Source organism: Flavobacterium sp. M31R6 (assembly GCF_013284035.1).
Classification (GTDB): Bacteria; Bacteroidota; Bacteroidia; order Flavobacteriales; family Flavobacteriaceae; genus Flavobacterium.
Map to the genome: position 1 here is coordinate 57,672 of NZ_CP054141.1, position 57,671 is coordinate 115,342.

45 protein-coding genes, 3 tRNA genes and 3 rRNA genes (2 of these 51 cut by a window edge) are annotated in these 57,671 nt (G+C 35.5%); 17 read left to right on the forward strand and 34 right to left on the reverse strand.

Annotated features, from left to right (window positions below):
* The 4 genes from HQN62_RS00245 to HQN62_RS00260 form a co-directional block, all read right to left on the reverse strand.
* Positions 1-544 carry the 5' portion of a geranylgeranylglycerol-phosphate geranylgeranyltransferase gene (locus tag HQN62_RS00245; protein WP_116796953.1) on the reverse strand. The gene continues 413 nt to the left of window position 1, outside the view, so only the first 544 of its 957 coding nucleotides appear in the window; the start codon lies at positions 542-544; the stop codon falls past the left edge of the window.
* Between the two features lie 61 nt (positions 545-605).
* Entirely contained in the window at positions 606-1,544 is a 939-nt protein-coding gene (locus HQN62_RS00250; RefSeq protein ID WP_173502889.1) for a mevalonate kinase family protein, read from the reverse strand.
* A gap of 47 nt (positions 1,545-1,591) precedes the next feature.
* Positions 1,592-1,786, reverse strand: coding sequence for a hypothetical protein (locus tag HQN62_RS00255; protein WP_116796951.1), 195 nt, complete (start codon positions 1,784-1,786; stop codon positions 1,592-1,594).
* A gap of 39 nt (positions 1,787-1,825) precedes the next feature.
* Complete coding sequence (locus HQN62_RS00260) at positions 1,826-2,908, reverse strand: diphosphomevalonate decarboxylase (protein WP_173502890.1); 1,083 nt, start codon at positions 2,906-2,908, stop codon at positions 1,826-1,828.
* Between the two features lie 108 nt (positions 2,909-3,016).
* Here HQN62_RS00260 and HQN62_RS00265 point away from each other — a divergent pair, with 108 nt between their 5' ends.
* A complete protein-coding gene (locus tag HQN62_RS00265) occupies positions 3,017-3,493 on the forward strand; it encodes a TspO/MBR family protein (protein ID WP_116796949.1) in 477 nt (158 codons plus the stop codon).
* Positions 3,494-3,500: 7 nt separating this feature from the next.
* Here HQN62_RS00265 and HQN62_RS00270 read toward each other — a convergent pair whose 3' ends face one another.
* The 10 genes from HQN62_RS00270 to HQN62_RS00315 all read right to left on the reverse strand — a co-directional run bounded on the left by HQN62_RS00270 (position 3,501) and on the right by HQN62_RS00315 (position 18,754).
* Entirely contained in the window at positions 3,501-4,280 is a 780-nt protein-coding gene (locus tag HQN62_RS00270) for a hypothetical protein (protein WP_173502891.1), read from the reverse strand.
* Between the two features lie 85 nt (positions 4,281-4,365).
* Positions 4,366-5,577 (reverse strand): BaiN/RdsA family NAD(P)/FAD-dependent oxidoreductase, encoded by a 1,212-nt coding sequence (locus tag HQN62_RS00275; protein WP_173502892.1) that lies wholly within the window; start codon positions 5,575-5,577, stop codon positions 4,366-4,368.
* 129 nt (positions 5,578-5,706) lie between these two features.
* The gene (locus tag HQN62_RS00280) at positions 5,707-6,393 is read right to left on the reverse strand and encodes a glycerophosphodiester phosphodiesterase (RefSeq protein ID WP_173502893.1); all 687 of its coding nucleotides are present in this window, start codon (positions 6,391-6,393) and stop codon (positions 5,707-5,709) included.
* Between the two features lie 79 nt (positions 6,394-6,472).
* Positions 6,473-8,152, reverse strand: a complete 1,680-nt coding sequence (locus tag HQN62_RS00285) for an alpha-amylase family glycosyl hydrolase (protein WP_371811625.1) — start codon at positions 8,150-8,152, stop codon at positions 6,473-6,475.
* Positions 8,149-10,536, reverse strand: a complete 2,388-nt coding sequence (locus tag HQN62_RS00290) for a glycoside hydrolase family 31 protein (RefSeq protein ID WP_173502894.1) — start codon at positions 10,534-10,536, stop codon at positions 8,149-8,151. The genes HQN62_RS00285 and HQN62_RS00290 overlap by 4 nt, the downstream gene beginning before the upstream one ends.
* A gap of 159 nt (positions 10,537-10,695) precedes the next feature.
* Positions 10,696-12,534, reverse strand: a complete 1,839-nt coding sequence (locus HQN62_RS00295) for a glycoside hydrolase family 13 protein (RefSeq protein ID WP_173502895.1) — start codon at positions 12,532-12,534, stop codon at positions 10,696-10,698.
* Between the two features lie 63 nt (positions 12,535-12,597).
* The gene (locus HQN62_RS00300; RefSeq protein WP_173502896.1) at positions 12,598-14,892 is read right to left on the reverse strand and encodes a glycoside hydrolase family 65 protein; all 2,295 of its coding nucleotides are present in this window, start codon (positions 14,890-14,892) and stop codon (positions 12,598-12,600) included.
* Positions 14,893-14,977: 85 nt separating this feature from the next.
* A complete protein-coding gene (gene pgmB / locus HQN62_RS00305; protein WP_116796943.1) occupies positions 14,978-15,637 on the reverse strand; it encodes a beta-phosphoglucomutase in 660 nt (219 codons plus the stop codon).
* Between the two features lie 23 nt (positions 15,638-15,660).
* Positions 15,661-16,989 (reverse strand): MFS transporter, encoded by a 1,329-nt coding sequence (locus HQN62_RS00310; RefSeq protein ID WP_173502897.1) that lies wholly within the window; start codon positions 16,987-16,989, stop codon positions 15,661-15,663.
* Positions 16,990-17,731: 742 nt separating this feature from the next.
* On the reverse strand, positions 17,732-18,754 hold the full coding sequence (locus tag HQN62_RS00315; RefSeq protein ID WP_116796941.1) for a LacI family DNA-binding transcriptional regulator: 1,023 nt from the start codon (positions 18,752-18,754) through the stop codon (positions 17,732-17,734).
* Between the two features lie 242 nt (positions 18,755-18,996).
* On the opposite strand from HQN62_RS00315, the gene HQN62_RS00320 reads away from it, so the two are divergent.
* The 4 genes from HQN62_RS00320 to HQN62_RS00335 all read left to right on the forward strand — a co-directional run bounded on the left by HQN62_RS00320 (position 18,997) and on the right by HQN62_RS00335 (position 27,754).
* On the forward strand, positions 18,997-21,960 hold the full coding sequence (locus HQN62_RS00320; RefSeq protein ID WP_116796940.1) for a SusC/RagA family TonB-linked outer membrane protein: 2,964 nt from the start codon (positions 18,997-18,999) through the stop codon (positions 21,958-21,960).
* Positions 21,961-21,976: 16 nt separating this feature from the next.
* Entirely contained in the window at positions 21,977-23,563 is a 1,587-nt protein-coding gene (locus tag HQN62_RS00325; protein ID WP_173502898.1) for a RagB/SusD family nutrient uptake outer membrane protein, read from the forward strand.
* Between the two features lie 24 nt (positions 23,564-23,587).
* Positions 23,588-24,658 carry a SusE domain-containing protein gene (locus HQN62_RS00330; protein ID WP_116796938.1) on the forward strand — a complete coding sequence of 357 codons (1,071 nt, stop codon included), beginning with the start codon at positions 23,588-23,590 and terminating at the stop codon, positions 24,656-24,658.
* 204 nt (positions 24,659-24,862) lie between these two features.
* Positions 24,863-27,754, forward strand: coding sequence for an alpha-amylase family glycosyl hydrolase (locus HQN62_RS00335; protein ID WP_173502899.1), 2,892 nt, complete (start codon positions 24,863-24,865; stop codon positions 27,752-27,754).
* A 396-nt stretch (positions 27,755-28,150) separates the two neighbouring features.
* Here HQN62_RS00335 and HQN62_RS00340 read toward each other — a convergent pair whose 3' ends face one another.
* The 7 genes from HQN62_RS00340 to HQN62_RS00370 all read right to left on the reverse strand — a co-directional run bounded on the left by HQN62_RS00340 (position 28,151) and on the right by HQN62_RS00370 (position 35,250).
* Complete coding sequence (locus tag HQN62_RS00340; RefSeq protein WP_173502900.1) at positions 28,151-28,555, reverse strand: T9SS type A sorting domain-containing protein; 405 nt, start codon at positions 28,553-28,555, stop codon at positions 28,151-28,153.
* Between the two features lie 258 nt (positions 28,556-28,813).
* Positions 28,814-28,923: ribosomal RNA gene (gene rrf / locus HQN62_RS00345) — 5S ribosomal RNA — on the reverse strand.
* Between the two features lie 177 nt (positions 28,924-29,100).
* Positions 29,101-31,986: ribosomal RNA gene (locus tag HQN62_RS00350) — 23S ribosomal RNA — on the reverse strand.
* Positions 31,987-32,112: 126 nt separating this feature from the next.
* A tRNA-Ala gene (locus HQN62_RS00355) sits at positions 32,113-32,186 on the reverse strand.
* Positions 32,187-32,280: 94 nt separating this feature from the next.
* Positions 32,281-32,354 (reverse strand) — tRNA-Ile (locus tag HQN62_RS00360).
* 147 nt (positions 32,355-32,501) lie between these two features.
* A 16S ribosomal RNA gene (locus HQN62_RS00365) occupies positions 32,502-34,015 on the reverse strand.
* The 16S, 23S and 5S rRNA genes sit together here with 2 tRNA genes alongside, the layout of an rRNA operon.
* A gap of 1,150 nt (positions 34,016-35,165) precedes the next feature.
* Positions 35,166-35,250, reverse strand: a tRNA-Leu gene (locus HQN62_RS00370).
* Positions 35,251-35,358: 108 nt separating this feature from the next.
* Between HQN62_RS00370 and HQN62_RS00375 the strand changes: the two genes are divergently transcribed.
* The 5 genes from HQN62_RS00375 (at position 35,359) to HQN62_RS00395 (ending at position 40,202) form a co-directional block, all read left to right on the forward strand.
* Positions 35,359-36,747 (forward strand): dipeptidase, encoded by a 1,389-nt coding sequence (locus HQN62_RS00375; RefSeq protein ID WP_173502901.1) that lies wholly within the window; start codon positions 35,359-35,361, stop codon positions 36,745-36,747.
* Positions 36,748-37,055: 308 nt separating this feature from the next.
* Positions 37,056-37,478 carry a toxin-antitoxin system YwqK family antitoxin gene (locus HQN62_RS00380; RefSeq protein WP_173502902.1) on the forward strand — a complete coding sequence of 141 codons (423 nt, stop codon included), beginning with the start codon at positions 37,056-37,058 and terminating at the stop codon, positions 37,476-37,478.
* A gap of 36 nt (positions 37,479-37,514) precedes the next feature.
* Positions 37,515-38,489: a DUF6624 domain-containing protein gene (locus HQN62_RS00385; protein ID WP_173502903.1), complete on the forward strand. Its 975-nt coding sequence runs from the start codon at positions 37,515-37,517 to the stop codon at positions 38,487-38,489.
* Positions 38,490-38,493: 4 nt separating this feature from the next.
* A complete protein-coding gene (locus HQN62_RS00390) occupies positions 38,494-38,865 on the forward strand; it encodes a BlaI/MecI/CopY family transcriptional regulator (protein ID WP_173502904.1) in 372 nt (123 codons plus the stop codon).
* Positions 38,862-40,202, forward strand: coding sequence for a M56 family metallopeptidase (locus HQN62_RS00395; protein ID WP_173502905.1), 1,341 nt, complete (start codon positions 38,862-38,864; stop codon positions 40,200-40,202). The genes HQN62_RS00390 and HQN62_RS00395 overlap by 4 nt, the downstream gene beginning before the upstream one ends.
* Positions 40,203-40,288: 86 nt before the next feature.
* On the opposite strand, the gene HQN62_RS00400 is transcribed toward HQN62_RS00395, so the two are convergent.
* Positions 40,289-41,659, reverse strand: coding sequence for a saccharopine dehydrogenase family protein (locus HQN62_RS00400; protein WP_116796934.1), 1,371 nt, complete (start codon positions 41,657-41,659; stop codon positions 40,289-40,291).
* A 322-nt stretch (positions 41,660-41,981) separates the two neighbouring features.
* Here HQN62_RS00400 and HQN62_RS00405 point away from each other — a divergent pair, with 322 nt between their 5' ends.
* The 3 genes from HQN62_RS00405 to HQN62_RS00415 all read left to right on the forward strand — a co-directional run bounded on the left by HQN62_RS00405 (position 41,982) and on the right by HQN62_RS00415 (position 45,346).
* A complete protein-coding gene (locus HQN62_RS00405) occupies positions 41,982-42,377 on the forward strand; it encodes a DUF423 domain-containing protein (RefSeq protein WP_173502906.1) in 396 nt (131 codons plus the stop codon).
* Between the two features lie 72 nt (positions 42,378-42,449).
* Positions 42,450-44,051 (forward strand): phosphoenolpyruvate carboxykinase (ATP), encoded by a 1,602-nt coding sequence (pckA, locus tag HQN62_RS00410; RefSeq protein WP_173502907.1) that lies wholly within the window; start codon positions 42,450-42,452, stop codon positions 44,049-44,051.
* A gap of 194 nt (positions 44,052-44,245) precedes the next feature.
* Positions 44,246-45,346 (forward strand): DUF4407 domain-containing protein, encoded by a 1,101-nt coding sequence (locus HQN62_RS00415; protein WP_116796931.1) that lies wholly within the window; start codon positions 44,246-44,248, stop codon positions 45,344-45,346.
* A 58-nt stretch (positions 45,347-45,404) separates the two neighbouring features.
* On the opposite strand, the gene HQN62_RS00420 is transcribed toward HQN62_RS00415, so the two are convergent.
* The 9 genes from HQN62_RS00420 to HQN62_RS00460 all read right to left on the reverse strand — a co-directional run bounded on the left by HQN62_RS00420 (position 45,405) and on the right by HQN62_RS00460 (position 52,079).
* Complete coding sequence (locus HQN62_RS00420; RefSeq protein WP_173502908.1) at positions 45,405-46,100, reverse strand: PH domain-containing protein; 696 nt, start codon at positions 46,098-46,100, stop codon at positions 45,405-45,407.
* A 108-nt stretch (positions 46,101-46,208) separates the two neighbouring features.
* Complete coding sequence (locus HQN62_RS00425) at positions 46,209-46,577, reverse strand: MmcQ/YjbR family DNA-binding protein (RefSeq protein ID WP_173502909.1); 369 nt, start codon at positions 46,575-46,577, stop codon at positions 46,209-46,211.
* 6 nt (positions 46,578-46,583) lie between these two features.
* Positions 46,584-46,934, reverse strand: a complete 351-nt coding sequence (locus HQN62_RS00430; RefSeq protein ID WP_173505487.1) for a DUF4260 domain-containing protein — start codon at positions 46,932-46,934, stop codon at positions 46,584-46,586.
* The gene (locus tag HQN62_RS00435) at positions 46,934-47,332 is read right to left on the reverse strand and encodes a GNAT family N-acetyltransferase (RefSeq protein WP_173502910.1); all 399 of its coding nucleotides are present in this window, start codon (positions 47,330-47,332) and stop codon (positions 46,934-46,936) included. Before HQN62_RS00435 ends, HQN62_RS00430 begins: the two co-directional genes overlap by 1 nt.
* Positions 47,333-47,353: 21 nt before the next feature.
* Complete coding sequence (locus tag HQN62_RS00440) at positions 47,354-48,133, reverse strand: cyclase family protein (RefSeq protein WP_173502911.1); 780 nt, start codon at positions 48,131-48,133, stop codon at positions 47,354-47,356.
* Positions 48,134-48,213: 80 nt separating this feature from the next.
* Complete coding sequence (hemW, locus tag HQN62_RS00445) at positions 48,214-49,350, reverse strand: radical SAM family heme chaperone HemW (protein WP_173502912.1); 1,137 nt, start codon at positions 49,348-49,350, stop codon at positions 48,214-48,216.
* A 33-nt stretch (positions 49,351-49,383) separates the two neighbouring features.
* Positions 49,384-49,938 carry a crossover junction endodeoxyribonuclease RuvC gene (gene ruvC, locus HQN62_RS00450; protein WP_173502913.1) on the reverse strand — a complete coding sequence of 185 codons (555 nt, stop codon included), beginning with the start codon at positions 49,936-49,938 and terminating at the stop codon, positions 49,384-49,386.
* Between the two features lie 34 nt (positions 49,939-49,972).
* Positions 49,973-50,395: a DUF1003 domain-containing protein gene (locus tag HQN62_RS00455; protein WP_116796923.1), complete on the reverse strand. Its 423-nt coding sequence runs from the start codon at positions 50,393-50,395 to the stop codon at positions 49,973-49,975.
* Between the two features lie 16 nt (positions 50,396-50,411).
* Entirely contained in the window at positions 50,412-52,079 is a 1,668-nt protein-coding gene (locus HQN62_RS00460; RefSeq protein WP_173502914.1) for a WG repeat-containing protein, read from the reverse strand.
* A gap of 192 nt (positions 52,080-52,271) precedes the next feature.
* On the opposite strand from HQN62_RS00460, the gene HQN62_RS00465 reads away from it, so the two are divergent.
* Positions 52,272-53,216 carry a lysylphosphatidylglycerol synthase transmembrane domain-containing protein gene (locus tag HQN62_RS00465; RefSeq protein WP_173505488.1) on the forward strand — a complete coding sequence of 315 codons (945 nt, stop codon included), beginning with the start codon at positions 52,272-52,274 and terminating at the stop codon, positions 53,214-53,216.
* Complete coding sequence (locus HQN62_RS00470; protein WP_173502915.1) at positions 53,213-54,310, forward strand: glycosyltransferase family 2 protein; 1,098 nt, start codon at positions 53,213-53,215, stop codon at positions 54,308-54,310. The genes HQN62_RS00465 and HQN62_RS00470 overlap by 4 nt, the downstream gene beginning before the upstream one ends.
* A 52-nt stretch (positions 54,311-54,362) precedes the next feature.
* Here the strand turns inward: HQN62_RS00470 and HQN62_RS00475 are convergent, their stop codons facing one another.
* The 3 genes from HQN62_RS00475 to HQN62_RS00485 form a co-directional block, all read right to left on the reverse strand.
* Positions 54,363-54,656, reverse strand: coding sequence for a type II toxin-antitoxin system RelE/ParE family toxin (locus HQN62_RS00475; protein ID WP_173502916.1), 294 nt, complete (start codon positions 54,654-54,656; stop codon positions 54,363-54,365).
* On the reverse strand, positions 54,656-54,925 hold the full coding sequence (locus tag HQN62_RS00480) for a hypothetical protein (protein WP_217362503.1): 270 nt from the start codon (positions 54,923-54,925) through the stop codon (positions 54,656-54,658). Before HQN62_RS00480 ends, HQN62_RS00475 begins: the two co-directional genes overlap by 1 nt.
* A gap of 196 nt (positions 54,926-55,121) precedes the next feature.
* Positions 55,122-55,598 carry a hypothetical protein gene (locus HQN62_RS00485; RefSeq protein ID WP_116796920.1) on the reverse strand — a complete coding sequence of 159 codons (477 nt, stop codon included), beginning with the start codon at positions 55,596-55,598 and terminating at the stop codon, positions 55,122-55,124.
* Between the two features lie 112 nt (positions 55,599-55,710).
* Here HQN62_RS00485 and HQN62_RS00490 point away from each other — a divergent pair, with 112 nt between their 5' ends.
* Positions 55,711-56,211 (forward strand): DUF456 domain-containing protein, encoded by a 501-nt coding sequence (locus HQN62_RS00490; RefSeq protein WP_173502918.1) that lies wholly within the window; start codon positions 55,711-55,713, stop codon positions 56,209-56,211.
* A gap of 151 nt (positions 56,212-56,362) precedes the next feature.
* A protein-coding gene (locus HQN62_RS00495; RefSeq protein ID WP_173502919.1) for a TonB-dependent receptor crosses the window boundary here: on the forward strand, positions 56,363-57,671 show its 5' portion. 1,106 nt of this gene lie beyond the right edge of the window; the window shows 1,309 of its 2,415 coding nt (coding positions 1-1,309); it begins with the start codon at positions 56,363-56,365; its stop codon lies off the right edge, out of view.

Here is a 57,671-nt window from a genome sequence, read left to right on the forward strand (position 1 = left end):
GTTTACCACTATTACTTTCGATTTCATACAATGGCATTTTTAGATAAAAATAAAGCAAAATACCAAAAAAAGGTAGAACTGCCAATAAAGCTGCCATTAAATTCCCGATTAAAGGGTACTTTTTAATTTTATGGGAATAAAACCAAATCAAGAAAATATAAGTAGAAAAAAACAAAACGGCTCTAAATGAAACAAAAAAAGCAATTAAAGCCACGAAAAAATTAAGGCTAAAATAGACTTGAAGTTTGGTTTTTTGACTCACTAAACGATCCAGTTGTGATTTATTTGGCTTGTTAATCAAGTCCTTTTTACTGTCGTAAAAACTATTGATAATGTATCCGGAAGCAATTGTTAAACTGGATCCCAATACAATTATAAAAAGTTGAAAATCCAGCAGTATTGACAAAGCTCTCCTCTCGGGAGCCAATATAAAAATAGCCGATAAATATTGGGCCAAAGCTATAATGGGAATATTATAACCTCTAACTACAGAGAACAAACTCACAATCTTTAATACAAATAGTTTATGCTGCCTGCTTAACATGGAGTTTGTTTAGAGTTTATAAGTAGCGCTTATTAAATTGGTTTGTTTACAAATAAAAAAATTAAAACTGATAAACGACTTCCAATTTAAAATCCTTCAATGACTCTTTTGCCTTTTCTAAATCTTGTGTAAATCCTAAGATATAGCCACCTCCGCCTGAACCACACAGTTTCAGATAATAATCATTTGAATCTATTCCTTCTTGCCAGATACCGTGAAACTGTTCAGGAATCATTGGTTTAAAATTATTCAGGACCACTTTTGATAATTGCTTAGTGTTTTCAAATAAAGACTTCATGTCTCCACCCAAAAAATTCTCAACACAAGCATCCGTATATTTTACAAATTGATTTTTTAACATCGTACGAAACCCTTTGTCTTTTAGGTTTTCCATAAAAATATTAACCATCGGAGCTGTTTCACCAACAATGCCCGAATCTAACAAAAACACTGCGCCTTTTCCCTCAAAACTTTGGGTAGGAATTCCGGTAGCTTCAATATTGTCTTTTGAATTTATCAAAATTGGAATACTCAAATAACTGTTCAATGGGTCAAGTCCCGAACTTTTTCCGTGGAAAAAACTTTCCATTTGCGAAAAAATAGTTTTTAGAGTCAATAATTTTTCACGTGTTAAATTCTCCAAAACCGTGATTTTATGTTGCGCATATTTATCATAAATAGCCGCTACCAATGCGCCGCTACTCCCCACTCCATATCCTTGTGGAATACTGGAATCAAAATACATTCCTGTTTGAACATCACTATTTAAAGTCTCTAAATCAAAAGTCACCAAATCAGGTTGGTCCTTTTGCAATTGTTCCAAATAAGCTACAAATCGTTTCAAATGACCATTTGATTGTATTGCTTCGTCCGAAGGATTAGCATCTTTCTTTAAAGCTCCATTGTAAAAATTATAAGGGATTGACAATCCTTTGGAGTCACGAATAATTCCGTATTCTCCAAAGAGTAATATTTTTGAGTAAAATAAAGGTCCTTTCATATATATTTTAAATTATCAATTTGGGGTTGGTAATTAGATTGTTTATTTCAAAAATCGACAACATCTCCACGATTTTCATTTTGTATTGCTATGTTTATTTCTTCTTGTTGTTCGGGTGTTAATTCCTCCCAAACCTCTTTCCTTTTGTCTTCAAAAACTGCCCTGATTTTCTTTAGAAGATCAACGTCTTTGGTTTTTACTATCTTCTTAATTAATTCTAATTTCTCCACATTCAAATCCATGATCGTCGCATTAAGAATTAAAGATACTAAAAAAAGGGATCAATTTAACAAAGCACCATTCCCAATTTCGTCGCAAAGGTACTGACCATTTTGGCAATAGCCAACTAATTCTGCTTTAATAAATTGCAACACTTTTTCTTTGACCTCATTTGGATACAAAACATGTACATTTGCTCCAGCATCCAAAGTAAAACAAACTGGTGTTTTGGTTTCACTTCTAAATTTCCAAATCGCATTAATAATCTGCAAGGTATTGGGTTTCATCAAAATAAAATAGGGCAACGAAGTCATCATCATCGCATGCAAAGTTAAGGCCTCGCTTTCTACAATCTTGATGAATTCTTCAATATTTCCATTTTCAAAAACTGGAATCAGTTTATCTAAATTTTCATGTGCTTGAGCAAATCGCCTTTCGGCAAATGGGTGGTCGTGCATCAAATCATGGCCAACTGTACTCGAAACTTGTTTTTCGCCTTTGTCAACAAGCAGAATAGTGTCTTGAAAATTTTTGAATGCATCATGAATCGCATACGGATATTCAACTCCATACAAATCGGTGCTTCCTTTTATATTTTTTTGATTTCCCCAAACTACCATTTGACCTTTTACGCTTCTGCAAGCGCTTCCTGAGCCCAATCGCGCGAGAAATGAAGCTTTACTGAAGAAATAATCATCTGTTATTTCTGGATGCAATGCTTTTTCTAAACTCATGAAATTCATAGCCAAAGCTGCCATTCCCGATGCCGAAGAAGCAATACCGGAACTGTGTGGAAAAGTATTTTGGGTGTCAATCGTAAAATGATAATCTTTCAGAAAAGGTAAATATATTTCAACTCGTTCCAAGAATTTTTGGATTTTTGGTTTGAAGTCCTCTTTTGGCTTTCCTTCAAATAATAAATCGAAAGAAAAATTGCCGTTGTTCTGTTTTTTGGCGAAAGCCAAAGTCGTAATCGTTTTGCAATTATTTAAAGTAAAACTGACAGATGGATTAGCCGGAATCTGATTGTCCTTTTTTCCCCAATATTTTACCAAAGCTATATTACTTGGTGCGCTCCAGGAAAAACTTCCCTGGTCTATTGAATGGTTATATTTTGATGGGATAAAATCGTCAGCTTCAAACATAAATAATAATTTTCGGCAAAGATACTTTTTTTGTTTAAATCGTTTATTTCTTTATTTGGATAATCCTTAGAAAGTTTTAGTAATTTTGACTCCACTAAAACAAAAGAAATGAATAAGATTACCCGAATATTATCGATTGTTGTTACTTGTCTTGTAGTGGGTTATTTCTCCGGAATGGTTACCCGTTCTGCCATAACAACTTGGTATCCTACTTTGATTAAACCAAGTTTTAATCCGCCCAATTGGATTTTTGCTCCTGTTTGGAGTATGCTTTATATAATGATGGGAATCGCAGCAGGATTGGTTTGGGACAGAATCGATTTTGAAAAAGAGATAGTTAAAAAAGCGTTACAATTTTTCGCCATCCAATTAGCGTTAAACGCTTTGTGGTCTTATTTATTTTTTGGACTAAAAAATCCAATGTTGGCTGGGCTTGAAGTAATCATTCTGTGGTTGATGATTTATGAAACCTATATTCAATTTTCCAAAATCAACAAAATTTCTGGTTATTTATTTATTCCCTATTTACTTTGGGTAAGTTTTGCAGCAGTTTTAAACGGGAGTATTTGGTGGCTGAATAGGTAGACGGATGTCAATTTTTCAATTTTTGGAATTCAATATTCTTGGCCGATAAAAAATCCATCATGCTGAGAATATTATTGTTTTCAATTAGTTTTTTTGATTTGGGATCGGCATCACAAAACTGAAGAAAGAGATCAATTTCGTCAGTTTTTAATTTTAAACTTTCCGTAAAAAAAATTTGATCACAAGTGTTTTTTGCTAATGTTGCAAATTCATTTTCTGTTCGAACCACTTTTTTTCTATCCAATAAATCCGAGGTCATCTTGGTAACTGGAGGCAATTTTTCTTTTAGAAATAAATTTAAGACTTTCCCGCCAATTGCAACAAAATCGAATGGATTATCAATAGTTCCATCATATCCTATACGGTCATTTGCTTTGTCATAGGCTTTCTTCGCCGCTGCTTTATCTGCTACTTCTTGTCTGTATTCTTTAGATCCTAAAAAATCTATAGCATTCATTTTTGTAATTACAACCTCCTCTAACTCTTCAGGTTTTTTAAACATTACAACTTGTAGATTGTTTAACTCAATCTGTTCTTTAGATACTTTCAACCTTTTCCAATTAAAATCTTTAGCATAAAAAAGCAGGCTGTCATTGACTTTAACTTGAATTAAAAACTCTCCTCTGTCATCTGTAGTGGTGCTTTTTTTAGATGTTTTGTTGATTACCTCCACATTTTGCAGCAATAAATTGTCTGATGTAACGACTCCTTTAAGAAGTTTTTCGGTTTGTGAATAACTGAATTGACAAGCAAGTAAGGATAAGACAAAAAGTAATTTTACCTTCATAAGTAAGAATTTATTGAAAGTAAATATATCCTAATCGTCCTTAAGAAAAACTTAGAGTCGATGTAAATTTTTGTTAATTAATTTTTTACAATATAGAATTCGCCACAATAAACCCGCTTGTCCAGGCATTCTGGAAATTAAAACCTCCTGTAATGGCGTCAATATTCACGATTTCTCCAGCAAAATATAGATTCTCATGCAGTTTGCTTTCCATTGTTTTGAAGTTGATTTCTTTTAAATCGATTCCGCCAGCGGTTACAAATTCTTCTTTAAAAGTGCTTTTTCCATTGACTTGAAAAGTACTATTCGTCAATTGATTTACTAAATTTTGTAATTGCGTTTTAGATAAATCGGCCCATTTTGTTTCCCCTTCAATATTCGATGCTAAAACCAAACTTTCCCAAAGACGGTTTGGAAAATCAAAAGGAGATTTTTTTGAAACTGCTTTTTTAGCGTGTTCTTGTTTCAACGATTTTAATATTTTCTCTACCTGTTCGCCATCCATATCGTTTAGCCAATTGACAGAAATCGTAAACTGATAGTTTTTATCGAATAAAATTCGCGCTCCCCAAGCCGATAATTTCAAGATTGCAGGACCGCTCATTCCCCAATGCGTGATTAATAATGGCCCAGTTGAAACCAATTTGGTGTCTTTTACTTTTACTGTAACTTGAGCCGCCACACCCGGTAATTCTTTTATTCGGGGATCTTTTATATTAAAAGTAAATAAAGAAGGAACTGGACTCACAATCGCGTGACCTTGCTGTTGAAGCATTTCCCAGATTTTAGGATTGCTTCCCGTGGCAAGTACCAATTTTTCGGCAATGTAATTTTCATTCTGAGTTTCTACTTTCCAAAAATTATCTTTTTTGAAAATGGACTGAACACTCTGACCCGTAAGAACCGAAATTCCAAGCTTTTGAGTAGCTTTCAGGAAACAGTCAATAATAGTTTGAGAAGAATTTGAAACGGGAAACATACGCCCATCTTCTTCAATTTTCAACTCCACTCCATGTTTCTCGAACCATTCAATGGTATCTCCAGAACAAAATTGATGAAAAGGACCTCGCAGTTCTTTTTCGCCTCGAGGGTAAAATTTCACCAGTTCATTGGGTTCAAAACAGGCATGGGTCACATTGCAACGTCCGCCTCCAGAAACACGAACTTTTCCTAACACCTCGGCTCCTCTTTCAAGGATGGCAACCTTAATTTTCGGGTTTTTCTCCACGATATTGATAGCGGTAAAAAAACCTGCAGCTCCACCGCCTACAACGAGTATGTCGAAATTTTGATTCATGATTATGAAAGGGAATAGATTGAATAGATTTCATTATTTGTGATTTTATTTTTAAAAATAAAAAGCACCAAATAATTTTGAATGCAAAGGTAAGCATTCGTTTCTGAAAGAATGTAAGTTCAAAACCCTTTAAATTCTATCCAAAAAATCGGTGATTATGCCATCTACTTTGTATGATTTCATTTTTTGAATATCATCAATTTCATTTACTGTCCAAGGGAAAACCTTTATACCTTTCTCCTGAATTTTGGAGGTATATTTATTACTTAACAATTGAAAATCGGGGTGTAATGCTTCTGCTTTCATGAATCGAGCGAAAGAAAGGGCCAAATCCAAATCGGTTTCTGTCAAAACTCCAATTCGAATTTCATCGTTTAAAAACCGAACTTGTTGAAGGGCATTCCAATCAAAACTTGAAACTATAAAATGAGTTTGACTCCAATTTTCATCTGAAATATAATACTCTATTAATTGAACTACTTTCTCGGCCGTATCCTGATTTTTCAATTCAATATTTACAAAACATCTTTGATTGACCAAATCCAAAACTTCTTCTAATGTTGGAATTGTGTATTCCTCATTGATTGTAAAGGACTTCAGTTCCTGCAATGTCATTTGGTTTACAACTCCTTTACCGTTGGTAGTTCTGTCAATGCTTTCATCGTGAATTACTATCAAATGTCCGTCTAAGCTCAGATGAACGTCCAATTCGATTCCGTCAGCACCCATTTCTATTGCTTTTTCAAAAGAAACCAAAGTGTTTTCGGGTTCGTATCCTTTGGCTCCGCGATGTCCTATTTTTAGTATTTTATCCATAGTATACAAAAGTAAGAAAATAAAAAACGCCTTCATTTCTAAAGGCGTTTCAATTCAAAACTACTAAATAACTAACTAACTATTTTTTTAATTCTAATAATACAATATCAAACTCGCTATCGATTACTACTTTTCCATTTGTAACTGTTCCCATTTTACCGGAATAGGCATCTCTTATTTTGGTCCCCTCTTTGAAGGCGGAACCCGCAGGGATTTCTTTCTTTCCGGTAGCCAGATCCAAACCGATTACTACTGTGTCTGAATATTTTCCTTTGGTAAAAGTTCTAGAACACACGAGCGGTTTTGCTGAAATTTCAGCATTCACACCAGCTCCAACCGATGGATGATTGTTTCTAAACTGACCCAATTTTTGCCAATGCAATAGCACTTTTTTAGTTTCGAGATTTGTATTTACAGCGTCCCAATTCATAAAAGAACGCAATGTGGCATCGCCTTGAGTACCTTCGACAACAAGGGAACGTGCCGATTCATCGCCATAATATACTTGAGAAATACCAGGAGTTAACAATAGTTTTGTTGCGCTTTCAATACTTTTGGTACGTTTGGCATCGAATGGACCACCATCGTCATGAGAAGACAAATAATTCAAAACGCTATTCCCTTTCAATTGACCATTCAGTAAAACTGAGTATTTTGAAAATAAAGAAGCATAGTCTTTTTGGGCATCACTTTTGAATTCAAAATTGATCATCGCCGTAAAACCATTCTCGTAATAATTTACTTTTTTATCCCCGAAGTCGAATAACTTTCCGTTACTGATGTTGTAATTATAAACCTCTGCAATTGTGTAAAAAGGATTATTGTCCAAGACTTTTGTTGGATTGTTTTTCTTCCATTGCGCGAATGAATAATCGCATTGTGTTTTGAAATCGGCCCAAACGCTTTCGTCCGTATGTTTAACGGTATCGGCTCTGTAAGCATCGATTCCAAACTCGGTGATATAATCTGTCAACCATTTTATGATATAATACTTAGGAGTTCTTGGATAACCGGTTCTCTTAAAAAAAGCGTCCAATGAAGCTACCTCTTTATCATATCTTCCTTCAGCTTTCCATTTTTCAACCAAAAAAGGAGGCAATGCCACTTCTTCTTTGCTTTCTGTTTTTACATCGGGTAAATTAGCAACTAATGTACATGCGGTTGTATTCTCAAAATTATTGTATTGACATTTAGGGCCTGTACGAACCCAACCTTCAGGCCAAACAGTATCTACTGGAGTAACTGGCCCAGTATGATTGATTACACCGTCAAGCATGATGCGAATTCCTTTGGCATGGGCTTTTTTGACCAACTCGGCCAAATCTTTTTTGGTTCCGAAGTTAGGGTCCAATGCCGTCCAGTCTCTTGTCCAATAGCCGTGAAATCCGTAGCTCAAACCCGTTCCTTCATCAACTCCATCATGAATTTGCTCAACTACGGGTGTAAACCAAATCACATTGATTCCTAGTTTTATAAAATATCCTTCGTCTATTTTTTGAATAATTCCTTTCAGATCTCCCCCTTCAAAACCACGAAGTTTTCCAGTAATCTTGTTTCTGTTGAAATTTATATCATTTGATTTATCACCATTATTAAAACGATCCGTCATCAAAAAATACAAATTAGCGCCTTCCCATACAAATGGTGTTTTTTCTGTTTTTGCTTTAAAATTAACCTTCGAATTCTTTTTTGCTTGTGCAAAAACAAGGGTTGTTGCCAATAAAACAAACAACGATACTATTACTTTTCTATTCATCATAATTGTATTTTAATTTCGTTATCTAATCCTTTTTTCAATACTACCGGAATTTCAACTGTGTTTGCATCCGTTTTAAAATCAATATTTACGTCGTTGATGGTAACTTTAGTCGGTTTAGCGCTGATATTATGAACCAATAAGGTCACATTTTTATCCGTGCTCGTAAATGCTTTCCCAACAGCTGTATTTACTTTCAGCGTAATTAATTTTGGAGTTGTGTTGCTTGAAAAATTCAATATTTCATAAGCTCCCTTTTCGAAAGCATTTGGCGTTACTCCATCGTCATTGTACAATTTTCCGGTGCTTGACGCTGCTTTTTCATCAAAATAGAAATGCAGATCAAAATTAGCCAACGAATATTTTGTCGTGTTTTGAATCGTTTTAATCATAGGAACAAAAGCACCACCACGAACAAAAACAGGAATATTATCTGCTGAAACAGGGATGTTTTCTGTAGCACCTGCTTCGTGTTTGACACCAGTATAAAAATCATACCAATTACTATTTTTCGGGAAATAAACGGTCGTATTGGTAACTCCTGCTTTGGTAATCGGAGTCACCAGAAAATCATTCCCCCACAAATAAGAATCACAAGAGTTCAATAACTTTTCATTTGTCGGTTCCTCAAAAAACAAAGGACGCATCAAGGGTAAACCTTTGTTGTTATTTTCAAAAGCCAACGTATAATTGTAGGGTAACATTTGGTAACGCAACTCAATTTGTTTTTTTACTTTAGCTTTAGTCACAATGTCTTTATATACTGGCTCGGAAGGCACATCTTCCTGTGCATGCGGACGATAAATAGGTTGGAAAACACCATACTGCAACCAGCGAACATACAATTCATTGTCAAAATAATCGCCTGCAAATCCACCTAAATCCGAGTGCATATACCCCATTCCCTGCATACCCATTTGCAGAGCAATTTCGGGTTGAGCCTGCAGTCCTTCCCAAGAACGACCCACATCACCAGACCACGGAATCATACCGTAAGTTTGGGATCCAGAATATCCGGCTCGCATTAGAATAAATGGGCGTACAGCTGGAAAATCAGTTTTGTATCCATCGCGAATCAATTTTGCCCAAGTATGCCCATAAATATTATGCACTTCATCAGCTTTTCCTTGTGCGGTAAATGACGCTGACGGAAATACTTCAGGCTCGCCCAAATCCCCCCACCAACCGCCAACTCCTTGGTTGATCAAATTTTTATAAATGTTCCAAAACCAAGTTTTTCCTTCTGGTTTAAAAACATCAACAAGTCCTGTATTTCCAAAATAAAAATCATATTTGAATGGATCTCCGGCTTGATCTTTTGCCAATACTTTTTTATCTACCGCTTCTTGCCATTTACTTGAAGTTGTCAAAATAAAAGGTTCCGTAATCAGAATGGTCTTAACTCCTTTGCTGTTCAAATCGCTTATCATTTTCTTCGGATCGGAAAAATTATCTTTGTCCCAATCTAAATTACCCATTGTCCCCTGAACGGTTTTTCCAAACCAATATAAATCTAGAATTATCGCATCTACCGGGATTTCGTCTTTTATATATTTGTCAATGGTTTTGATCACTTCCTCTTGAGAATGATATCCAAATCGGCTCGAAAAATTTCCTAAAGCCCAACGAGGAACAAGAGGCTGTCTTCCTGTCAATGAAGTGTAATTCGAAGTCAAATCGACCCAGCTATCACCTGCAATTACCTGATATGTTTTTCTGCCTGAGATCGTCTCATAAACTAATATATTGTCTTTTTTACTGTCCAAATCCAACCAACCAATGGCTCCATTATCAAAATGTACCGCATAAATTTTGGAAGACATTACAAGCGGAATCGAGAAATTCATCTTTTTCGAATGCGTTCCATATCCGTAATCAGCTTGATTATACAATTCCAAACGATTCCCGCGACGGTTCATTCCCAACACGCGAGCCCCAGCTCCATAAAGCGCTTCGGTTCCATCCACATTAAACTCCAAAGTTTCTTTTGGCTGTTCTTTGCTAGCATTTTCTCTTTTTACATATCCGTTTTTCTCCGAAATCAACGGTTTGTTTTTGTACAAATAGCTAATTTGAAATGGACTTTTAATAACAGAAACTGTAATTCCGTTTGATGAAAACACAATCTCATTTTGAGTTTGTTTTAATTTAAAAACTAATTTCGAAGGCGTTAAAACAACAGCATGAGAATTGGAATTCGCTTTTTCGCCTGTCGGCAAAAAAGTGGTTTCGACAATTTTATCCGAATAAGGCTTAATGAAATACTGCCCATCCGATGTTTTAATTTCTAAGGTGTTTTGGACTACTTTATAGCTTTCAAATTTTCTGTTCGCATTTTGGGCAAAGGAAAAACTTGAAATTAAAAGAAATAGAACTATTTTTTTCATAGCTGTTTTTTTTGAACCATTTAAGGCATATAAGTTCATTTAAGGCTGCCGTTTTATTCAGATTGAAGCGAAAAATTTGACTCACTTTTGCATTTTCAGAATTTCTTTAAATACATATTCTTAAATGAACTTACATTACTTATATGTTTAAATTTTATTTTACTTCAATTCTAAAATCAAAACAGATTTTCCTTCAATTGCAATGTCATTTTTCAGATCAATAGTTTTTCCAGAAAGGATATCGTTTCCTGTTTTATAATTCAAAATACTTTCTTGAAAACGATTGGTTGGAAAGGTTTTAGATTCTTTATTGTTATTGATGACCACCATTACTGATTTCGAATCGGTATATCTGAAATACACATACACATTGTTCTCTGGGATATAATGTTTCATTTTCCCAAAATGCACGGCATCATTCGATTTTCTCCAGTTGAATATTTGAGCTGAAAAATCAAAAAACTGTTGTTGTTCAGCTGTTCTTCCTTCTTTTGCGAAAGCATTATTACTGTCTCCAGCCCAGCCTCCCGGAAAATCCTGACGAATAGCGGCATCTCCATCTTTGTCTTTACTTCCTGCCATTCCAATCTCTGAACCGTAATAAATTTGTGGAATCCCACGAACTGTTGCCAACAAAGTCATTGCCATTTTATATTTCGCAAAATCCTTTTGGTAAATTTCATTAAAACGATTTGTGTCGTGATTTTCAACAAAAGTCATAATACTATTGATATTTGGATATAAAAAGTCATTGGTGAAATTCTCATAAACATTTACCATTCCTTCATTCCACTTGCCATTATCTTCATTGAACACTTTAGCAAACACATCATTCAAGGTAAAATCCATAACAGACGGCAAGTACGAATTGTAATTTTCTATGGCAGCAATTTTACTGTCTTTTTGCCAATACGCCATTTGAGCTTGATCATGCATCCAAACTTCGCCAACGATATTGAAATTTGGGTATTCATCTGTTATTGCTTTTGTCCATTCAGCGATTCCTTTCTTGTCGCAATAAGAATAAGTATCTACACGGAAACCATCCAAATCGGCGTATTCAATCCACCAAATGGCGTTTTGTTTCAAATAGGTATTTACCAATGGATTGGACTGATTCAAATCGGGCATTGATTTTACAAACCAACCGTCCATACACATTTTGGCATCAATCTGGGATGCATTGGGATCAAACTGTGTGGTCATTCTGTAATTGGTTTGGGCATAACCCGGAAATTGATGAATCCATTCATACGTTGGCAAATCCTTCATCATCCAATGCTCTGCTCCCCAATGGTTGGTTACATAATCCATGATCAATTTCATCTCACGTTTGTGCAATTCGGCCGAAAGTTTTACATATTCTTCATTCGTTCCAAAACGAGGGTCAATTTTATAGACATCCGATTGTCCGTAGGTGTGATACGAATAAGCTTTATCATTATCCTCACAAAGCGGTGTTGGCCAAAGCGCTGTGGCTCCCAATTCTTTGATGTAATCCAAATGCTGTATCATACCTGCGATATCACCTCCGTGTCTTCCGCCGGGAAGCGCTCGGTTTCCTTTTTCGGTAACCGATTTGTCGCTGTCGTTTTTAGGATTTCCATTAGCAAAACGGTCGGACATCACAAGATAAATCAAATCAGAGGCATCATAGCCTTTTCGGGAAGCCGAATTTTCTCTTCTTTGTTTTAAACTATACTTTTTAGTGAAAACGACTTTTTTGCTTTTAGAAAATGAAAAAACAAAATCTTGTGCAGTCACATTTTTGGTGTCAATCGTAACAAAAAGATAATTCGGATTTTCGGTTTTTTTCACATCTTTGATAACAATATTATTGGATGCTGCCACTTCATTTTCAGCAATATTTTTGCCGTAAAACATAATCTGCAATTCTGGATTGTGCATTCCTGCGTACCAAAAAGGAGGTTCAACTCTATCAATTTGTGCAAAAATTGATGTAGAGATGAAAAATAGGAAGATGATTGCTTTCTTCATTTCGTCTATAATTTTAAAACCCTTTCGAAGTACAACTAAGAAAGGGTTTGTTATTGCTTGATTTTAGTTTTTTGGTTGAACCAAAACAGGCGCGCCGTTTACATAAACAGTAAGGGCTTCAGTTCCTTCTAAGGATAATTTGGTTTCCTTATGATCTACCGCAATTTTTAAAATCTGATTTCTAAAATTGATTTTAAAGGAATAGCCTTCCCATTCTTTTGGAATTTTTGGAGAGAAATGCAATGCATCATTTTTTACTCTCATTCCACCAAATCCTTCAACAATACTCATCCAAGTTCCAGCCATCGATGTAATGTGACAACCTTCTTCAACCTCTTTGTTATAATCATCAAGGTCTAAACGAGAAGTTCTTAAATAAAAGGCATACGCCATATCCATTTTATCCAACAAAGCCGCTTGAATCGAGTGTACGCATGGTGAAAGCGAACTTTCATGTACCGTAAATGATTCATAGAAATCAAAATTACGTTCCAATTCGTCTTTAGAAAAATGATCTTCGAAGAAGTAGAAACACTGTAAAACGTCAGCTTGTTTGATATAAGGAGAACGCAACACACGATCCCAAGACCATTTTTGGTTGATTGGTCTTTGTGAACGATCTAAATCTTTTACTCGAACTAAATCTTTATCCAAGAAACCATCTTGTTGCAAGTAAATCGCCATTTCTTCCGATCTTGGGAAATACATATTACCCGCCACTTTATTCCATTCTTTCAACTCCGTTTCAGACAACTTCACTTTTTCCATAATACGTTTATGGTCAGAAGGATATTCCAATGAAACTTTTTGAATTTGCTCATAAGCATAATCAATACACCATTTGGCTATATAATTAGTATAGAAATTATTGTTGATGTTGTTTTCGTATTCATTTGGCCCCGTTACACCCAAAATCATATATTGATTTTTGTTTTTGGAGAAAGAAGCTCTTTGGTGCCAAAAACGAGCAATACCAATTAATACTTCCAGTCCTTTTTCAGGAATATAAGAGTAATCGCCAGTAAAACGGTGGTAATTATAAATCGCAAAAGCGATAGCTCCGTTTCTGTGGATTTCTTCGTGGGTGATTTCCCATTCGTTATGACATTCCTCTCCATTCATGGTAACCATTGGATACAAAGCTGCTCCGTTTTTGAAACCTAAGTTTACTTCAGCGTTTTCAATGGCTTTGTCCAACTGATTGTAACGATACGTCAATAAATTACGGGCCACTTGTTGGTCTTTTGTAGCCATATAAAATGGAATGCAATATGCCTCAGTGTCCCAATAAGTAGATCCACCGTATTTTTCTCCAGTGAATCCTTTTGGTCCAATATTCAAACGAGAATCTTTTCCTAAGTAGGTTTGGTTCAATTGGAAAATATTGAAACGAATTCCTTGTTGTGCTTTTACGTCTCCATCAATAGTGATATCTGACATCTCCCAAATTTTGGCCCAAGCATCAATTTGATCTTGCAATAATTGGTCATATCCTTTTGCTAAAGCAGCATGAATAACATTTTCAGCTGCCGAAATTGTATCGGCGTGATTTAACGAAACCGTATATCCTCCAATTTTTTGAATTGCTGATTTTTCTCCTTTTGCAACAATAACATCATAATAAAATAAAATTTTATCTGCTATTGTATCTACTGATGTTGGAGACATATTTTGCTTTTCCCCCCTAGCCCAAATAGTATTTTGCATAAAGGTTGTTACTTTAAAATGCGTTTTAAAAGTTTGAGCCGTAACAAAAGCTTCATTCCCTGATTTTTTAACGTCTAACGGCTCCCAGAATTTTTCTTCCCAGTTAGCATCTTCATTGGTTACACCAGCATCGATATATGGTTTGTAAATGATTTTTGCATCTTTATTCAAAGGTGTGATTTCATAGTTGATTACCCCAACTTCATCCAAATCCAAAGAAAGAAAACGACGGATTTCAACCGCTACTTCAGTTCCATTTTTCAAAGTCGCCTGAAAAGAACGATGGTACCAACCTTCTTTCATATTCAATTCACGACGAAAATTTTTAACCTCACTACAGGTGTTCAAATCAAAATCTTCTCCATTGATTTCAATATTAATTCCAATCCAGTTTGGAGCATTCAAAACTTTAGCAAAATATTTTGGATATCCGTTTTTCCACCAACCCACTTTAGTTTTGTCTGGATAATAAATTCCTGCAATATAACTTCCTTGAAAAGTTTCTCCTGAATAATTCTCCTCAAAATTCGCTCTCTGTCCCATCGCACCATTTCCGATACTAAAAAGACTTTCAGATGATTTCACACTCTCTCTATCAAATCCTTCTTCAATGATAGACCAATTATCTGGTTTTATATAATCTTGATTCATTTTATGTTTTTTTAAAGGGTAAGGCTTGAAGTTTAAGAATAAAACACCTCTTTGCTTCATTCGGCTGCAACCTTATTTTTTTGTTTTAGTTGTTTATTAATAATTCCAAAAATGTGGTACTTATTTGAGTGAAATCTTTAAAAATATATTCTGCTTCATGAAGCGTGTCTTCTTCACCAATACCAATGCTCACCATTTTGGCAATGTTGGCAGCTTGAACTCCAGCAACAGAATCTTCAAAAACAATTGCATCTTCATTGTCCACATTTAATAATCGAGCAGCATGAAGAAAAACTTCAGGATCTGGCTTAGCATTTACAACATCATTTCCGTCAACGATCGCGTCAAAAAAAGCAAGAGTTCCTGTTTTTTCAAGAATAGGCTTAGCATTCTTACTAGCCGAACCTAAAGCAATAGGCTGATTGTTTGCTTTTAAAAATTTTAATACTTTCATCACACCAGGCAAAATCTCAGTCTCATTCATATCCACTAAATACGAAAGATAATCTTCATTTTTTTGGATTAACCATTTGTCTTTATCTTCTTGTGAAGCTTCAATTTTTCCTAATTCAAGGATTATATCCAAGGAACGAACTCGACTCACCCCTTTTAATAATTCATTATGTTCTAATGTGAAGTCAATTCCTAATTCATTTGCAATTTTTTTCCATGCCAAAAAATGATACTTCGCTGTGTCAACAATTACACCATCTAAATCAAAAATAAATCCTTTTCTCTTTTTCATTATAATTCTGCTTATTATTTATTTTATAGTTGTACTTTTTCTTTGACGAAAAATACAGCTGAACCTGCTATTAACATGGAAACTCCAGCAATTACAATAATTGCCATTGGATTACCTCCAAAAAGTGCAATCAAAGTACTACCTAATATACCCGCTGCGATTTGAGGTATTGTTATCGTAGCGTTAAAAAGCCCCATATATACTCCCATTTTATCTGCCGGCAATGAACCTGATAACATAGCATAAGGCATTGCCAAAATAGCTGCCCAAGCTAATCCTACCCCCGAAATTGAAAGCAACAACATATTTTTGTCTTCAACTAAAAACATAGAAATCAATCCTAATCCTCCTAATACAAGTGAAAAACTGTATGTCTTTTTTCTTCCAATTGATTTTGCAATCGAAGGAATAAGCAAGGAAAACACAGCTGCTACACCACTATAGAAAGCAAACATTACTCCTGTCCAGTCTCCAGCTTCGTTGAAACCAATTGATTTTGCGTCTAAAGCAACTCCATGTCCCCAAACTTGATTAGCAATTGCTCTTGTGGTATAAACCCACATTAAAAACAAGGCAAACCAAGAGAAAAACTGAACAATTCCCAATTGCCAAAAGATTTTTGGTGCATTTCCTATCAATGTAAAAATGCTTGTTTTTTCCTTTTTTTCAGGAGCATTTAGGTCAATTTTATTGTATTCAGCATGCTCTTTTGGAGCGTATTCTTTGGTTCTTAAAACTGTCCAAAGCACAGTTCCCAACAATATGGTACCGCCAATATAAAAAGACCAGATTACTGATTCGGCTACTTTTTCACCTGCAGCCGGCACATTAGACATACCGATTTTAACTAAAATCCAAGGCAATAATGACCCGAAAACTGCACCAAAATTGATTAAAGCACTTTGAAGTGAATATCCAAGATTGCGTTGTTCATCATTTACCATATCTCCCACAAGAGCTCTAAATGGCTGCATGGTAACATTAAATGATGTGTCCATTAACAACAACATTACAGCTCCAAAAACCAACGGTGGCAACAAATATGTGAAGTACTCTGCATTTGGCATAAAGAACATGGCCATTGCAGAAACAATCGCTCCAAAAAATATAAAAGGAATACGTCTTCCTAATTTGGTCCACGTTTTATCGCTCGAAAGACCAATAATGGGCTGGACAACCAAACCTGCCAAAGGTGCAGCCAACCAAAAATAACCTATACTATGAACATCCGCTCCTAAAGCTTCTAATATTCTACTTGTGTTTCCATTTTGCAAAGAATAGCCTATCTGAACCCCTAAGAATCCAAAACTTAAATTCCATATCTGCCAAAAACTTAATTTCGGTTTTTCCATTATTAAAAATTTACATATTTACTTGATAAACACACTGTTTACTCTATAGTTTTTTTTGATTATATCAACAAAAATTGATAATGAAAATTTACAAATAATACAAAATGAAGTTTGGCTCAAATTATTGTTATCAAAACTAACTTACAAATTGAAACAAATCTGTTCATTATTTTTTAAATAATTAACATTTATTAAATTCAAAAATGACTGAACATAGCCTTCTCTGGATTTAATTGTTTCTATAAAAATTGCTTTGATAATAACATGGAATAGTTAAAGAGACTTATCCTTACTAGATAAACTTTCTTAAAATTCATTAACCATACACTTGTAAAAATTCATTAAATCACAATACTATTTATGAATTCCTTTTTTAAGATTTCATCGTATTGGAAAAAATAAAACACGACTAAATTATCGCTATAAAAAAACTCATCTTATTTTCGAAGTAAAAGAAAAGCTATAAACGGGGAGTAAATATATAAAAATCTTTTTTGTTTATATTCAATAAAACCTAAAAATAATCATTTTTTTTAACTACAAGGTTGTAGTAATTAATAAAATACGTATTTTTTTTGCAAATTATTTTAGAATTGACAAAACAAAAAAATCGAACAGAGTTGAATCCATTCGATTTATATTTTAGTATTCGATCACAAAAGCAAATGATTAGATACTGATTTATTTAAAAGTTATTAAAAGGTTAAGCAATTGAAAACATTATTCTAGGTTTTCTAAAAAATCAACCTGTAGATTCTCTTTCTACCAAATAGGTTTCAATCACCTCCGTTATATAATTCTCAGATTCATCTTCATCTTCAGACTCCAATCGGTCGATAATAATTTTGGCAGCACGATTTCCCATTTTCACTCCACTTTGACTCACTGTCGTAATCGTTGGAGTTGAATATTTAGAAATCATACCATCCGTAAAAGCAATTACAGCGAGATCTTTCGGTACATTCAATCCAATTTTATTAGCCGTTTTGATACAGGTTACGGCAAAAATTTCATTTACTGCAAAAACAGCATCAATAGCCTCATCTTCCAGTAATTTACCTATAATGATTTCGCAAGTATCAATATCTTCGATTTTAATGATCAAGTTCTCGTCAAATGGTAAATTATTATCCAATAACGCTTTAACATATCCGTCAGTTCTCAATTTACCGACACTTACATAATCAACTGTAGTGACCAATGCAATTTTTTTTCGTCCTTTATCAATCAAGCTTTGTACAGCTTCATATGCAGCTTGTTTGTCATCAATAATTACTTTATCGCACAATACTTCATTGGTGACTCTATCAAACATTACGACAGGCATACCTTGATTTATTACTTCGGTAATATGATGAAAATCTCCTTTAAATTGAGTCTCTTTAGACAATGACATAATAAAACCATCTATACTTCCATTAGCCAAAAGTTCCATATTTAATACTTCTTTATCAAAAGAATCATCGGACAAACAGATCACTACACTGTATCCGTTTTCATTGGCTATTTGCTCAATACCATTGATAACGGTGGAAAAAAAATGGTGAACAATTTCGGGGATAATAATACCGATCGTTTTGGTTTTTCGGTTTTTAAGGCTAAGGGCAATATTATTGGGTTTATAATGATAGAATTTTGCAAATGCTTGAACTTTTAATCTTGTTTCTTCACCTATTTCCGGACTGTTCCTAAGAGATTTTGAAACAGTAGAAATTGAAACATCCAATTCTTTAGCAATTTGCTTTAGAGTTATTTTTTTCTTCATAAATGTGGCATTACTATATTGTACTAATCATTTCTTAATAAAGGTAACATAATTTTTTATTTATTGTAAATATTCGCATAAAAATAAATATAAAAAGCAAAGTTTTCAACACTATCACGTTTTCGTAACGCCGTCTGATTTCTGTCATGTCGAGCGTGTTAATTAATTCTTAATTTTGAAATTCGAAGTAAAAAAACTTAAACAAAACTTAACCAAAAAAACAATTAATTTAAACAAAAAGTATGAAAACAATTTATAGAAAGTTGTTATTTTTATTACTCCTACTTCCGTTTTGTGCAATGGCCCAGAACAAAGTTGAAGGAACGGTGGTTGATAATGTATCAGGTCTACCCATTCCAGGAGTGAATGTAAGAATAGAAGGAAGTGCCACAGGCGCTTCAACAGGTTTTGACGGTAAATTTCAATTGACCAATGTAAAACCCACAGATGTGCTAAGCATCTCTTATATGGGGTACTCTACTAGGACTGTTGTTGTTGGATCTCAAACCTCATTAACAATTAAACTTCAAGAAGATTCTAATCAATTAAAAGAGGTTGTTGTACAAGTAGGATACGGTTCTGTTAAGAAAAAAGATGCTACAGGAAACGTTACTGCTTTAACTACTAAAGACTTCAACAAAGGACCTGTAACTTCTGCCGATGCCATGATTACTGGTAGAGTAGCTGGTATGCAAGTTATCGCTGCCGGAGGATCTCCAGGTGAGTCTGCGGTAATCAGAATTCGTCAAGGTTCATCTTTGACTGCAAATAATGACCCGTTATATGTTATTGACGGAGTAGCAGTACAATCTGGAGGAATAAATGGAGGTAGAAACCCATTATCTACCATCAATCAAAACAATATTGAGTCTATTACCGTTTTGAAAGATGCTTCTGCTACTGCAATTTATGGATCTCGTGCTTCTAATGGTGTTGTAATTATTACTACCAAAAAAGGAAAAACTGGGGATCTTAAAGTAACTTATAATGGGAATTTCCAAGTTTCTCAAGTAACTAATCAAGTAGATGTTTTATCTGCTGATGAATACAGAACTTTTGTTAATGCTAATGGTGACGCTTCTAAAGTAGGTTTATTAGGTACTGCTTCTACAGATTGGCAAAAAGAAATTTACAGAACGGCTTACGGAACAGATAACAATATTGCTTTTAGTGGTGGTGTTGATAATCTTACTTATAGAGCTTCTGTTGGTTATGCTAACTTACAAGGTATTTTACTTCGTGACAATTTACAAAGAACAACATTTCAAGCTGCTTTGGTTGGCAACTTTTTTGACAAACACTTAAGAGTGGAATTGAACAACAATACTTCTTCTATGGTTAACAACTACAGTAATCGTGGAGCTGTTGGAGCTGCTGTAGTTTATGATCCTACTCAAGTTGTTAAAAATGCTGATGGAACATATTTCCAATGGTATGATGCGCCAGATAAAATTACACCTAACTCCAGTACAAACCCTTTATCGTTGATTAATCAACAAAACAATTTAGGGAACTCTTTCAGAAGTATTGGAAATATTCAATTTGACTATAAAATGCATTTCTTACCAGATTTAAAAGCTACTGCAAACTTTGGTTACGATCAAAACAGTGGAGCTTCTTATGGTAATACAAATGCTGATTATAAAAATGGCTTGAATGGTTCAGGATTCAATAACACCTACAGAAATACGAGTACTAATTTCAATAAATTGATGGATTTGTACTTAAATTATAAAGGCTCAGTTGAGGCTGCAAGTTTAGCTTATGATGTAACTGCAGGTTACAACTACCAAAACTTTTACAATAATGGAACTCAAAACAATTATACTTATGAAAGTAATCAAAATGTAAATACTCCAGTAACAGCAACAAATTTAAATTTACAATCGTTCTTTGCCAGAGGTAATTTTACTTTTGCAGATAAATATTTATTAACTGCTTCATATAGATATGACGGTACTTCCCGTTTTACTACTGACAATCGTTGGGCTGGTTTCCCAGCAGTAGCTTTTGCTTGGAAAATTAACGACGAAGGCTTTTTGAAAGATGTGGAAAGTGTATCATCCCTTAAATTAAGATTAAGCTGGGGGGTTACTGGACAACAAGACATTGGAGTACTTTACCCATCTATCCCATTGTATTTAGTATCTAACAGTACTGCTCAATACCCATTTGGTGGAAACTACTATAATACATACAGACCACAGCCGTACAATAGTAATTTGAAATGGGAACAAACAGAATCTATAAACGCTGGTCTTGATTTTGGTTTCTTGAAAAACAGAATCACTGGTAGTGTAGATGTATACCAAAAAGAAACAAATGATTTATTATTGAAAACATTCAATCCTGCTTTCTTTGGATTCTCAGATCAAGACAATTACAACATTGGATCTGTTAAAGCTAACGGTTTAGAAATTGCTGCGAACTTCATTCCAGTAAAAGATGACAATTGGGAATGGAACATTGGAGGTAACATTACGTTCCAACACAGTGAGGTTACCAAGTTAACAACTACTCAACCAGACACTCCAGGACTTAATGTTGGTGGAATTCAAGGTGGAACAGGTAACACTATTCAAAACTTACAAGTAGGATATGCTCCAAATTCATTTTTAGTATTTGAACAAGCATACGGAGCTGATGGTAAACCATTAGATGGTGTATTTATTGACCGAAATAAAGACGGAATTGTTAACGACAAAGATTTATATCGTTTTCACAAACCTAATGCAGATATTTTTTATGGCGCAAATACAAGTTTGTCATACAAAAATTGGTTATTGGCTATGAACTTTAGAGGAAGTTGGGGTAATTTCAACTACAACAACGTAGATTCAAACAACGGTACTGAGGCTAATGTTATTACAACAAATGGTAATTATTTAAATAATGGTACCAAAGATTTATTATACACTGGTTTTACAGTTTCAAACGACAAACAATTACATTCTGACTACTATGTTCAAGATGCATCATTTGTAAGATTAGACAACCTAAGCCTTGGATATACTTTTAATCAAAAAGAAAAAGCACCATTAGTTCAATTAACGGTAGCAGCTCAAAACGTATTTGTTCTTACTGACTATAAAGGATTGGATCCTGAGGTTTCAAATCCTCTTGCTGCAGGACAGACAGTAGGTATAGATAATAATTTATACCCAAGACCAATCACTTTTACGTTAGGTTTAAACGTTAATTTCTAATATAATAACAAGAAAAATGAAAAAGATACAAATAAAATTATTGGGTATTTCTTTGTTAATGATGATAGGTCTTTTATCATCATGTACAGGAGAATTAGACCAATCTCCTGAAAGCCAAGATGCTATTCCTGGAGAAGAATTCTATAGTAATCCCGCTTCTTATAAACAAAGTTTAGCAAAACTATATGCCGGATTCGCAACTACTGGTCAACAAGGTCCAGCAGGAAAACCAGACGTGTCTGGTGATGAAGGTGCAAGCCAATACATTAGAGGTCTTTGGTTAATGCAAGAATTAACAACAGACGAAGCTGTTATAGGTTGGAATGATGGATCAATCAAAGATTTCCACTCTCAAACATGGACTGATAGAGATGCATTTATCAAATCTACATTCTACAGAATCTCTTTTCAAATTGTAAACTGTAATGAATTTTTGAAACAAACATCTGATGCAAAATTAGACGCAAGAGGAGTAGACGCTGCTACAAAAGCGGAAGTTAAAGATTTTAGAGCCGAAGTACGTTTTCTAAGAGCTTTATCATACTGGCATTTAGTGGATTGTTTTGGAGGAGGATCATTGGTTACCGAAGATTCACCATCAGACTTCTATTACCCAGCCTATTCAACTAGAGCTGAATTGTATGCATTTATTGATTCTGAGTTAACTGCACTTACTCCTGAGTTAAAAGCTCCTAAAACAAATGAAGCTTATCGTGTGGACCAAGCTGCCGCTTGGATGTTACAGGCAAAGCTATATATGAATGCTAAAGTATATATTGGAACTGATAAATATGCTGATGCGCTGCCTTTGATTAACAAAGTTATTGCTTCACCTTATACTATTCATAACAATTACAATCAATTGTTTTATGCAGATAATGACGCTAATGGCGCACAAAACGAATTTATTTTCGCGATTGCTTTTGACGGTCTTAGAACACAAACTTATGGAGGAACTACTTTCTTAGCACATGCACCAGTGGGTGGATCAATGGATCCTAAGAAATTCGGAATCAACGGTGGTTGGGGCGGAGTCAGAACTACTTCTGCTTTTGTCGATAAATTTCCGGCTGGAAATACTGACACAAGAGGTATTTTCTGGACAGATGGACAATCTAAAGACATTAACAACATAAGCTCTTTTACGGATGGTTATGCGGTTCAAAAATTCAGAAATGTAAAAGTAGACGGTAGTCAAGGATCAGATGCTACAGGAAATTTTGTAGATATTGACTTCCCTATTTTTCGTTTAGCGGATGCGTATTTAATGTATGCTGAGTGTGCAGTGAGGGGGTCCGGAAATCTAGCTACTGCTACTACCTATGTTAATGCTTTAAGAACAAGAGCAAAAACTACTACAATCAATCAAACAGATTTAACACTTGATTTTATTTTGGACGAAAGAGCTCGAGAATTCCACTTTGAAGGACAAAGAAGAACAGATTTAGTTCGTTTTGGAAAATTTACTGGTGGTTCATACATCTGGCCTTGGAAAGGTGGTGTAAAAACAGGATCTCCAACACAAAGTTACAGAGATGTTTTCCCAATTCCTGCTGATGCTATTGTGGCAAACCAAAATTTAAAACAAAACCCTGGATACTAACAAACTAATTTAAAATTAACGAAAATGAAAAATATAACTAAAATAATAATTGCTTTGTTCGCTATAGTAGCGTTCTCTTGTACTCAAGACGATGTTGAAAACAGACCAGTAATCACTCCTGGTGATGCTCCTGTATTAACTGCGCCTACTGCAGGTGCTATTTATGTATTGTCCCCTGCCAATGCTGCTGCTACTGCAGAGCGTTTTACTTGGAATTCAGCCAATTTTGGTGGAAATGTTGAAGTTACTTACGCAGTTCAAATGGATGTAAAAGGAGGAGATTTTTCTAAAGCACAAACATTAGGATCTGTAGTATCTGCAAATCAAGTTGCTGTTACCGTTGAAGTAATGAACGGTGCTGCATTAAGCTTGAAAGCAACTCCTTTTAAAGCAGCTGATTTTGATATAAGAGTAGTAGCTACAACTGGTACTTCTACTTCTATCGTTTCTACTATTACAGCTATTGTTGTAACGCCTTACACTACTGAAAGCCCAAAATTATGGGTTCCTGGAAGTTATCAAGCGGCTTCTGGATATGGATCTGACTGGACTCCATCTACTGGACCACAACTTGAGTCTTCTGGTTACGGAAAAACTGATTTTGAAGGATATGTATATTTTGCAGCTCCAGGAAAATATAAAATGACTGCACAACCTGCATGGGGACCTGTTGATTACGGGATGGGTGCTACTGCTGGAACTATAGACCCAAAAGGTGGTGACATTGATATGCCAACAGCTGGTTACTATTTGTTTAAAGCAGACACAGATCCTGCTAAATTAACGTATTCTGCTACTGCTACTGCATGGGGAATCGTTGGAAGTGCTACTCCTGGAGGATGGGATAACAGTACAGCAATGACTTATGATAAAACTAAAAAATTATGGTCAGTGACTGCTAACTTAACTGCAGCTGAGTTTAAATTTAGAGCTAACAATGCTTGGACTTTTAACCTTGGTAAACTAAAAACTGCTCCAAACGGTGTTAATTTACAATACGATGGTGACAATATTGCTGTAGAAGCTGGAAATTACACAATCACTTTAGACTTAAGTGTTCCAAGAGTTTACAAATACACTATTACTAAAAACTAATTTTAGTGCAAATTTGAAAAAAGGGCTATCTGTTGCAGATAGCCCCTTTTTTTTACAATAAAATTAACCTTTTCGGAAAATCCTCCTTAAAAAATAAAGTTTTAAACACTACAACGTTGTCGTAACTCTTTAAACTTAAACTATTTCTTTTAATAATCTAATAACCTTACCTTTAAATAATATAAACTGACTTATATTAAACCTATGAAAAAAATTATACTTTTATTGTTGTTTTTTGTGTCGTTGGGTAGTTTTGCACAACAACAAACAGCTACTTATTCCATAAGTCCAGCTTCCTTTGAGGAAACAACTTCTATTACAATTACCATAAATGGAAGCAGTATTAATGAGTCAACTTGGGGTGTAACAGGGAATGCACTCTATTTATGGGCATGGGCTTTCGGGCTTGATGACACCACAAATAATGGAACTCCTCTTAATGGTACATGGGAAGCTTCAGATGAATCGAGTAAATTTACCTATAATGCAGGAAGCGACACTTATACTAAGACATTTGTTCCAACCACTTATTATAACACTACCAATATTGGTAAAATTGGTTTTTTGATTAAAGCAAAAAATGGAACAGGAGACAAAAAATCTCAAGATATGTTTGCAGAAGTTGGTGCTTTTCAAGTTACCCTAACATCACCAGCCCAAAACAGCACCACTATTTTAGCTTCTGGCGGAAGTCTTTCGATTGCTGCGACCAATACTAATGGCGTTGCGAGTTATAATTTAAAATCAAACGGAGTTAGTATCAATACTAATGCGAGTACTTCAAGTTATTCGTTCACACACACCAATATTACGAGCAATCAAAACTATGAATTGGAAGTAACTCAAGGTGCAACTACGATAACCAAAAAATTTACAGTAGTTATAAATCCAAATACAGTTTCTGAAACTATTCCCGCAGGTTTGGTCGATGGTATCAATTACAACTCAGCAGATGCTACCAAGGCTACCTTAGTTCTTGATGCACCTCTAAAAGATTTTGTATATGTGGCAGGAAGTTTTAATAACTGGCAGCCTGACAATTTGTATGCAATGAAAAAAGATGCAACATCAGGTTCTACCAAATTTTGGTTGGAATTGACTGGATTAGTATCAGGAACAAATTACACTTATCAATATTGGGTTGGAGAGACTACTCCAATTGCCAATTCACCTGCACTTGTAAAAACAGCCGATCCTTATTCAACTTTAGTGCTATCGCCTAATGAAGATCTAGGAATTCCTGTCTCAACTTACCCTAATATGCCAGTTTATCCTGCAGGTCAAGACAAAGAAGTAACAGTATTACAAACAGGACAAACTCCTTATGCTTGGAGTACAGCTACGACAAATTTTGTAAAACCTGAAAAAGATAAATTGGTTGTATATGAAGTGTTAGTAAGAGATTTTGATGCCAACAGAAATTATCAAGATTTAATCAATCGTATTGATTATTTTAAAAATTTAAAAATCAATGCTATTGAACTGCTGCCAGTAATGGAATTCGAAGGAAACGAAAGTTGGGGATATAACACATCTTTCCACATGGCATTAGATAAATTTTACGGCCCTTCTACAAAACTAAAAGAATTGATTGACTTATGTCATCAAAACGGAATTGCAGTAATTCTGGATGTAGCCTTAAATCATGCTTTTGGAAGAAATCCAATGGTACGTATGTGGATGAATGATCCCGATGGCGATGGATATGGTTCACCAACTGCCGAAAACCCATATTTCAATACCGTTGCAAAGCACACTTATAGTGTAGGGGAAGATTTCAACCATTCTTCAACTTATACAAAAAACTATGTAAAAAGAGTTGTTAAACAATGGATCGAAGAATATAAAATTGACGGTTTCCGTTGGGATTTAACCAAAGGATTTACGCAAAACTGTACTGCTAGCGACGAGAGTTGTACTAATGGTTACCAACAAGACAGAGTTGATATTCTAAAAGCATATGCCGATTATTCTTGGTCATTAGACCCAACTCACTACACTATTTTTGAACACTTAGGAAGCGATACTGAAGAAAAGGAATGGGCAAATTATAGAATTACAGATCCTATCAGCAAAGGAGTAATGATGTGGGGAAATTTGAACAACAATTACAACCAATTATCAATGGGTTATAATTCCAGCAACGATATTTCAAGAATGTATGGACCAAACCATAGCGGTTTTCTTGGGAATAGAGTTATGGGCTATGCCGAAAGTCATGACGAAGAACGTCTAATGTATAAAAATTTACAATATGGAAATACTGCGAATTCTTCTCATAATGTCAAAAATCTTAACGTAGCTTTATCCAGAATGTCTGCGATAGGTGCTGTTTCTTTATTAATACCTGGCCCAAAAATGATATGGCACTTTGGTGAATTAGGATGGGATTCTTCAATTTATACTTGCAATGACGGAACTGTAAATACTTCTTCTGATGCCACCTCTTCAGATTGTAAATTAGACAAAAAACCACAACCTCAATGGGTTAATAATTGGTTAGGCGACAACGTAAGAAATAAAATTTATTATGATTGGTCAAGGATGATTGGATTAAAGACAACCGAAGCCGTATTTTCTGGAACAGCAACTATGGCGTCAGGAACAACATTAACGCCGAATATAAAAATTACCAATAGTGCTTTGTCAAGTACAGCACTTAAAGATGTTCTTATTATTGCCAATTTTGACGTAACCGTTCAAAATGTAGCTACAGGTTTCCAATATACTGGATCATGGTACAATTTAATGGATAATACTCCATATACCGTAACCGATGCTAATGCTACTATCTCTTTGCAACCTGGTGAATTTAGAATCTACGGAAATAAAGCAACCACTTTGGCGACTACAGATTTTGAAATTTTAAAAGACATCTATATTTATCCAAATCCAGCTTCTAGTTATTTTACATTAAATACTACTACTCCGAAAGTTCAGATTTATTCTGTAACAGGTCAATTAGTAAAAACTTTCAACAAAAGCCAATCCAAAGACCATCAATATAGCGTAAGTGATCTAGATAGCGGAATGTATTTTGTTAAGGTCTACAACGAAGAAAATCAAGTAAAAGTGATGAAGTTCATCAAACAATAAATTAAATATTATTTCAAATTACTTAGTTTAAATCAGCCATCAAATCAAATTTGGTGGCTTTTTTTTGCTCTGAATTTAATTTAAAAAAAATACTAATTAAAATATAATCGTGATTTGGGCATGACCTCGTTGCAGAACATTTTGATTTCATAATGACATTTTTGGGCAACAAGGTCGGGCTGTCCATTGTATTCCCGATTAACAAAAACTACGGCAAAAAGCCTTGTTTTTCTAAATCGGGAGATGCCATTTCCATCCCTCATGCAATCACGTTTCCATAACCGTATTTAGTATTTAATGATTAAATTTAGTATTGTCCTATAAACAAAAAAAAAGCCCCAAAGAGGAGCTGTTTTTTGTGATTTCGAAGTAAGCACTTTTTTTAAAATAACCCAATTAATTCACCGTGGCCACATTTTGGTTTTTCATTTTCAGATCCCCTTTGTACACCTCGGCCACTGATTTTCTCGATAGTGTAGAAACCTCATTGTTGATCACAATCTCGTGCGTCACTTTCTTCAGATTGGTTTCCACTTCCAGGAAATAAACCCCGTCAGGAAACTCTTCAAGGCTATACGTTTTCATAATCCCTCCTTTGCCGGTGGCTATTTCAGAGTAGATTACATTATGAGATTTATCGTAGATTGTTACATTGGCTTTCTGAATCTCATTCACCGAAAAACTAATTTCTTTACCGGTTCCTTTTTTTACGTTAAGTAAAAAATCACCGTCGATTGCATAGCTACTCATCGTAGTCATCGCTACCAATACCACCAGACTAAGTTTTAAAATCGTTTTCATAATACTGTCGTTTTAAATTAGTAATAATTTCTATTGCTAAAGTAGTATCATAATTCTGTTTAAAACACAACTGCATTTTCCGATACAAATGCTATTTTAACATTACGAAAACGATATATTACATATTAAGACAATTTAGTATCTATCTAGGGTAATTTTGAATAGTTTTTAAAATTGCTATTTTTATAAAATCCACTAAAAACCTAAAACTTTTATAAAACAAAAAACCCCGTTTCTTTCGAAACAGGGTTTTGTAAAAAAAGGCAGCGACATACTCTCCCACATAACTGCAGTACCATCTGCGCAGGCGGGCTTAACTACTCTGTTCGGGATGGGAAGAGGTGAGCCCCGCCGCAATAACCACCTTAAGTCGTTAGTTGCTTTGGACAACTTTTTTAATTAATAATTAGCTTCGCTCCGTTCGGCTTTCGCCTCGGGTAATCATTAACCATTAATAATTAAAACTAATATCTTAACATACTGAGATAAAGAATATAAAAAGTATTAGAAAGTTTCTCCCCCCGACTTGCATCGGGGGAAAAGGTGTACATAAGCTTACGGGTTATTAGTACTACTCGACTATGACATTACTGCCTTTACATCTATAGCCTATCAACGTGGTCATCTCCCACGACCCTTAAAAGAAATCTCATCTTGTGGTGGGTTTCGCGCTTATATGCTTTCAGCGCTTATCCCTTCCCAACGTAGCTACTCTGCGGTGCCCCTGGCGGGACAACAGATACACTAGAGGTTAGTCCAATTCGGTCCTCTCGTACTAGAATCAGATCCACTCAAATTTCTTGCGCCCACAGTAGATAGAGACCGAACTGTCTCACGACGTTCTGAACCCAGCTCGCGTGCCACTTTAATGGGCGAACAGCCCAACCCTTGGGACCTTCTCCAGCCCCAGGATGTGACGAGCCGACATCGAGGTGCCAAACCCCCCCGTCGATATGAGCTCTTGGGGGAGATCAGCCTGTTATCCCCGGCGTACCTTTTATCCTTTGAGCGATGGCCCTTCCATGCGGAACCACCGGATCACTATGCTCTACTTTCGTACCTGATCGACCTGTATGTCTCTCAGTCAAGCTCCCTTATGCCATTGCACTCTACGCACGGTTACCAAGCGTACTGAGGGAACCTTTAGAAGCCTCCGTTACTCTTTTGGAGGCGACCACCCCAGTCAAACTACCCACCAAGCAATGTCCCCCGAATTTCGGGGTTAGGCCTCAGATAAACAAAGGGTTGTATTTCAACAATGACTCCACAACGCCTGGCGACGCCACTTCACAGTCTCCAACCTATCCTACACATCATTTATCCAAGGTCAATACTAAGCTATAGTAAAGGTGCACAGGGTCTTTTCGTCCCACTGCGGGTAAACGGCATCTTCACCGTTACTACAATTTCACCGAGCTCATGGCTGAGACAGTGTCCAGATCGTTACACCATTCGTGCAGGTCGGAACTTACCCGACAAGGAATTTCGCTACCTTAGGACCGTTATAGTTACGGCCGCCGTTTACTGGGGCTTCAATTCAATGCTTCTCCGAAGATAACATCTCCTCTTAACCTTCCAGCACCGGGCAGGTGTCAGGCCCTATACTTCATCTTACGATTTTGCAGAGCCCTGTGTTTTTGATAAACAGTCGCCTGGACCTCTTCACTGCGGCCTCTGATTACTCAGAGGCGACCCTTCTCCCGAAGTTACGGGTCTATTTTGCCTAATTCCTTAGCCATGAATCTCTCGAGCACCTTAGGATTCTCTCCTCGACTACCTGTGTCGGTTTGCGGTACGGGTACTAATTACCTGAAGTTTAGAGGTTTTTCTTGGAAGCCCTTAGGCGCACTATCTCTTTGTCCGAAGACTCCGAGTACTATCGTATTTCCCCAAGCCGCGTGGATTTGCCTGCGCAGCTTATAGGTAGGTACTTCAACGAACTATTCCGTCAGTTCGCGGCGCTTTCATCACTCCGTCACCCCATCACAGTAATCAGTAGTACGGGAATATTAACCCGTTGTCCATCGACTGTCCCTTTCGGGTTCGCCTTAGGTCCCGACTAACCCACAGCTGATTAGCATAGCTGTGGAAACCTTAGTCTTTCGGTGTGCGGGTTTCTCGCCCGCATTATCGTTACTTATGCCTACATTTTCTTTTCTAACCAGTCCAGCATACCTTACGATACACCTTCAACCCTGTTAGAATGCTCCCCTACCACTTAGAGTAAACTCTAAATCCATAGCTTCGGTAATATGTTTATGCCCGATTATTATCCATGCTCGTCCGCTCGACTAGTGAGCTGTTACGCACTCTTTAAATGAATGGCTGCTTCCAAGCCAACATCCTAGCTGTCTGGGCAGACAAACCTCGTTCTTTCAACTTAACATATATTTGGGGACCTTAGCTGATGGTCTGGGTTCTTTCCCTCTCGGACTTGGACCTTAGCACCCAAGCCCTCACTGCACGGAAACATTATATAGCATTCGGAGTTTGTCAGGAATTGGTAGGCGGTGAAGCCCCCGCATCCAATCAGTAGCTCTACCTCTATATAACTTTGCGCCGTGCGCTGCACCTAAATGCATTTCGGGGAGTACGAGCTATTTCCGAGTTTGATTGGCCTTTCACCCCTACCCACAGGTCATCCGAAGACTTTTCAACGTCAACCGGTTCGGACCTCCACACTGTGTTACCAGCGCTTCATCCTGCCCATGGGTAGATCACACGGTTTCGCGTCTAACACTACTGACTAAAGCGCCCTATTCAGACTCGCTTTCGCTACGGATCCGTGGCTTAACCACTTATCCTTGCCAGCAACGTTAACTCGTAGGCTCATTATGCAAAAGGCACGCCGTCACCCCACAAAAGGGCTCCGACCGCTTGTAAGCGTATGGTTTCAGGATCTATTTCACTCCGTTATTCACGGTTCTTTTCACCTTTCCCTCACGGTACTGGTTCACTATCGGTCTCTCAGGAGTATTTAGCCTTAGCGGATGGTCCCGCCAAATTCAGACAGGGTTTCACGTGCCCCGCCCTACTCAGGATACCACTATCAATATCTTCTATTACTTATACAGGGCTATCACCTTCTTTGGCTCTACTTTCCAGTAGATTCTAATTCTATCCGCATTAAATCTCGTGGTCCTACAACCCCAACATTGCCGTAACAACATTGGTTTGGGCTAATCCGCGTTCGCTCGCCACTACTTACGGAATCACTTTTGTTTTCTTCTCCTCCGCCTACTTAGATGTTTCAGTTCAGCGGGTTTGCCCACCTATCGGTGTACTATGTCTTCAACATAGTGGGTTGCCCCATTCAGGTATTTACGGATCATATCGTGTGTGCCAATCCCCGTAACTTTTCGCAGCTTATCACGCCTTTCATCGCCTCTGAGAGCCAAGGCATCCCCCATACGCCCTTATTTTGCTTATTGTACCAATCGTAAAATCAATTACGACCGTTTTTTTTCGTTTTCTCTAATAAATTAGAAAAAACTGCTTTCTACTTTTTATTATTTCTTATCTCAATATGTCAATGAACTTTTATCCTTTCGGATCTGTGGAGAATAACGGAGTCGAACCGTTGACCTCCTGCGTGCAAGGCAGGCGCTCTAGCCAGCTGAGCTAATCCCCCAATTTTTTGAGTTATTAGTTGTTAGTAATTAGTTATTAGTCTAACTCTTAACTTCTCAACTCTAGAATTTCCTTTTTTTTAAAGGTGAAAATAGTTGTCTCGGACAGACTCGAACTGTCGACCCCTACATTATCAGTGTAGTACTCTAACCAGCTGAGCTACGAGACACTCTTCATTCTTATTTTTGCGCTTTTTTTAATTTTACGCATGTTTTTTAAATTAACAGCAAGAGTAATATAATCTTTGTTTTTGTAACCAATAGTTCTTTTCGTCTTCTTTCCTCAGCGTGTATTGCTACTAACACTAAGGCTCTAGAAAGGAGGTGTTCCAGCCGCACCTTCCGGTACGGCTACCTTGTTACGACTTAGCCCTAGTTACCAGTTTTACCCTAGGCAGCTCCTTGCGGTCACCGACTTCAGGCACCCCCAGCTTCCATGGCTTGACGGGCGGTGTGTACAAGGCCCGGGAACGTATTCACCGGATCATGGCTGATATCCGATTACTAGCGATTCCAGCTTCACGGAGTCGAGTTGCAGACTCCGATCCGAACTGTGACCGGTTTTGTAGATTCGCTCCTGGTCACCCAGTGGCTGCTCTCTGTACCGGCCATTGTAGCACGTGTGTAGCCCAAGGCGTAAGGGCCGTGATGATTTGACGTCATCCCCACCTTCCTCACAGTTTGCACTGGCAGTCTCGTTAGAGTTCCCGACATGACTCGCTGGCAACTAACAACAGGGGTTGCGCTCGTTATAGGACTTAACCTGACACCTCACGGCACGAGCTGACGACAACCATGCAGCACCTTGTAAATTGTCTTGCGAAAGATCTGTTTCCAAACCGGTCAATCTACATTTAAGCCTTGGTAAGGTTCCTCGCGTATCATCGAATTAAACCACATGCTCCACCGCTTGTGCGGGCCCCCGTCAATTCCTTTGAGTTTCATTCTTGCGAACGTACTCCCCAGGTGGGATACTTATCACTTTCGCTTAGCCACTGAGATCGCTCCCAACAGCTAGTATCCATCGTTTACGGCGTGGACTACCAGGGTATCTAATCCTGTTCGCTACCCACGCTTTCGTCCATCAGCGTCAATCCATTAGTAGTAACCTGCCTTCGCAATTGGTATTCCATGTAATCTCTAAGCATTTCACCGCTACACTACATATTCTAGTTACTTCCTAATAATTCAAGTCTGGCAGTATCAATGGCCGTTCCACCGTTGAGCGATGGGCTTTCACCACTGACTTACCAAACCGCCTACGGACCCTTTAAACCCAATGATTCCGGATAACGCTTGGATCCTCCGTATTACCGCGGCTGCTGGCACGGAGTTAGCCGATCCTTATTCTTACGATACCGTCAAGCTCCTTCACGAAGGAGTGTTTCTTCTCGTACAAAAGCAGTTTACAATCCATAGGACCGTCATCCTGCACGCGGCATGGCTGGATCAGGCTTGCGCCCATTGTCCAATATTCCTCACTGCTGCCTCCCGTAGGAGTCTGGTCCGTGTCTCAGTACCAGTGTGGGGGATCTCCCTCTCAGGACCCCTACCCATCGTAGCCTTGGTAAGCCGTTACCTTACCAACTAGCTAATGGGACGCATGCTCATCTTTTACCGTTGTGACTTTAATGTGAAAATGATGCCATTCTCACATACTATGAGGTATTAATCCAAATTTCTCTGGGCTATCCCTCTGTAAAAGGTAGATTGCATACGCGTTACGCACCCGTGCGCCGGTCTCTAATTCCGAAGAACTATACCCCTCGACTTGCATGTGTTAAGCCTGCCGCTAGCGTTCATCCTGAGCCAGGATCAAACTCTTCATCGTATATTGTTTGCTTAATTGCTTAAGCTATTAATGTTTGACTGAAGTTCTAGTGGTTCTTTATTCAAATCTTCCGATTCTATTACTCTTATTCTTTTTGTTTTAAGATCTCTCTTAAAACGGCTGTCAATTCAATATGTCTAGGAACGTGTTCTTCTTGTTCTTTTCGTCTCGTTTAACTCACATTGTGTGTCTCTCGAAGCGGGTGCAAAAGTAGTTATTCTTTTTTAACTGGCAAGTAAATTTTGAAGTTTTTTTGAAAAATTTATTTTTCGTTTTCTTCTCTTTTTCTTGTCAATCTTTCAAGGAACGTTACGCGTTTTGCGGGGTGCAAAAATAGCTTACGTTTTCGAATCTCACAAGCTTTTTTAAATCTTTTTTGAAAATAAATTTTCGTTTCGATTTCTTCAGGCTTGTCAGGATTTCTAAGAACGTACTCGTTGTTGCGGGTGCAAAAGTAGCTAGTTTATTCGTTTAAACAATGGCTTTTTTGACCTTTTTTCAAAATATTTTTTAATCCGCTGGTATGTTGGTATTTATGAAATGGCTTTTTTGAGGTTTTGACATTTCTACACCTTCCTTTTACCCTCTTTTTGAGGTTTTACCAACATTCTCGGGCTTTGATTAGTTTTTTAATACCAAATTGAAGATAGACAAAATGATTTTACTTGAGTAAAAGGGGCGATTTTGCGAATTTGTTTCCAGATTTTTCCATCCTATATATAAGGTGTGGTTTTATTGCTTCTTTTCTCATGAAAAGCCCAGGCCCTAGCCCCGATAGTAGCGAAAATCCTTATAAGCCGGGGTTCGGCTTATAAGATTGTAGCGGATAGCGGGATTAAGCTCCTGAATATTTAAATAAATTAATTAGATTGATCTAAAATCATCACCTATATATAAGTAACAAAAAAATGCAAAAAAATCACGAAAACACAAAAACCAAAATCTATATCCATTCACAAAATCAGCTGACTAACTTTTAGAATGAATTTTATTAAATTACAAGGTTCTATTTTACTGACTAAAAAAAGAATTAAAACAAAAAAGCTTCTAGAGAGAAGAGTCTTTAGCAAAAACAACGGAGCTTTTCAGAAAACGAGATAAGTCTCTCGCTAATTTGCATAAAAAAAGCCCAAACATATGTTTGGGCTTTTGGTGCGGATAATAGGACTCGAACCTACACGCCTTGCGGCACCAGATCCTAAGTCTGGCATGTCTACCAATTTCACCATATCCGCGTAATTGTGGGTGCAAAGATAATCATATCTTCGAGTTTTCAAAGGATTTTTTTAAAAAAATATTCATTCTCTTTTTTGTATTTTTGATTCTCAAAAAAATTTGATTCAATGGAAGATATAAAATTATACGTTACAAAACACAAAGATCGGTTTGTCAATGAGTTAATCGAGTTGTTAAAAATTCCATCCGTAAGTGCAGACACTGCTTTTTCCCGTGATGTTCTTGACACTGCCGAAGCTGTTAAAGTAAGTTTAGTAAAAGCTGGATGCGATTTTGTAGAAATTTGCGAAACTGCAGGTTACCCTATCGTTTACGGAGAAAAAACAATTGACCCAAAATTACCTACCGTTTTAGTCTACGGACATTACGATGTTCAACCTGCAGATCCATTAGAATTATGGACTTCTCCTCCATTTGAACCCGTTATTAAGAAAACTGAAATCCACCCTGAAGGTGCTATTTTTGCCAGAGGTTCCTGTGATGACAAAGGTCAAATGTACATGCACGTAAAAGCTTTTGAATATATGATTCAAAGCAACACTTTGCCTTGCAACGTAAAATTCATGATTGAAGGTGAGGAAGAAGTTGGTAGCGTCAACCTAAAAACCTTTGTGGAAAACAATACCGAGAAACTAAAAAATGATGTGATTTTGATTTCGGACACCGGAATGATTTCCAATCAGCAACCTTCTATCACCACTGGTCTTCGTGGTTTGAGTTATGTAGAAGTGGAAGTTACGGGACCAAACCGTGATTTACATTCTGGTTTGTACGGAGGTGCTGTTGCCAATCCTATAAATGTTTTGGCAAAAATGATTGCTTCCTTGCATGACGAAAACAATCATATTACCATTCCAGGTTTCTATGACAATGTTCAAGAATTATCATTAGAGGAAAGAGCGGAAATGGCCAAAGCTCCTTTTAATCTCGACAATTACAAAAAAGCGCTAAACTTGAATGATATATATGGCGAAAGCGGCTATGTAACTAATGAACGCAACTCCATTCGACCAACACTAGATGTAAACGGAATTTGGGGAGGCTATACTGGAGAAGGCGCAAAAACGGTTATTGCTAGTAAGGCTTTTGCCAAAATCTCAATGCGTTTGGTGCCAAACCAAGATTGGGAAGTCATCACCGACTTGTTCACCAAACACTTCATCAGCATTGCTCCGTCTGGAGTTACGGTAAAAGTTACTCCTCACCACGGCGGTCAGGGTTATGTGACCCCTATAGATAGCATCGGTTACAAAGCGGCCAATATGGCTTACACCGAAACCTTTGGCGTTCCTGCAATTCCAGTTCGTTCTGGAGGAAGCATTCCTATTGTTGCCTTGTTCGAAAAAGAACTAAAAAGCAAAACAATCCTTATGGGTTTTGGTCTTGACAGCGATGCTATTCACTCGCCTAACGAACATTTCGGGATTTTCAATTATCTGAAAGGGATTGAAACCATTCCATTGTTTTACAAATATTTCGTGGAATTAAGCAAATAAGATTTCATTCAAAATAACTAAATCCGTTCTTGAGCGGATTTTTTTATGCCTTTTTTCAAAACAACGAAGCTTTTAATCAGGAGCTATTTCCAGCTGTCCACTATATCTGTTGTCCCGAACCCCGGGACAACAGGATGCCGTTCCCATCTGGGCTAGGGCTTTTGGTTTTCATAAAACATTGGTTTTTAGAATTAACCTGCATAAGAACTAAATATTTTCTGCAAAAAAACATTCAATAAATTTTGCTGAATTAAATTTTATTCTACATTTGTAGAGTTATTTCTATTTAAGTAGAGCAAAAACTATTTATGAGACACTTATTCTTCACATTATTGCTTGTCTTAACTTTTATTGGATGCAAAACGGCTCCAATAAACCAAAAGGAAAACAAGAAAAGAGTCGGACTTTGGATAGAGCAGTATTCAATTGACAGCACACAATACAAATCGGTTGGGAAATATAAAAATGGTGATCCTGTAAAAAAATGGTACTATTATACCAACGATAGAATAAACAAAAAAGAAGTTTACAGAAAAAACAAATGCATCATTACCTATTATAATGCAAATGGAACGATTCAATCCAAAGGCAAAACTAAGCTACTGATCGCAAGCCCTGAAATGCATTGGTTTTATTATGGAGATTGGAGATATTACGATGAAAATGGAAAACTCATTTCTACCAAGAAATATGAAAACGGAGAATTTGTTTCGGAAGCAAAAAACAACTAACTTGTCCTACAATTTAAAAATGAATTTCATTAAAAAATGAGAAAAAGCATCCTGCAATTTAGCCTATTATTTATTGTTCAAATGGCAATATGTCAATCTAATCCAAAAGAATATAACTCATTAATTAAAAAAGCAGACTCCTGTTACAATGCAAAAACATATATAATCGCAAGAGATTATTTCACAGAAGCATTTAAAATAGACCATACAAATAAGAGTCATTTATACAATGGTGCTTGTGCAGCGGCTTTAGCAAATGACACTGACAAAGCATTCGAGTGGCTAAACTTGTCAGTAGATAACGGATATGCAAATATAACCCATTTGAAAATAGATAGCGATTTGACTACTTTACACACTAAGAAGCAATGGGAAAAGTTAATTATAAAACTCGAGAAAAAAATTGAAATCATTGAAGTTAATTACGACAAGCCGCTACAAAAAGAGTTACTTTCTATTTATGAGGAAGATCAGGGAATGAGAATGAAATTTATGTCAGTTTACGACAAACCCACTCCCGATAGAAAAAAAATAGACAGTATCGGAAAAATAATGAATTCTAAAGACAGTTTAAATTTAATTAAAGTCACTAAAATTTTAGATACCAAAGGCTGGGTAGGTAAAGATGTAGTAGGTGAAACGGCAAACAAAACACTCTTTCTTGTGATTCAACATGGCGATTTACAAACACAGCAAAAATATCTCCCTATGATGCGAGAAGCAGTAAACAAAGGTAGTGCAAATGGTGCTAGTTTAGCATTATTGGAAGACAGAGTTGCCTTGAGACAAGGTAAAAAACAAATCTACGGAAGCCAAATTGGGAGAGACAATGAAACGAAATTGTATTACGTATCCTGCCTTGAAGATCCAGACAATGTTGATGAACGAAGAGCCAAAGTTGGACTGCAGCCATTAGCCGATTATGTAAGTGAATGGCAAATAAAATGGGATGTAGAGCAATATAAAAAAGATCTGCCATTGCTTGAAATTAAAGAAAAAATTAAAAATTAAAAACATGCAACTATCCAACTCCGAAGAACAATTAATGGAACACCTCTGGAAGCTTGAAAAAGCCTTTATGAAAGACTTACTCGAAGCATATCCAAAGCCAAAACCAGCCACAACAACAGTTGCCACTTTGCTAAAGAGAATGATTGATAAAAAATTCGTTGCTTACAACGAATTTGGAAACTCACGCCAATATTATCCATTGGTAAAAAAAACGGATTATTTCTCGAAACACGTAAACGGTTTGATTAGCAATTTCTTCAACAATTCAGCTTCGCAATTTGCTTCTTTCTTTACTACCGAAACCAATTTATCCGCATCAGAACTGGAAGAACTCAAAAAAATAATAGAAAGTGAAATCCAAAAAAAGAAAAAATGATTGACTTTTTATTCAAATCTTCCATCAGCCTATTGGCTCTTTTAATCTTTTACCATTTGGTATTAGAAAAAGAAAAAATGAACCAATTCAATAGGTTTTACTTGTTGTTCAGTCTTATTTTTTCATTTGCAATTCCATTCATTACAATTGAAATAGCAACTGAAATAATAAAGGCTGTGGAAAATCCAACAATCATTTTGTTTTCACAAGGAAGCTCTCAAATAATAAAAGAAACAAATCATTCCGCTCATTTGTTTTGGATAATTTACGGAATAATTGCAGCGTTTTGGTGTATTCGATTCATTAGAAATCTTCTAAAAATCACTTCCAAAATAAAAGCGAATACAAAGCTAGATTATCATAATGCCAAACTCGTTTTAATACCAGAAAAAACACTTCCATATACTTTTCTTAATTATATTTTCATCAATGAAACTGATTATTATAACAGAAACATCGAAGCCGAATTATATGCCCATGAACTTACACATGTAAGACAAATTCACACTTTGGATATTCTATTGATCGAATTTTTGAAAACAATATTTTGGTTTAACCCGATTTTCATTTTTTATAAAAAAGCCATTCAACTCAACCATGAATTCCTAGCTGATGAATTCGTAATACGTTCTTATGAAAACATTCCGTTCTATCAATCTTTACTTATATCCAAAGCAAATGTAAGCCTGCCTCTGTATTTAGTAAGCAACTTGAACTTTTTAGTGACCAAAAAAAGACTTCTTATGATGACAAAAAACACAACACAAACCAAAGCTATTCTAAAACAAATCACTTTAATTCCAGTTTTTGTTGTTCTTTTTTATTGCATCTCAATTAAAACTGTGGCTATGGAAGAATCATCATCACATTTAATTCAAAAGAAAAGTAGTCTTTCTAAAAATCAAATTAAAAAAGAGACCCTTCCAAATAAAAAAGAATCTCTTCAAAAAGTAAATACGTCAAACACTTCTATTGTAGCAAATAATATTGTATCGAAAAAGCCAACTACAGATTCCATTACTTCTGAAGAACATCCCATAACAGAGATAACTCAGCCAGAATTTCCAGGAGGTATTCTTGCATTTTACAAATTTATCGGAAACAATTTTAAAGTTCCCAGCGAATTAAAAGGCAGCGGAAAAGTCGTTTTAACTTTCATGGTCGAAAAAGATGGTGGTCTCTCTGAATTTGTAATCCTAAAAGATCTTGGTTTTGGAACTGCCGATGAAGTCATTCGGGTATTAAAACTATCCCCAAAATGGATTCCCGGAAAAGAAAAGAACGAAGCCGTAAGAGTAAAATATAGCTTACCTGTCCAAATAGAACCTTCAAAATAGTTCTTAAGGTATTAAAAAATCCGCTTCTTACGAAGCGGATTGGTCTAAAAAAAAAATCTAAAAAAATAAAAAAATCTAAAAAAAAATTAACTAAAAACTTTATCCGGATTGTAACCTATATAAGGCATCTCCTGTTCATTAAAAACAACTCCGTATTCTTCCAGCTCTTTCAAAATAGGCAAATACACTTCTTTACGGATTGGAAGCTGTACTCCTGGAGTTGTAATTTTACCATTCAAGATTAACAAAGTCGCCATTGCAACTGGTAATCCAACTGTTTTGGCCATTGCGGTATAGGTTTGATCTTCACCAATACAAACCATTTTGGAGTCTATTTGTTTTTCTTCACCATTGAGGACATATCCAAATTTGTGATACATCACAATCATATCTTTATCATGGGGCTCTAAAGTCCAACTATCAGTTAGTATTTTTTCAAGAATTTGTGCTGGTGTAGCATTTTTTAAACCTACTTTTTTATTGCGATTGAACAAATCCAATTCCAACAATTTATCCCACATGATATCATCTTGGTCAATTTTTAGAATCAAACGCATTTTAATTTCTACTGAATCGGTTGGGTGATAAGGAAGAAACGAATTCACAAATTGACGATAACTCATGTTCTCAGAATTTTCCATAATATAACTGTCGTCCGTCATACCCAATTGCACAAACATATTCCAAGCTTTAGAAAAACCTACTCTTCGAATCGTACCTCTATATAAGGTAAGCACATCATCAAGACCATAAACACTTCTGTATTTTAAGGAGTCCCTGTTCGAATAGGCTTCAAATTTACCGTAACCCTCTACTTCTAAAAATTCGGTTCTGCGAAACAAATTTACATAAGGGATATATTTATAAGCACCTTCCTGAATAAACTTGGCAGCTCCTCCTTGTCCAGCAAGAACAACATTCCTTGGTGCCCAAGTAAATTTATAATTCCATAAATTATTGTCTGATTCTGGAGCTACAAGACCTCCACAAAAGGATTCAAACAAAAGCATTTTCCCTCCTTGTTCCCTAATCTCATCAATCACTTTCATGGCACTCATGTGGTCTATTCCGGGATCAAGTCCAATTTCATTCATGAAAATTAGATTGCTTGCTTTGGCAGCCTCATCCAATTCTTGCATCGCATCGCTTATATAGGAAGCCGTCACAAGATGTTTTTTATAAACGACACAATCCCTTGCCACTTCTATATGAAGGTGAGCCGGCAACATAGATATTACAATGTCTGCTTTCTGAATTGCATTTTTTCTTTGATTTTCATCAAATATATCTAAAGCAATAGGAGTCGCATTCGGATGATTATTTGTCTTTTTCTTAGCTAAATCCAAAGACAAATCACCTATAATAAGATGCAATTCTTCGGATACCGATTTATTCAAAAGGTATTGTATCAACGAAGAAGCAGATCTTCCTGCCCCAATAATAAGAATTGTTCTCATGAGTTATTTATTTAAAAAACGTAACATTATACATTTCAATATCTTCTTCTTGTTAAACAGGATATATTTATCCTTATTTAAAACCGATTAGATTCTGATTGATTCTAAAAATATAACACAAACATACAATATTGTTGTATTCATAACAAATGATTTTAAAAAAACATTTATAATTTAAATCCATTTTTCATTTTAAAAATGCTGAAAAAAATTCAATTATCTATGTTTTGAATTACTAAAAAACTACTTTTATCATCGCTTATAAAATACTTTCAGTTTAAAAATATTAGAAATACTTTTGCCTTTTATAAAACAAAAAATAATGGATAAAAAAATAATTACAACTTCAGCCATTTTTGGAATGATTGCCATAATTTTAGGTGCTTTTGGTGCACATGCCCTAAAAAAAGTACTCACTATTGAACAACTTACTACTTTTGAAACGGGTGTACGGTATCAAATGTACCATGCTTTGTTTTTATTGTTTATTGGAACAACAACAATAATTCGTCAAAAATCAAAAAAAACAATCTATAATTTGACCGTTTTTGGAGTTGTACTTTTTTCTGGCTCCATTTACCTTTTGGCTACCAATTCTTTGATGCCTATTGATTTCAAAATATTTGGCTTCGTTACTCCAATTGGGGGGATATTTCTTATTTCTGCATGGTTCCTTCTGTTTTTTGACTTAATAAAACCAATAAAAAAAGAAAAATAAAATATAATGTGGTTCTAAAAAAAATTATACTTTTGCGGTGAAATAAACAACACTCAAAAAAATTTATTTTTTATGGACAACTACGCTTTGTTTACGAAATCGATTTCGTTAAAAGAACTGGGAATTGAAAATGCCAAAATTCAGTATCAACTAACCCCTAACGAGTTACACGATATTACCATACAATCTGGACAGGGAGTTGAAAATTCTACTGGAGCATTAGCAATAAATACCGGAGAGTTTACAGGACGTTCTCCACAGGATCGTTTCATTGTAAAAGATAGTATTACTGAGGACAAAGTATGGTGGGGAAAAGTAAACATCCCATTTGAACCAATTGCTTTTGATGCTCTGTACAAAAAAGTAACAGCTTATTTATCGAACAAAGAAATTTTTGTTAGGGACTCTTACGTTTGTGCCGATACCAATTATAGATTAAATGTTCGTGTTGTAACCGAAACCGCTTGGTCCAATTTATTTTGCCACAACATGTTTCTAAGACTTACTAATCAAGAACTAGAAAATTTCACTCCGGAATGGACAGTTATTTGCGCTCCTGGATTCATCGCAGATCCAGCCATCGATGGAACACGCCAAGGGAATTTTGCAATCTTAGATTTTACAAAAAAGATTGCGTTGATTGGTGGTACTGGATATACCGGAGAGATGAAAAAAGGAATATTCTCTGCATTGAACTTTATTCTACCTGTTTTCAAAAACACATTGCCTATGCACTGTAGCGCTAATGTTGGAGAAGACGGAGACACGGCCATATTCTTTGGTTTGTCTGGAACAGGAAAAACAACTTTATCTGCAGATCCTGACAGAAAACTAATCGGTGATGATGAACACGGATGGACAAACGAAAATACCGTTTTCAATTTTGAGGGTGGATGTTATGCCAAAGTAATCAATCTTACTGAGGAGAATGAACCAGACATCTTTAGAGCAATAAAAAAAGGAGCTATTCTTGAAAATGTGGTTTTCAAATCAGGAACTAATGAAGTTGATTTTGAAGATGTTTCTATCACTCAAAATACAAGAGTAAGCTACCCAATTGACCATATCGATAACATTCAACCTGGTTCTATTGGTAAAAACCCAAAAAACATATTTTTCTTAACTGCCGATGCTTATGGGATTTTGCCTCCTATATCCAAACTAACGGCTGGGCAGGCCGCATATCACTTTATTTCTGGCTATACTGCAAAAGTGGCCGGGACAGAAGCAGGTGTTACAGAACCACAACCTAACTTTTCAGCTTGTTTTGGAGCGCCTTTCATGCCATTGCACCCAACAAAATACGCAGAAATGTTGAGCAAAAAAATGAAAGATGCCAATGTAAAAGTTTGGCTAATCAACACCGGATGGACAGGAGGGCCTTATGGAACTGGAAGCCGAATGAAATTAAAATACACTCGTGCCATGATTACGGCCGCCTTAAAAGGACAATTAGATACTGTTGAGTTTATCAATCATGATGTATTTGGAATTGCAATACCACAATCTTGTCCAGATGTTCCTAACGAAATTCTAAACCCAAGAAACACTTGGGAAGACAAACAATTATACGATACAAAAGCCTCTGAATTGGCTCATAAATTTGAAGAAAATTTTGCTAAATTCAAAGAATTCGCTAATGCCGAAATTTTGGCAGGAGCACCAATTGCATAAGTTAATTTTTAATTTACTAAAAGGGCTGTTCTTTACCGAGCAGCCCTTTTTTTATATATGAACTATGCGAAAAAAGCCTAACAAAAAACAAATCAACAATTTAAGATATAATTAATTTATTTGGTATTAAATTTGTACCGTCATTCAAATAATTATCGAGACAAAAAATCAATCAATCAAAAATCAAATCAATCATGTTAAAACAATTCTTTATCCTTTGCTCAGGAGCTGACAAAAAGCTGCTTGATGGCTGCTCTGACGGCGAACAAACCAAATTTGTCGGTATTGGCGCCACCGTTTTTTTTACGGCTGTTATGGCTTTCATCGCCAGTGCTTATGCTCTTTTTACGGTTTTTGACAATGTCATTCCCGCTTTACTTTTTGGCTTCGTATGGAGTTTACTTATTTTTAATCTGGACCGTTTTATTGTTTCCACTATTCGAAAAAGAGATAGCTTTGCCAATGAATTTCTACAGGCCACACCCAGAATTATTTTGGCTTTCATCATTGCAATTGTGATTTCAAAACCATTGGAAATTAAAATTTTCGAAAAAGAAATTAATACCGTTTTATTGAAAGAAAAAAATGCAATGGCTTTGAATAATAAAAAGGAAGTCGCCAACTATTTCAAATCGGATTTGGACAAAAACAAAAACGATATCAAGAATCTTAAAGCTGAAATCACCAATAAAGAAAAAGAGGTAAACACGCTTTATGACACCTATATCAAAGAGGCCGAAGGAACGGCTGGAACAAAAAGAATAGGCAAAGGTCCCGTTTTTAAAGAAAAAATCGCCAAGCACGATTTGTCCAAAAAAGAATTGGACACCATTCGTAAAAATAATTTAGCCAAAATTGCTGTTTTGGAAAAAGGAACCAAAACATTACAAACCGATTTGGACAAGAAAGTGACCGAAACTCAACCCATCATTGATGGATTTGATGGTTTGATGGCGCGAATCAATGCTTTGAATAAATTGCCTTGGATTCCCTCCTTTTTCATAATGCTATTATTTTTAGCGATTGAAACTTCTCCTATTATAGCAAAATTATTGTCGCCTAGAGGAGAATATGATTTCAAATTGGAAGACTTGGAAACAGCACTCAAAGCCACTATCGAGCAAGACAAATACCAACGCGAATTATTGATAAAAACCAGCGCATCAATGCACGACAAGGTTTATGCCGATATTGCCGAGGACAAAAAGTTATATGATTTGCAAAGAAAAAACGCAACCGAGTTACTGGAACAGCAATCCAATAATTTTTTAGAAAAGCAAATGAAAACTTTATAAAAAACAAAACCCGACATCAATTAAGTTGTCGGGTTTTGTTTTTGATACTTACGACTTACTACATATAACTCAAAATCTCTTTTTTGAAAGCGTCATATTCACCTTGTAAAATCAAACCATTATCAAGAAGCTTTTTATAATTTTGAAGCTTTGCAAAAAGCTCGTCTTGTGTCAATTCGCTTGTCTTTTTCTCAGTTGAAGCACTTGTATTATCTACAACAGGTTCTGCATAATTAGAAACTACAGGCATTATTTCAGCAAAATCAGTCACTTCTTCAGTTTCCATTTCCTCAATTAATTCTGATTCTTGAATTAATGTTGGAGCGACGTCTTCAGTTATTACTGATTGTGCCCCACCATTTTTTAAGATATCCAATTGTTCTTTGGCATATGTAAATATTTTACGTGCTTGAATCTTCGGGATATAATCAATCGAAACCTGCATATCTGTTTTGGTAGAAAAAGAAAATTCAGACCCTAGAATGTTCTCTTTTACAAAAGTTCCCTCAATATCATCCCAAGTGTAATCAATAAAATTCATAGACAAACCTAAATTTTTAGGCTGGCAAATGATGATTCTTTTATTGGTCATAACAATACTGTCCGGAAGAACTGTCAATGCTGGTTTTTTTTGCACAGCAATATATCCTACCTCCTCATTTTTCATTAAAATATCCTGCAATTTTGAAGTGACTTTCTCAATCGCTTTAGGATCTTGTTCTTCGTTTAAAAACTTTTTAATTTGTTCTTTCATTTTTATAAAGTTGCTGAGTTACTAAGTAACTGAGTTGCTACGTTTTTTTAATTGTTGTACAAAAGTAATGTCTATTTTTCTAATTGCTTCGCCTGTTCGGTAAATATTTTACCTCGGGTCGATAATTTCCGTTTGAATTTTCTTGGCTAAACTTTTAAAAACCAAGTCATACGAATGATCTATCAATTCTTTCAGCAAAGCATCGGGAACATCTTGATTTACGGCAATAGTATTCCAATGTATTTTGCTCATGTGAAATCCAGGCTGAATCGCATCGTATTCGGCTCTTAACTCCTGTGCACGTTCTGGATCACACTTTAGATTCACTGAGGGAGCGGCTTTTTCCCATTGCAATAAAGAAGACAAAGCAAACATTTTTCCTCCGACTTTAAAAACCAAAGTATCTTCGTCGAATGGAAAATGTTCGGTTACTCCTTTTTTGGAAAGGCAATATTCGTAATAAGTTTCTAGATTCATATTCTTTTATTTTCCGATTTCGCCCAAATGGGTAAATTTAAATCCTGTTTCATATTTTAGCCCATACCCAAACATTCTGTCCATAGACGAATGGGTAAATAAAATAACTCCCGAAAGTTGAACTATTTCGTTCGAACAATAAATTCCAACTAAATAAACAGCAATAGCTATACCTCTGTGATGTATTAAATTATAACAAAAAGCACCTATTTTATCTCCAAATACATAGCCAATCATAGAGAAATCGGGCACTAAAATTAGAACCAAAAACAACCACCAAGCATATTCCAATTGATTAAAAAAATAAATACCGAGAATAAACAAGCCTAATTCTTCGAGTTTAATAACTGTTTTCATCATACTATTTTTTCCATCATTCGTTCGGGAAATGCCAACTCTTTGAAGCCAAATTTCTCATACAAAAAATGAGCATCCCTAGTCGCCAATCTCCATATTTTCACTTCTTTCAACGAAGGTTCCTCCATCATCGCCGAAATCAAAATGGAAGAATATCCTTTTCCTCTATGTTCTTCGGATATAAAAACATCCATCATATAAGCAAAAACCACATAATCGGTAATGACTCTGCCAAAACCAACTTGGGCATCATCCAAATAAATTCCAAAACAAACCGAGCTGTCAATTGTTTTTTGTACTTCATCAATGGTTCTTCCTGCCGCCCAGTAAATATCTTTTAGAAAATTTTGGATAAAAGGAATATTCAACTTTTGTTTATCTGTAGAAACGGAGATCATGGTTTTATATTTTATTTCGATTTATTCTCCAACGCTTATTGGCTTATATAAAATAGGCTTACTTGGACTCGCGTCATTTTCAAACGAAGCAATCTGCAGGTTCAACAGATAACTCCCGTCTTCAACAGCATCATCCACAAAAATCATTTCGGTAATGGTGGAGTCTAATCGTGCATCGGCATTTAGATTATGGACATCTTTTACATTCCAAAACGCTTTGTGAGCCAATAATTTCCCCTCATCCTGTTCTTTGTCCACACTTGGTAAATCAATCAATAAATGCTTAATACCGTTTTCGCGAATGAAAAGTGCTGCATCTTCAGCCAAATAAGACGGATTGGTATTCGAATATTTTAGTGATTTTTTTATTTTAAAATTAGGCAATGTCCGGATAATTATGGCTTCGGGAGTTTTATTGTCCAACGCTTTTTTAATCTGATTTCTGGTTATTACCAAATCATCCCCTTGTATTTCCGGCACAACAGAAACTAATTCGGCCAAAAAGAAAAATTGCTTCAGCGATTGATTAATGCTGTAAAAATCTCTTGTAATATGTCCCAGACATTCTGTATGTGTCCCGTGTCCGTGAGGATTGAAGAAAATATTATTAAAGTTGGTCGATGACTTCCCCTCCGAAACTTTGCCTATCCAATCGCCAAAAACAACAGGTTCTATCACCGGTTTTTCGATATACCAAGCAATCGGATTCTCATCTGTATTGGTTAATGGAATCGAAATATCAATGGGTTTTGATAAGTCAACTTCAATAGTCTGATTGTTATGTTGGATTATTGTTTTCATAGTTTAAACACTAAGTTCACTAAGAAGGCACCTAGCACACAAAGCTTAGTGAACTTAGTGACTTCTTTGTACCTTTGTGGTTAGACTTTCAAATTTAAATAAAACAAATCACTTGCAATTCCATCGGTCAAAAATTTTCCTTTTGGCGTAGGTTTTAAAATACCATCATCAATAAAAAGCAAATCATCGCTTATAAATTTCTGAGCTTGTTTATGTAAATAATCTAGATATTCAGTTCCGAATTCAGTTTCAATTCGATTTAAAGAAACGCCCCAAATAGTTCGCAAACCTGTCATTATATATTCGTTATAACGGTCGTTAACAGACAATATTTCAATTTCATTGGGAAGTTTGTCTTCCTGAATGGATTTTAAATAAAGAGAATTATTCGAAACATTCCAGCTTCGGGAAATGCCGTCATAACTATGGGCAGAAGGACCAATTCCTATATATTTTTTCCCTAACCAATAAGCTGAATTGTTCTTTGAAAAATAATTAGTCTTTCCAAAATTGGACAATTCATAATGGATAAAATTGTTTGCTTCTAGTGTTTCCACCAAAATTGCAAAATGTTCCTGCGCTGATTCGTCATTGGGTTTGGCTATTTTTCCGGTTTGAATGAGTTTGTTTAAAGCTGTCTTTGGTTCAACAGTCAATGCATAACTCGAAATATGTCTTATTCCAAAAGACAAAGCCGTTTCAATATTTTGCTTCCATTTCTCGTTGCTCATCCCAGGAATTCCATAAATCAAATCGAGGGAAATATTATCAAAGTATTGTGTTGCTTCTTCGAGACATTTTTTGGCTTCCGCCGAATTATGAGCACGATTCATCATCACCAAATCATCTTCAAAGAAAGATTGAATTCCAATGCTTAGTCGATTGATACCAATTTTTGAAAGTTCGATTAAATACTCTACCGATAAATCATCAGGATTGGCTTCAAGAGTAATTTCAGGATTTTTAGCAACTTGATAATTTTTATAAATCAAATCAATCTGCAATCTCAAATCTGCAATCTGCAATCTGCTCGGCGTTCCTCCACCAAAATAAATGGTTTCAACAAGTTCATTATGAAACTCGCTTTTGCGCATTTGCAATTCTTTGGCGATAGCCAAAACCATCTCTTCTTTCTTCTTCATTGAAGTCGAAAAATGAAAATCGCAGTAATGACAAGCCTGCTTGCAAAATGGTATGTGTATGTAGATTCCTGACATAATTTTTCGGTTTTCAGTCATTAAGACTGACCACTACTTTTTAACTCGCTCCTCATTTTGCTTCACAAAAGCATCCCAGCCTGAATAGCTCTTACCTGTGACAATTTTTCCAGAATTAAAAAAATGACAAACCGCAGCTGCCAATCCATCGGTGCTATCCAAGTTTTTGGGCAACTCTTTTAATCCTAATAATTGTTGAAGCATTTTGGCCACTTGTTCTTTGCTTGCATTTCCGTTTCCGGTAATAGCCATTTTTATTTTTTTTGGCTCGTATTCGGTAATGGGAATGTCTCTGGAAAGTCCAGCTGCCATTGCCACACCCTGTGCACGACCAAGCTTCAGCATCGATTGTACATTCTTTCCGAAGAAAGGAGCTTCAATAGCAATTTCATCGGGATGATGCGTTTCGATTAACTCAATGGTTCGTTCAAAAATGATTTTTAATTTCTGGTAATGGTTGTCGTATTTGGATAATTGCAGTTCGTTGAGCTGCAAGAATTCCATTTTCTTATTGACAATTTTTATCAATCCAAAACCCATAATTGTGGTTCCAGGGTCGATTCCTAATATGATGCGTTCTTTTGTCAAGTTTTGTATTTAAGTTGTGGTAACGATGCGTTTTTTATTTGGCCGAATTGATTTTCATCTCTTCTAGCAACTCAATTATCTTATCCAATTTTTCAGTTTCAATTTTATCCAACTTAATCGTCAAAGCTTCAATTTCCAGCTTTGCATCAACATTGGTCTGATAATCAGATTGCGCCTGAATCCTGTCTCTTTCGCTTTGTCTGTTCTGAGACATCATAATGATAGGTGCGGCATAAGCGGCTTGTGTTGAAAAAACAAGATTCAATAATATAAAAGGATAAACATCCCAATGATACATATAACCAACAAGGTTCAATCCCATCCATACTATTACAAAAACACTTTGAATAATAATGAATTTCCAAGAACCCATTCCCTTAGCCACTGAATCGGCCAAACGACTACCAAAGGTTAATGTTTCTATGTGTTTATCATGCCACGTTTTATTATTCTTCATATCTTTAAAAATTAATTTATTTATAGCCATTAATTTCGAAATGAAATTTATCATTTATTTCTTTATCAGAAACATTGGCTCTTACTACTTTATTTTTATTGTTTACAACAAAATATTTTCCTTCTTTGCGAACATAAAATTCATCTGCCTTTTTTTTAGAATATGAATTTTCAACATAAATCATGTCATAAATAAAAGGGATAACAGACTTGTTTCGGATAGTTACAACACCATATTTATCAATTTTTGATAGAATAATCGTTTCGTCATTATTATAAAATAAGCTATCATAAATAGGAGGAATAATTATTTTGCCTTCTTTTGTAATCAACCCTTTTTTATTGTTTTTTGTTACAAAATGATAATCAGAACCAGGGCCGTATTCAACCCAATTTGACATTTCACTGTATTCAAAAGGGATTATTATTTTTCCCATTCTATCGATAACACCATAAGTATTATTTTTCTTTGCAATGAATCGATTTTTTGGTTCATAAGAGCATGGTGACAAATCCTGATATTCGAAATTTAATAGCTTTTTTAAGTTTTTATCAATAATCCATGTCTTATCTCCCTTCTTTATTATGTAATAATCTATATCCTTCCATGTTTCTATTCCCTCGTTATCAATTGGATAAACAATTTTATTCTCAGAATCAATTAGTCCATATTTTCCATTACGTTTTACGACAGTTTTGCTCTCTCCTCTAAAAGACCCTATTTCTTCATAGATGGTCGGGATTACTACTTTACCATTATCATCAATTACTCCCACAAGTCCATTCAAATTTTGAATTTGATAAATGCTCATATTTTTATTTTGAACAGTATATCTATCAAAGAAGTATTCCTTTACTTTATCTGCAACTTTTTTTCCATTTTCATTAAATAAAACAAAATAGTTCTTCTTTCGAGCCACAAAAGTATTAGATTCATGATAATCTCTTTCAGGATGCTCGACAGTATCATATTCTGTTTTTACTATTTCCTTGTCAAATTCGTTTATGATTCCAAAACGCTTATTTTTGGAAACAATTGCTAATCTATTCTGATTGAATCTTTCTCCAAAACTATACTTTCCGAAAGATATTACGGTTTTTAAATTTTTATCCAAATATCCAATTTGCCCATTTTTGCGAACCAGTATTAATCCATTTTTGGAAAGAGTTGATTCATCATGATTATTAACAACTCTCTTTGTTATAGCAATTTCATCATAAACAAAATCCGTCATAGGGTGACCTTGATTTGAAAAAAAAGCCCATTTACCATTTTTTGATAAAATAACCAAACTGTCTAATGTGGTTTCTTGTGCATTTTGATAAATTATCGGAACTATTTCATTACCCGATTTGTCAATAAAACCAAATTTATTATTCTTTTGCACAAGAGCGAATCCAGAATCTTGAAAATAACTTTCCTCTTCAAACTGAAATGGAATTACAACAACTCCTTTTCTATTTATAAATCCAAATTTCCCATTCTTTTTTGCACAAGCCAATTCATTACTGAATACAGTTAATTCATCATATTCAAAAGGAACAATTATTTTTTGATTTATGTCAATATAACCATATTTATTTCCTCGTTGGGCGAATATCATTCCTTCTTCATCAATTGGATTCAAGAATGTATATTTTCCTGACGGTATAATTGTATTTCCTTTATTATCTATATATCCCATGAACTTTCTTCATAAACTCTAGTATAGGTAATCGAATGATTTTTATTCTCATTTTTACTGCACGAAACAAACAAAATGAATAAAAGAAATAATTTAATTGCAGGTTTCAGCATATTTTTGATTTTTGAACAACTGATTTTAATTATTGATGCACCTTTAGGGGTTAGAATTATAATTTCTTTACTTTGTGGTATGATTTCAATACCACACAAAACTAAGCAATTCCTTGTACTTCTAGTCAAATTTTTGATTGTAGGCGGTGCCTTTTATTTTATTTACAACCAATTGGCCAACAACGACAAACTGGACTGGCAAAAATTCTTGGTGCTGTTTCATAAGAATCAATCGGTTTTGGTAATCGGTTTTATTCTGCTTTTGAGTGTATTGAACCGTTTATTTGAAATTCTAAAATGGAAATATTTGGTTTCCTATCTCCATCCTATTTCTTTGGGTGAAGCAACCAAACAAGTCCTAGCTGGGCTTACAGCGGGATTATTTACTCCAAACGGCGTTGGAGAATATGCCGGAAAAGCATTATACTTTGACAAAAAAGAAGCCAAAAAAGTAGTATTCTTAAACCTGATTTGCAACGGAATCCAAATGATACTGACTGTTGTTTTTGGTATTTTTGGATTGTTGTATTTCAATGCGCAGTACAACGTAATTACCACAAAAACGGTAGCTGTGCTTTTTGGAATTCTGGTAGTTCTATTTGCTGCTCTGTTCTCAGTCAAAAAAATTACTCTCAAAGGTTATTCGATAGAAAAACTGATTCATAAAACTAACGAAATCCCGAAAAGCATTCATCAAAAAAACACGTATTTGGCCATTTTACGGTATTTGGTTTTCTCCCATCAATACTATTTTTTGTTTCTCACATTTGATGTCGATTTACCCTATTTTATTTTAATTTCTGCCATTTCGAGTGTTTATTTTCTGGCTTCGTCTTTGCCTACTTTTCAATTTTTGGATTTTGCCGTAAAAGGAAGTGTAGCCGTGTATTTCTTCGGAATATTGGGTGTAAATGAATGGGTGGTTGTTTTTGTCACAACGCTAATGTGGTTCCTGAATGTGGTTTTACCTGTGCTTATTGGGAGTTATTATGTATTGAATTTCAAACCCAAAATGGCGGTATGATTTTATTTTTATTAGGCATAGCAATCGTTTATATGCTGACTATAAGTTGGCTCATTTATGGTTTTACCAAAATAAATCATTTTGAATACATTGGCTTACCGCCAAAAACCAGCTTTAGCATTATTGTTCCTTTTCGAAATGAAGCCGAAAATTTACCGGTTCTATTGGAAAGTTTTTCAAAATTGAATTACCCAACGGATTTATTTGAAGTGATTTTGGTTGATGATGATTCCGATTTAAGATTAACGATTAACGATTTAAGATTTAAGATTTTGTTAATTGATAATATTCGGATTTCAAATTCTCCAAAGAAAGATGCCATTACAACTGCTATGGAAATTGTTAAAACCGATTGGGTTATCACTACCGATGCTGATTGCACTGTTCCTAAAAATTGGCTATTGGCTTTGGATAATTTCATTCAGTTGCATCATGTTTCGATGATTGCAGGAGCGGTTACCTACGATTGCCAAAATTCTTTTTTGCATCATTTTCAACAATTGGATTTGGCCAGTTTACAGGGCGCAACCATTGGCAGTTTTGGAATTAAAAAAGGTTTTATGTGTAATGGCGCCAATTTTGCCTACACCAAATCGTTTTTTCAAAAGCTAAAAGGTTTCGAAGGCAACTCTGCAATCGCCAGTGGAGATGATGTTTTTCTGTTGCAGAAAGCATTGTCCCAATATGCTGAAAAAGTTGCGTATTTAAAATCAAAAAACACCATTGTAACCACAAAACCAGTAAATGATTGGAAGTCGCTCTTTTACCAACGTGTGCGCTGGGCTTCCAAAACGACTTCCTATCAAAGTGTCTTTGGGAAAAGACTTGGGTTGCTCGTCTTTATTATGAATTTTGGGTTGGTTTATTGTTTCGCGCTGACTGTTTTGGGAATGCTCCCTTATTTTTTCGTTGGGTTGTATTTCCTAATCAAATTTGGAATTGACTCTGTGCTGATAAAGCAAACAAATAGATTCTTGACAAAACATAGAATCCGCTATTTGTTTTTAAGCAGTTTGTGGTATCCATTCTTCAGTACAGCTGTGGCTTTGTATTGCTTGTTTGGAAAATACGAATGGAAAGGGAGGAGGTTTTAGATTTAAGATTGGAGAATTTTTTAGATTTCTCTTGTATTCTAAACCAATCGCTTTATTCTAACTGCTTGTCTGTATTTTGTTTTGCACTAAATATTCTAGCAATGAAAACGGTTCCTGCTTTTTCTTCTTTGTAGAGTAACTTATAGTCTCTTACAATAATTTTTCTGTATTCAGGTTCTATTTCATCTCGTTGGTACTGTTCTACAAAATGAAGTTCCCTGCTAGCTTTCAAAATATCGTTTTTAACATTTTGAGCTCCTTGAAGTGATTTTACTTTATAATATTCAAAAATGGCTTTGAGTTGGTCTTTGGCAGTATTCGTCCAAATTATTTTTAATTGAGCCATTACCAGTTTTGGGATTCTTTTTCTAAATCTTCTTGAGTAGTATATTCTCCTCTTTTGATTTCAGCTTCGGCTTCCACTAAAGATGCTTTATAGGTTTCTCTGCTTATGGGGCTATTGTCTATTTCAAAAGCAACTATTTCTTCTTCCTGATAGTTCTCTATAAACGCTTTGACCACTTTTAACATTCTGTCATCAGCATCATTTATGTATTTTAAAACGCTATCCCTTAACTCTAAAGCTCCCATTTTATTATCTTTTAAGTATATCAAAGGTAATTATTTTGTTTTTATTTAAAAAAAATCAAAGCAGTAATTATATTTCAAAAAAATCTTGTTCTGAATACGAAATACCCTAGCCCAGATTGCTTCGCCAGTTCGCTTCGCTCGTGTGAAGTGAAAATCCTTTATGTTTTTTCTTTAAAAACATAAAGATTGTAACAGATAGCTGGAAATAGCTCCTTAAAAACTACTCCACTTTTAGAATTACAGGAAGTATAAATTGGGTTTTTACGGGTAATCCTCGCTTGATTGCTGGATTGATTTTTGGGAAGTCCACTAAACGAGCTTTGAGGATACTATCGATTTTTATTTTATCATAAGCCACAGAATCTTTTGGGAACTGTGGTTCGAATTTCATGGTGGCATTTGGAAAAACGGTCACTTTTACCTCGATGGTATCCAACTCCGGATAAAGCATTGCCAGTGTATCGTTGCACAGTTTCTCTTGTATTAACTGCGTTAGCACCTCAAAAAAACATTGTTGGCGTTGCTTTTTGTCATCAATTTTATCGCAGTCGACAACCGATGGGTATTCGTCTACCTCTTTCCAATTGATGGACTTCAATTCCTTTTGCAACAATTCCTTTTCGGAAGGAACCTGCTTGTCAAAATATTGACAGGAATTAAAAAGTATAAAGGCTAAAAAAAGGGAAAACTGCTTCAATGTTTGTTTTTTGAATGGGACTAATATGTTATAAAAATACAATTATTTTTCTCATATTCGTGAATGAAATGAGTGTTGCATTTTCGGCATCAAAATTACTAAAAATATTTTTATGGATATCCTCCTTTTGTTATTGGGTTTTGTTTGTGTGGTTGCGGGTGTTTTTGGGAGTTTTCTGCCTGTTTTACCTGGACCAAGCATCAGTTGGGTTGGAATCGTATTACTGTATTTTACTACTGCTGTTCCTGCCAATTATTGGATTCTGGGGATTTCCTTATTGATTACTATTGCGCTAACGGTTTTGGATTATATCATTCCTGCCAAGGGAACCAAAAAATTCGGTGGTAGTTCGTATGGCATTTGGGGAACCAATATCGGTTTGATTGTTGGGATTTTTGCACCAATTCCGTTGGGTTTTATTATCGGGCCTTTTGTAGGTGCTTTTGTTGGCGAACTGATTTACGATAAACAAGACCATCAACGCGCTTTGAAAGCGGCTACTGGCTCTCTGCTGGGCTTCCTGGCATCCTCTTTTATGAAGTTTGTGGTGTGTATGATGTATCTTGGATTGTTTCTTTGGATTGTATGGCAAAATAGTGCAACACTGTTCTAAAACAAGATTTTTGTTGTGTAAAAAAATCATTCCTTTTCCTTATAAAAACATTCTTGTTTACCATAGACCATTAAAAATAAGCAGTTAAACGATAAAGACAAAATGCAGTATGTTTGTTTTGTAATTTAGATGAGTTTTATAATTCGTTGACATGCAAAAACTTAACTTTTTAATATTCGTGTTTTTATCCTCACAAGTTCTTTTTTGTCAATCTTATTATGCGATCGAAGGTTTAGTATTAGATAAAGAAAAAGGTCTTCCCTTAGCAAATGTTTTATTACTGAAACCATCAGATTCTACTTTGGTAAAAGGAGTTATGACCGATGCGAATGGAAGTTATAAATTCACCCAAATTCCAAAAGGAAATTATTTATTATTGGTGAGCATGGCTAGCTTCGATTCCCAATATTCGCAACCATTTGATGTAAATACCAATTACAAAGCAAAAACCATTACGTTATCGAGTGAGGTTGAACTAAAAGAAGTCGTGGTGCATGCTACAAAACAGTTATACACCCAGAAAGTAGATCGCATGGTCATCAATGTCGAAAACAGCATTATCTCAGCTGGAGGCACGGCTTTGGACATCTTGGAACGCTCACCTGGCATTTCTGTCAACAAACAAAATAACAGCATTTCAGTTGTTGGTAAAAATGGAGTGGTTATAATGATTGACGGAAGAAAAAACTATGTCCCAGAATCCGGACTTGTACAATTTTTGGAAGGGATAAGTGCCGACAATATAAAATCGATGGAAATAATCACAACTCCTCCTTCCGATTTTGATGCAGAAGGCAATGCGGGATTTATAAACATTATTCTCAAAAAGAATACAGATGCCGGTCTAAACGGAAATTATTCAATATCTGCAGGTTATGGAAAACGCCCTTCAAGTACCGATAATATTTCTTTTAATTTCAGAAAAAACAAAATCAATATTTTTGGAAGTTACTCCTATTTATTCGACAAGCACACGGAAATATTTTACAATAGTCGGGCTTATGCAAAAAACAATGATACATTGGGAACCACAGTAACTTCCAATAGGTTCCCGACCAGAAACAACCACAATGCAAGAATAGGATTGGATTACCAACTGTCTGAAAAAACAGTAACCGGAATTCTTTTCAATGGTTACAATACAAAATGGACAATGGACGCCAATAATGATAGTTTTGACACAACAAACGGTTTGCCAACTGCTTTTACCGAAACTTTAAATGAAGAATTAAATCAATGGAAACATTTTGGCGTCAACTATAACCTAAAACATAATTTCACAGACGATAACTATTTTAGTTTCAATATGGATTATTTGTCATACAAAGACAATAACCCCAATACCTATGACAACTCCTATTTTGACGAAAATAAGGTTTTATTATATGTCGAAAAAGTACGAAGTGGTAAAGTAACACCAATAAAAACTTGGGTTAGCAGTTTTGATTACAGTGATAAAT

What these genes read in the sequence shown, in the direction of transcription:
- HQN62_RS00275 (WP_173502892.1), bottom strand. Translation starts at nt 5,577, where the DNA reads ATGAATCAAAATTTCGACATACTCGTTGTAGGCGGTGGAGCTGCAGGT.
- HQN62_RS00415 (WP_116796931.1), top strand. Translation starts at nt 44,246, where the DNA reads ATGTTAAAACAATTCTTTATCCTTTGCTCAGGAGCTGACAAAAAGCTG.
- HQN62_RS00455 (WP_116796923.1), bottom strand. Translation starts at nt 50,395, where the DNA reads ATGAAGAATAATAAAACGTGGCATGATAAACACATAGAAACATTAACC.
- HQN62_RS00260 (WP_173502890.1), bottom strand. Translation starts at nt 2,908, where the DNA reads ATGTTTGAAGCTGACGATTTTATCCCATCAAAATATAACCATTCAATA.
- HQN62_RS00440 (WP_173502911.1), bottom strand. Translation starts at nt 48,133, where the DNA reads ATGAAAACAATAATCCAACATAACAATCAGACTATTGAAGTTGACTTA.
- HQN62_RS00380 (WP_173502902.1), top strand. Translation starts at nt 37,056, where the DNA reads ATGAGACACTTATTCTTCACATTATTGCTTGTCTTAACTTTTATTGGA.
- pckA (WP_173502907.1), top strand. Translation starts at nt 42,450, where the DNA reads ATGGACAACTACGCTTTGTTTACGAAATCGATTTCGTTAAAAGAACTG.
- HQN62_RS00270 (WP_173502891.1), bottom strand. Translation starts at nt 4,280, where the DNA reads ATGAAGGTAAAATTACTTTTTGTCTTATCCTTACTTGCTTGTCAATTC.
- HQN62_RS00430 (WP_173505487.1), bottom strand. Translation starts at nt 46,934, where the DNA reads ATGAAAACAGTTATTAAACTCGAAGAATTAGGCTTGTTTATTCTCGGT.
- HQN62_RS00250 (WP_173502889.1), bottom strand. Translation starts at nt 1,544, where the DNA reads ATGAAAGGACCTTTATTTTACTCAAAAATATTACTCTTTGGAGAATAC.
- hemW (WP_173502912.1), bottom strand. Translation starts at nt 49,350, where the DNA reads ATGTCAGGAATCTACATACACATACCATTTTGCAAGCAGGCTTGTCAT.
- HQN62_RS00385 (WP_173502903.1), top strand. Translation starts at nt 37,515, where the DNA reads ATGAGAAAAAGCATCCTGCAATTTAGCCTATTATTTATTGTTCAAATG.
- HQN62_RS00285 (WP_371811625.1), bottom strand. Translation starts at nt 8,152, where the DNA reads ATGATGAATAGAAAAGTAATAGTATCGTTGTTTGTTTTATTGGCAACA.
- HQN62_RS00470 (WP_173502915.1), top strand. Translation starts at nt 53,213, where the DNA reads ATGATTTTATTTTTATTAGGCATAGCAATCGTTTATATGCTGACTATA.
- HQN62_RS00420 (WP_173502908.1), bottom strand. Translation starts at nt 46,100, where the DNA reads ATGAAAGAACAAATTAAAAAGTTTTTAAACGAAGAACAAGATCCTAAA.
- HQN62_RS00315 (WP_116796941.1), bottom strand. Translation starts at nt 18,754, where the DNA reads ATGAAGAAAAAAATAACTCTAAAGCAAATTGCTAAAGAATTGGATGTT.
- HQN62_RS00335 (WP_173502899.1), top strand. Translation starts at nt 24,863, where the DNA reads ATGAAAAAAATTATACTTTTATTGTTGTTTTTTGTGTCGTTGGGTAGT.
- HQN62_RS00295 (WP_173502895.1), bottom strand. Translation starts at nt 12,534, where the DNA reads ATGAAGAAAGCAATCATCTTCCTATTTTTCATCTCTACATCAATTTTT.
- pgmB (WP_116796943.1), bottom strand. Translation starts at nt 15,637, where the DNA reads ATGAAAAAGAGAAAAGGATTTATTTTTGATTTAGATGGTGTAATTGTT.
- HQN62_RS00325 (WP_173502898.1), top strand. Translation starts at nt 21,977, where the DNA reads ATGAAAAAGATACAAATAAAATTATTGGGTATTTCTTTGTTAATGATG.
- HQN62_RS00320 (WP_116796940.1), top strand. Translation starts at nt 18,997, where the DNA reads ATGAAAACAATTTATAGAAAGTTGTTATTTTTATTACTCCTACTTCCG.
- HQN62_RS00290 (WP_173502894.1), bottom strand. Translation starts at nt 10,536, where the DNA reads ATGAAAAAAATAGTTCTATTTCTTTTAATTTCAAGTTTTTCCTTTGCC.
- HQN62_RS00490 (WP_173502918.1), top strand. Translation starts at nt 55,711, where the DNA reads ATGGATATCCTCCTTTTGTTATTGGGTTTTGTTTGTGTGGTTGCGGGT.
- HQN62_RS00330 (WP_116796938.1), top strand. Translation starts at nt 23,588, where the DNA reads ATGAAAAATATAACTAAAATAATAATTGCTTTGTTCGCTATAGTAGCG.
- HQN62_RS00400 (WP_116796934.1), bottom strand. Translation starts at nt 41,659, where the DNA reads ATGAGAACAATTCTTATTATTGGGGCAGGAAGATCTGCTTCTTCGTTG.
- HQN62_RS00265 (WP_116796949.1), top strand. Translation starts at nt 3,017, where the DNA reads ATGAATAAGATTACCCGAATATTATCGATTGTTGTTACTTGTCTTGTA.
- HQN62_RS00465 (WP_173505488.1), top strand. Translation starts at nt 52,272, where the DNA reads ATGATTTCAATACCACACAAAACTAAGCAATTCCTTGTACTTCTAGTC.
- HQN62_RS00435 (WP_173502910.1), bottom strand. Translation starts at nt 47,332, where the DNA reads ATGATCTCCGTTTCTACAGATAAACAAAAGTTGAATATTCCTTTTATC.
- HQN62_RS00375 (WP_173502901.1), top strand. Translation starts at nt 35,359, where the DNA reads ATGGAAGATATAAAATTATACGTTACAAAACACAAAGATCGGTTTGTC.
- HQN62_RS00390 (WP_173502904.1), top strand. Translation starts at nt 38,494, where the DNA reads ATGCAACTATCCAACTCCGAAGAACAATTAATGGAACACCTCTGGAAG.
- HQN62_RS00280 (WP_173502893.1), bottom strand. Translation starts at nt 6,393, where the DNA reads ATGGATAAAATACTAAAAATAGGACATCGCGGAGCCAAAGGATACGAA.
- HQN62_RS00300 (WP_173502896.1), bottom strand. Translation starts at nt 14,892, where the DNA reads ATGAATCAAGATTATATAAAACCAGATAATTGGTCTATCATTGAAGAA.
- HQN62_RS00255 (WP_116796951.1), bottom strand. Translation starts at nt 1,786, where the DNA reads ATGGATTTGAATGTGGAGAAATTAGAATTAATTAAGAAGATAGTAAAA.
- HQN62_RS00340 (WP_173502900.1), bottom strand. Translation starts at nt 28,555, where the DNA reads ATGAAAACGATTTTAAAACTTAGTCTGGTGGTATTGGTAGCGATGACT.
- HQN62_RS00310 (WP_173502897.1), bottom strand. Translation starts at nt 16,989, where the DNA reads ATGGAAAAACCGAAATTAAGTTTTTGGCAGATATGGAATTTAAGTTTT.
- HQN62_RS00425 (WP_173502909.1), bottom strand. Translation starts at nt 46,577, where the DNA reads ATGAATCTAGAAACTTATTACGAATATTGCCTTTCCAAAAAAGGAGTA.
- HQN62_RS00395 (WP_173502905.1), top strand. Translation starts at nt 38,862, where the DNA reads ATGATTGACTTTTTATTCAAATCTTCCATCAGCCTATTGGCTCTTTTA.
- HQN62_RS00475 (WP_173502916.1), bottom strand. Translation starts at nt 54,656, where the DNA reads ATGGCTCAATTAAAAATAATTTGGACGAATACTGCCAAAGACCAACTC.
- HQN62_RS00405 (WP_173502906.1), top strand. Translation starts at nt 41,982, where the DNA reads ATGGATAAAAAAATAATTACAACTTCAGCCATTTTTGGAATGATTGCC.
- HQN62_RS00460 (WP_173502914.1), bottom strand. Translation starts at nt 52,079, where the DNA reads ATGGGATATATAGATAATAAAGGAAATACAATTATACCGTCAGGAAAA.